Source organism: Paenibacillus taichungensis, from assembly GCF_050994985.1.
GTDB classification, from domain to species: Bacteria; Bacillota; Bacilli; order Paenibacillales; family Paenibacillaceae; genus Paenibacillus; species Paenibacillus taichungensis.
In genome coordinates this window covers 2537012-2594682 of the sequence record NZ_CP194720.1, presented here as the reverse complement: position 1 = coordinate 2594682, position 57671 = coordinate 2537012, and the positions used below count along the sequence as shown (strand labels likewise).

General features: G+C 47.6%; 49 protein-coding genes (2 of these 49 running past the window's edge). 44 read left to right on the top strand and 5 right to left on the bottom strand.

Translation table 11 applies throughout. The annotated features are described in order from the left end of the window. From ACR1R9_RS11695 to ACR1R9_RS11630, 14 genes are all read left to right on the top strand, one after another. Positions 1–2287, top strand: partial view of a CHASE3 domain-containing protein gene (locus ACR1R9_RS11695; protein ID WP_175382887.1) — the 3' portion only. 458 nt of this gene lie to the left of the window's left edge; the window shows 2287 of its 2745 coding nt (coding positions 459–2745); its start codon lies beyond the left edge, outside the window; its stop codon occupies positions 2285–2287. 256 nt (positions 2288–2543) lie between these two features. After that, a complete protein-coding gene (locus ACR1R9_RS11690) occupies positions 2544–4166 on the top strand; it encodes a PucR family transcriptional regulator (RefSeq protein WP_433923641.1) in 1623 nt (540 codons plus the stop codon). Between the two features lie 253 nt (positions 4167–4419). After that, positions 4420–5964, top strand: a complete 1545-nt coding sequence (pucL, locus tag ACR1R9_RS11685; protein ID WP_433923642.1) for a factor-independent urate hydroxylase — start codon at positions 4420–4422, stop codon at positions 5962–5964. Continuing rightward, entirely contained in the window at positions 5964–6341 is a 378-nt protein-coding gene (uraH, locus tag ACR1R9_RS11680; RefSeq protein WP_099853961.1) for a hydroxyisourate hydrolase, read from the top strand. Before pucL ends, uraH begins: the two co-directional genes overlap by 1 nt. Positions 6342–6381: 40 nt before the next feature. After that, a complete protein-coding gene (gene allB, locus ACR1R9_RS11675; protein WP_433948955.1) occupies positions 6382–7788 on the top strand; it encodes an allantoinase AllB in 1407 nt (468 codons plus the stop codon). Further along, positions 7785–9098, top strand: coding sequence for a Zn-dependent hydrolase (locus ACR1R9_RS11670; RefSeq protein WP_433923644.1), 1314 nt, complete (start codon positions 7785–7787; stop codon positions 9096–9098). The genes allB and ACR1R9_RS11670 overlap by 4 nt, the downstream gene beginning before the upstream one ends. 6 nt (positions 9099–9104) lie before the next feature. Then, on the top strand, positions 9105–10346 hold the full coding sequence (locus ACR1R9_RS11665) for a pyridoxal-phosphate-dependent aminotransferase family protein (RefSeq protein ID WP_433923645.1): 1242 nt from the start codon (positions 9105–9107) through the stop codon (positions 10344–10346). Further along, entirely contained in the window at positions 10340–11938 is a 1599-nt protein-coding gene (gene ggt / locus ACR1R9_RS11660) for a gamma-glutamyltransferase (RefSeq protein ID WP_433920975.1), read from the top strand. The genes ACR1R9_RS11665 and ggt overlap by 7 nt, the downstream gene beginning before the upstream one ends. 107 nt (positions 11939–12045) lie before the next feature. Continuing rightward, positions 12046–13368: a 5'-deoxyadenosine deaminase gene (locus ACR1R9_RS11655; RefSeq protein ID WP_433920976.1), complete on the top strand. Its 1323-nt coding sequence runs from the start codon at positions 12046–12048 to the stop codon at positions 13366–13368. 129 nt (positions 13369–13497) lie between these two features. Beyond that, positions 13498–14673 (top strand): XdhC family protein, encoded by a 1176-nt coding sequence (locus tag ACR1R9_RS11650; RefSeq protein ID WP_433920977.1) that lies wholly within the window; start codon positions 13498–13500, stop codon positions 14671–14673. Then, positions 14639–15283, top strand: a complete 645-nt coding sequence (locus ACR1R9_RS11645; protein WP_433920978.1) for a nucleotidyltransferase family protein — start codon at positions 14639–14641, stop codon at positions 15281–15283. The genes ACR1R9_RS11650 and ACR1R9_RS11645 overlap by 35 nt, the downstream gene beginning before the upstream one ends. A gap of 305 nt (positions 15284–15588) precedes the next feature. Further along, on the top strand, positions 15589–16503 hold the full coding sequence (locus ACR1R9_RS11640; RefSeq protein ID WP_433920979.1) for an FAD binding domain-containing protein: 915 nt from the start codon (positions 15589–15591) through the stop codon (positions 16501–16503). Between the two features lie 67 nt (positions 16504–16570). Beyond that, positions 16571–18904, top strand: coding sequence for a xanthine dehydrogenase subunit D (gene pucD, locus ACR1R9_RS11635; RefSeq protein WP_433920980.1), 2334 nt, complete (start codon positions 16571–16573; stop codon positions 18902–18904). Further along, complete coding sequence (locus tag ACR1R9_RS11630) at positions 18901–19431, top strand: (2Fe-2S)-binding protein (protein ID WP_433920981.1); 531 nt, start codon at positions 18901–18903, stop codon at positions 19429–19431. The genes pucD and ACR1R9_RS11630 overlap by 4 nt, the downstream gene beginning before the upstream one ends. A 74-nt stretch (positions 19432–19505) precedes the next feature. On the opposite strand, the gene ACR1R9_RS11625 is transcribed toward ACR1R9_RS11630, so the two are convergent. Beyond that, positions 19506–20420, bottom strand: a complete 915-nt coding sequence (locus ACR1R9_RS11625) for a hypothetical protein (RefSeq protein ID WP_433920982.1) — start codon at positions 20418–20420, stop codon at positions 19506–19508. A gap of 210 nt (positions 20421–20630) precedes the next feature. Here ACR1R9_RS11625 and ACR1R9_RS11620 point away from each other — a divergent pair, with 210 nt between their 5' ends. From ACR1R9_RS11620 to ACR1R9_RS11575, 10 genes are all read left to right on the top strand, one after another. Next, positions 20631–20987: a hypothetical protein gene (locus ACR1R9_RS11620; protein WP_076288646.1), complete on the top strand. Its 357-nt coding sequence runs from the start codon at positions 20631–20633 to the stop codon at positions 20985–20987. Positions 20988–21081: 94 nt separating this feature from the next. Further along, positions 21082–21303 (top strand): 2Fe-2S iron-sulfur cluster-binding protein, encoded by a 222-nt coding sequence (locus ACR1R9_RS11615; RefSeq protein WP_433920983.1) that lies wholly within the window; start codon positions 21082–21084, stop codon positions 21301–21303. Positions 21304–21546: 243 nt separating this feature from the next. After that, the gene (locus tag ACR1R9_RS11610; RefSeq protein ID WP_433920984.1) at positions 21547–22494 is read left to right on the top strand and encodes a helix-turn-helix transcriptional regulator; all 948 of its coding nucleotides are present in this window, start codon (positions 21547–21549) and stop codon (positions 22492–22494) included. Between the two features lie 66 nt (positions 22495–22560). After that, entirely contained in the window at positions 22561–23127 is a 567-nt protein-coding gene (locus ACR1R9_RS11605) for a DinB family protein (RefSeq protein WP_099853939.1), read from the top strand. Then, the gene (locus ACR1R9_RS11600) at positions 23124–23675 is read left to right on the top strand and encodes an EVE domain-containing protein (protein WP_433956444.1); all 552 of its coding nucleotides are present in this window, start codon (positions 23124–23126) and stop codon (positions 23673–23675) included. Before ACR1R9_RS11605 ends, ACR1R9_RS11600 begins: the two co-directional genes overlap by 4 nt. A 665-nt stretch (positions 23676–24340) precedes the next feature. Beyond that, on the top strand, positions 24341–25417 hold the full coding sequence (gene glpX / locus ACR1R9_RS11595) for a class II fructose-bisphosphatase (protein WP_163754166.1): 1077 nt from the start codon (positions 24341–24343) through the stop codon (positions 25415–25417). 259 nt (positions 25418–25676) lie between these two features. Then, complete coding sequence (locus tag ACR1R9_RS11590) at positions 25677–26723, top strand: LacI family DNA-binding transcriptional regulator (protein ID WP_076288651.1); 1047 nt, start codon at positions 25677–25679, stop codon at positions 26721–26723. A 109-nt stretch (positions 26724–26832) separates the two neighbouring features. Continuing rightward, positions 26833–28005 carry a Gfo/Idh/MocA family protein gene (locus tag ACR1R9_RS11585; protein WP_053780576.1) on the top strand — a complete coding sequence of 391 codons (1173 nt, stop codon included), beginning with the start codon at positions 26833–26835 and terminating at the stop codon, positions 28003–28005. 160 nt (positions 28006–28165) lie between these two features. Further along, positions 28166–28894 carry a ThuA domain-containing protein gene (locus ACR1R9_RS11580; RefSeq protein WP_090995973.1) on the top strand — a complete coding sequence of 243 codons (729 nt, stop codon included), beginning with the start codon at positions 28166–28168 and terminating at the stop codon, positions 28892–28894. Positions 28895–29007: 113 nt separating this feature from the next. Then, entirely contained in the window at positions 29008–30114 is a 1107-nt protein-coding gene (locus ACR1R9_RS11575) for a Gfo/Idh/MocA family protein (protein WP_433920986.1), read from the top strand. Between the two features lie 85 nt (positions 30115–30199). Here the strand turns inward: ACR1R9_RS11575 and ACR1R9_RS11570 are convergent, their stop codons facing one another. After that, a complete protein-coding gene (locus tag ACR1R9_RS11570; RefSeq protein WP_175382905.1) occupies positions 30200–31018 on the bottom strand; it encodes an SPL family radical SAM protein in 819 nt (272 codons plus the stop codon). After that, positions 31015–31623, bottom strand: coding sequence for a bifunctional transcriptional activator/DNA repair enzyme AdaA (locus ACR1R9_RS11565; protein ID WP_175382906.1), 609 nt, complete (start codon positions 31621–31623; stop codon positions 31015–31017). The genes ACR1R9_RS11570 and ACR1R9_RS11565 overlap by 4 nt, the downstream gene beginning before the upstream one ends. A 162-nt stretch (positions 31624–31785) precedes the next feature. Here ACR1R9_RS11565 and ACR1R9_RS11560 point away from each other — a divergent pair, with 162 nt between their 5' ends. From ACR1R9_RS11560 to ACR1R9_RS11550, 3 genes are all read left to right on the top strand, one after another. Then, entirely contained in the window at positions 31786–32766 is a 981-nt protein-coding gene (locus ACR1R9_RS11560; RefSeq protein WP_099853929.1) for a Gfo/Idh/MocA family protein, read from the top strand. 24 nt (positions 32767–32790) lie between these two features. Continuing rightward, a complete protein-coding gene (locus tag ACR1R9_RS11555) occupies positions 32791–33507 on the top strand; it encodes an SAM-dependent methyltransferase (RefSeq protein ID WP_326065494.1) in 717 nt (238 codons plus the stop codon). A 92-nt stretch (positions 33508–33599) separates the two neighbouring features. Next, positions 33600–34493: an NAD-dependent epimerase/dehydratase family protein gene (locus ACR1R9_RS11550; RefSeq protein ID WP_433920987.1), complete on the top strand. Its 894-nt coding sequence runs from the start codon at positions 33600–33602 to the stop codon at positions 34491–34493. A gap of 361 nt (positions 34494–34854) precedes the next feature. Here the strand turns inward: ACR1R9_RS11550 and ACR1R9_RS11545 are convergent, their stop codons facing one another. Next, positions 34855–35865, bottom strand: coding sequence for a LacI family DNA-binding transcriptional regulator (locus tag ACR1R9_RS11545; RefSeq protein ID WP_274567035.1), 1011 nt, complete (start codon positions 35863–35865; stop codon positions 34855–34857). A gap of 410 nt (positions 35866–36275) precedes the next feature. Between ACR1R9_RS11545 and ACR1R9_RS11540 the strand changes: the two genes are divergently transcribed. From ACR1R9_RS11540 to ACR1R9_RS11480, 13 genes are all read left to right on the top strand, one after another. Further along, positions 36276–38066 carry an L-fucose isomerase gene (locus tag ACR1R9_RS11540; RefSeq protein WP_433920988.1) on the top strand — a complete coding sequence of 597 codons (1791 nt, stop codon included), beginning with the start codon at positions 36276–36278 and terminating at the stop codon, positions 38064–38066. Positions 38067–38107: 41 nt separating this feature from the next. Continuing rightward, positions 38108–39610: a rhamnulokinase gene (locus ACR1R9_RS11535; RefSeq protein WP_433920989.1), complete on the top strand. Its 1503-nt coding sequence runs from the start codon at positions 38108–38110 to the stop codon at positions 39608–39610. Positions 39611–39662: 52 nt separating this feature from the next. Then, complete coding sequence (locus tag ACR1R9_RS11530) at positions 39663–40325, top strand: class II aldolase/adducin family protein (RefSeq protein WP_175382912.1); 663 nt, start codon at positions 39663–39665, stop codon at positions 40323–40325. A gap of 263 nt (positions 40326–40588) precedes the next feature. Further along, entirely contained in the window at positions 40589–41341 is a 753-nt protein-coding gene (locus ACR1R9_RS11525; protein ID WP_433920990.1) for an FCD domain-containing protein, read from the top strand. A 16-nt stretch (positions 41342–41357) separates the two neighbouring features. Further along, positions 41358–43403: a hydantoinase/oxoprolinase family protein gene (locus tag ACR1R9_RS11520; RefSeq protein ID WP_433920991.1), complete on the top strand. Its 2046-nt coding sequence runs from the start codon at positions 41358–41360 to the stop codon at positions 43401–43403. Next, the gene (locus ACR1R9_RS11515) at positions 43400–45364 is read left to right on the top strand and encodes a hydantoinase B/oxoprolinase family protein (RefSeq protein WP_099853912.1); all 1965 of its coding nucleotides are present in this window, start codon (positions 43400–43402) and stop codon (positions 45362–45364) included. Before ACR1R9_RS11520 ends, ACR1R9_RS11515 begins: the two co-directional genes overlap by 4 nt. Positions 45365–45439: 75 nt before the next feature. Continuing rightward, positions 45440–46576, top strand: a complete 1137-nt coding sequence (locus ACR1R9_RS11510; RefSeq protein ID WP_433920992.1) for an ABC transporter substrate-binding protein — start codon at positions 45440–45442, stop codon at positions 46574–46576. A 71-nt stretch (positions 46577–46647) separates the two neighbouring features. Next, positions 46648–47781 (top strand): ABC transporter ATP-binding protein, encoded by a 1134-nt coding sequence (locus ACR1R9_RS11505; protein WP_433920993.1) that lies wholly within the window; start codon positions 46648–46650, stop codon positions 47779–47781. After that, positions 47778–48695 (top strand): ABC transporter permease, encoded by a 918-nt coding sequence (locus ACR1R9_RS11500; protein WP_433920994.1) that lies wholly within the window; start codon positions 47778–47780, stop codon positions 48693–48695. Before ACR1R9_RS11505 ends, ACR1R9_RS11500 begins: the two co-directional genes overlap by 4 nt. Then, entirely contained in the window at positions 48688–49527 is an 840-nt protein-coding gene (locus tag ACR1R9_RS11495) for an ABC transporter permease (protein ID WP_433920995.1), read from the top strand. Before ACR1R9_RS11500 ends, ACR1R9_RS11495 begins: the two co-directional genes overlap by 8 nt. Next, on the top strand, positions 49524–50741 hold the full coding sequence (locus ACR1R9_RS11490) for a M24 family metallopeptidase (protein ID WP_433920996.1): 1218 nt from the start codon (positions 49524–49526) through the stop codon (positions 50739–50741). The genes ACR1R9_RS11495 and ACR1R9_RS11490 overlap by 4 nt, the downstream gene beginning before the upstream one ends. Positions 50742–50747: 6 nt before the next feature. After that, positions 50748–52016, top strand: coding sequence for an MFS transporter (locus tag ACR1R9_RS11485; RefSeq protein WP_433920997.1), 1269 nt, complete (start codon positions 50748–50750; stop codon positions 52014–52016). Positions 52017–52183: 167 nt separating this feature from the next. After that, complete coding sequence (locus ACR1R9_RS11480; RefSeq protein WP_063563897.1) at positions 52184–52534, top strand: hypothetical protein; 351 nt, start codon at positions 52184–52186, stop codon at positions 52532–52534. A 114-nt stretch (positions 52535–52648) separates the two neighbouring features. On the opposite strand, the gene ACR1R9_RS11475 is transcribed toward ACR1R9_RS11480, so the two are convergent. Continuing rightward, entirely contained in the window at positions 52649–53275 is a 627-nt protein-coding gene (locus tag ACR1R9_RS11475; protein ID WP_433920998.1) for an FMN-dependent NADH-azoreductase, read from the bottom strand. 183 nt (positions 53276–53458) lie between these two features. Between ACR1R9_RS11475 and ACR1R9_RS11470 the strand changes: the two genes are divergently transcribed. The 4 genes from ACR1R9_RS11470 to deoB all read left to right on the top strand — a co-directional run. Then, a complete protein-coding gene (locus tag ACR1R9_RS11470) occupies positions 53459–54397 on the top strand; it encodes a sugar-binding transcriptional regulator (RefSeq protein WP_053780650.1) in 939 nt (312 codons plus the stop codon). A gap of 252 nt (positions 54398–54649) precedes the next feature. Beyond that, positions 54650–55300 carry a deoxyribose-phosphate aldolase gene (deoC, locus tag ACR1R9_RS11465; protein ID WP_433923726.1) on the top strand — a complete coding sequence of 217 codons (651 nt, stop codon included), beginning with the start codon at positions 54650–54652 and terminating at the stop codon, positions 55298–55300. A gap of 258 nt (positions 55301–55558) precedes the next feature. Further along, positions 55559–56749, top strand: a complete 1191-nt coding sequence (locus tag ACR1R9_RS11460; RefSeq protein WP_076288671.1) for a NupC/NupG family nucleoside CNT transporter — start codon at positions 55559–55561, stop codon at positions 56747–56749. Between the two features lie 30 nt (positions 56750–56779). Further along, positions 56780–57671, top strand: partial view of a phosphopentomutase gene (gene deoB / locus ACR1R9_RS11455; protein WP_076288672.1) — the 5' portion only. The gene runs 287 nt beyond the window's last position; 892 of the gene's 1179 nt are visible here — the first part of the coding sequence; it begins with the start codon at positions 56780–56782; its stop codon lies off the right edge, out of view.

The window sequence follows — 57671 nt, the reverse complement described above, 5'->3', positions numbered from 1 at the left end:
AGGCGAAATTGATCTGTTAAGATCCGAGTTCGAGAACTTCCGCAATACAGAGTTGCGACTGACGGAAAGCCGGGTGACCGAGCTCGCAGCACGAAGCTCCACATTGCTTACCATTATGTATACCTTATGGGCTGCCGTTGCCGGACTATCTGTTGCTGCAGCGCTCGTCATTTCGGGCAATATCGTCAAGACCCTGCGTGAAGTCAAACATACCATTAGCGACATATCTCAAGGCGGCAATCTCACACAGCGTATTATTGTCCGTACACAAGATGAGGTCGGTGATTTAGGTAAAGAGACGAACTTATTGCTGGATACGGTACAGGAACAGAATCGACTTAAAGATCAGGTTGCCAGCATTGCTACACTCTTGCAGAACCCTGCAAGTTTGGAGGGACTGTCACGGTTGTTCCTAAATCAAGTCGCGATCCTGCTAGAAGCCCCTTATGGCGTGTTATATGCGATGAAAGAGAACCGTCTCATTCGTGTAGCTGCGTATGCGGCAGATGGAGAGAAAGAGCGTTCCCTCGGTAAAGTATCCGTTGCACCGGGTGAGGGATTAGTCGGTCAGAGTGCGATTGAGAAGCGAGTTTTGCAGATGAACGACTTGCCTCAAAATTATATTCGCATCTCATCGGGACTTGGTGATGCGTCAGCTGCATCACTCACGGTAGCCCCGGTGGTATTTGAAGGTAAAACGATAGCTGTAATCGAACTGGCCTCTATGAAGCAGATCGAACCAAAGGAAACAAAGTTGCTAACCGAACTGATCGAAATCTTCGGCGTCTCGCTTCATTCCACCGTAACACGCATGGAATTACAGCATTTGTATGATGAATCACAGGTGTTGAATGAAGAATTGCAGACACAATCGGAGAAACTGCAGGCACAGACAGAAGAGATGGTGTCCCAGACTGAAGAATTACATATGCAGACAGAGGAACTGCACATGTTGAACGAGCGTCTGGAAATGCAGAAAAATGCGGCTGAGACCTCTGCTAGCGAACTTGCAGAAGTAGCCGATCAGTTAAGGACAAGCTCTGGTTATAAGTCTGAGTTCCTGGCGAATATGTCCCATGAACTGCGTACCCCGCTGAACAGTATGCTAATTCTGTCCGAGATTTTGGCTGAGAACAAACATCAGCACTTAAATAGTGAAGAACAGAAATATGCTTCGGTGATCCATGCATCAGGTAAGGACCTGTTGAATCTGATTAACGACATTCTCGACCTTTCCAAAGTGGAGGCTGGGGAGATGGAAGTGGATTTGGATGATGTCTATCTTGGAACCCTGCCGGAAGCGATGAATCAATATTTCCTGAAAACGGCTGAGCAAAAAGGAATTGATTTCCGGATTCAGCTTCAAAGCCCTCTGCCGGAAACGATTGTTTCCGACGAGATGCGGTTACACCAGATTTTACGGAATTTGCTATCCAATGCATTTAAATTCACCAATGAAGGGGAAGTAGCCTTAACCATCTCCAGAGTGAGTCTGTCCAATCCTGAAACGAACGGAGCAGAGACGGATGTCATAGCCTTCTCGGTTAGTGATACCGGGATTGGCATTGCGGACAGCAAACTGCTGCAGATCTTTGATGCCTTCAAACAGGCGGATGGAGCCACCGCCCGAAAATACGGTGGAACTGGACTGGGACTGTCGATCTCTCAATCTCTTGCCAATCTGTTGGGAGGATCAATCTCGGCAACTAGTCGCGAAGGGCAAGGAAGTGTCTTCACCTTATTCCTCCCACTTAGAAGGGAAGAGCCTGAGGTTATGCAAAACTCCAGATTGTTCTTGAACGAGGTAGCCGTGACTGCTCCTGAAACAAACAAATTCTCAGGCGAGAATTCAACAAACGTCGAGATGTTATTGACGCCACTTGAAGAATCATTATTGAATGGCCGCCAGGTTCTTGTTGTCGATGATGATATTCGAAATGTGTATGCCTTGGCAAATGCCCTTGAGCAGTATGACATGAAGGTGATTACAGCTCAGAATGGCTACGAGTGTCTGGAGATGTTAGAGAGCGGAGAAGCGAACCCGGATATTATCTTGATGGATATCATGATGCCAGAGTTGGATGGATATGAAACTACTCGCCAAATCCGTGAGAGATTAAATCTCAAAAAGCTCCCTATTATTGCTTTGACTGCCAAAGCCATGAAAGAAGATCGTGATAAATGTATTGCGGCAGGAGCCTCAGATTATATTAGCAAACCTCTCAATATGAAAGAGGTACTGTCCCGGATGAAATTGTGGCTGAGTCACGAAACATTGGGAATCTGATCCTTTCCGTTTGTAATTCAACATGTATCAACTCGAAAATAAAACCTATGCCAGTTGCGGAACGATTGCTGCAATTGTGTCATGGGTTTTATTTTTTTCTCATGTAAGCTATTTAAAAGAAAATGATGTTATAATACTTAACAATAATCAAGGTTAATTTCAATAAAATGGTTAAAACCAAGTGTATAACCTTTGTTTAAGTCCAAATAAAGGATATAAACCGCTTTATGCGTTATATATATGGGAGGTAATGTCCATGCAGCTTACGGTTAAAGAGGCTTTACAGGTGTACCCGTTGTCTGAGGCCAGATTGGTTGCAGGTGGGGAAGGGACTTCACGGATGATGAAATCCGTTAACGTCATGGACGCTCCAGATATAGCGGATTGGATCAAATCCGGAGAATTGCTTTTCACAACCGCATTTATTATGAAAGACAGCGAGACCGATGCACTTCGTTTGATGCGCCGCCTGAACGAACGTGGTTGTGCCGGATTAGGCATTAAATTGGGCCGTTTCTGGCAGGCCATTCCTCAAGGAATTATCGAGGAAGCAGATCGACTGCGATTACCGCTGCTGGAACTGCCGTTCCAGTTTACATTTTCCGACCAAATGAATGCGTTATTCAGGGCTGAACATGAACGCAGCAATCGTTTACTGCACGAGGTGGTGCAGAAACAGAAAAAATTGATGCACTTTGCATTGCAACAGCAACAGCATCGTAATGTATTTGCCGAACTGGCTACCGTGTTGAATTATCCGCTTGCGGTAATTGGTTCCCGCGGCCATGTACTGTATGGCAGCGAAGGCATTGCGGGAGATGCAGTAGTGCAGGGGTGGCCTTGGAAGTCTGTCATGCACCGAGTGAAATGGAATCAGGCAAGCTGCCACCGGGTACCAATCAAGCAGAATGATGAAGAATACGGATTTTTGCTCGTCTTTACAGACTCGGCGCTGTCACTTAGAGCGGAGGAAGAATTGTTTCAGCAGGCTGCGGATGTCCTGGCATTCTATATGGATATGACCTATCGTGAACACATTAACCCCACCGTTCAGGATGAGATGCGTACGCTGTTAACCCAATATCTAGATAACAAAATGACGGTAGATGAACTCACCAAGCTCAGCGAAAATAAAGGGGTTCATTTGTTCCAGGGGACCTATCAATGTGTGTTGATCACACTGGAACCGTCTGTTTTTGCAGAAGGAAAGCTGCTGAAGCAGATCCACCGCGAGTTGCAGTACAACCCACTTATGCAGTTCACAGCCTCACAGCATTTTCAGATTGAAGATGGCATACTATCCATCTATACCTGTCCAACAGGGCGGGATTATGGAGAGGAATTATCAGCATTCCTGCTGAATCGGTTCGGTGATGTTCTTGCAGCACAGGAAGCCAAGGGAGCATCTGCACCACGGTTTTGGATCAGCAAAATGAAGCATGAACCGAAGTCGCTGCGCGAGGCCTATCAGGAATGTCTGGATACCCGTCAACTGGCTCGCCGATTCGGTATGAAAGATCGGGCTCTCCAGTTCGAGATGCTGGAATTCGCCTATGTATTCCAACATGTTCCGGATAACATTATGGAGAATTATTGCAATAAAGTACTTGAGCCTTTACTGGCGAGGGACGGCGATCCCAATCAGGTACTAATGAATACGTTGGAATCTTTTATCGAGAATGATGGACTTATTAACGAGGCTGCGAAGCAACTGTTTGTGCATCGGAACACCGTTACCTATCGAATGGAGAAAGTCGGAAGTTTGCTGCAAATGGACTTTAAGAAGACTAATGATCTGCTAAAACTAAAGCTGGTGTTCACCTTCCGCAAGTTTGTGCGGGATAAAACCTCGGCAAGACCTCATTCGCATAATCATTAATCCGACGGCAGGCCCAATTAATAAGTAGGTAATGATCTTAACCCTTATTCCGAACAAGGTTTGTGCAGCATGACAATGAAGCAAACGTGTCAGATAAAACCGTATTTCCTTTGGGGAAGTGCGGTTTTTTTGCGCTTTTCATTACATTTGAACAATCAATTCCCGTGCACTACTAACAAATCACATAACTGATGTTATGTTATATTACAAAATTGCGCAAATATTGTTGTCGCAGTACGATGAGGCACTTAAAATGAAGAACAACATTCCACAGAAGACCGGAGGTTCTAACATGGGCGATTTCATTAAACTCGTTAACAGCTGGTCTATTACACAGTTCGTGCATACGTTTGGCGGACTATTCGAAGAATCACCTTGGGTGGCGGAGCGTTCTTGGCCTTCACGACCATTCGACTCTTTTGAACACATGATGAATGTAATGAAAAACGTAGTTCAGACATCCGATGAAAGGGTCAAGTTGCAGTTGCTTTGCAATCACCCGGATCTCGGTGCACGAATCAGCATGAGCAGCAATTCCGTTCAGGAACAGGCTGGTGCAGGGCTTAATTCACTTTCGGCGGAGCAATATAACGAGCTTAGTAAATTAAATAAAGAATATACAATCCAATTCGGCTTTCCTTTTATATTGGCCGTGAAAGGTCATACAGCACAGTCCATCTTGGAGTCCATGCGGAACCGCAATAGGAGAGGAAGAGAGGAAGAATTCCAGACCGCCTTGAAGGAAGTGTTCAAGATCGCTTCTATTCGATTGGAGCAGTGGCTGGTACAGGTTGGTCATAAAGATGAATTTGGATGTAAGCCATCCGAAGTAAAGCAGCGGACCATGTATTACGGCAAAGGTGATGTATGGATGTACCGCTCATACGCCAAACCCTTGACGGGTATTCAGGCCATACCGGAATCTCCATTTACCGGACGCAATAATATCCTGTTCGGATTAAACATTAAAGTAGCCGTGCAAGGCGACGAATTTCTGCCTTCTTTTATCGAAGGAGATAATTCTCTCGTTGTTGCAACGGATTCAATGAAGAATTTCATCCTGAAACATGCTGCGGATTACTACGGAGCTACGGTGGAAGGTTTTCTCGCTTACGTCAGTCGACATTTTCTGGAGACATATCCGCAGATGACCAAAGTGCAAATGACGGCAGATCAGATTCCTTTTGAAGATGTGCTTGTTCGCAGAGAAGGAAGCCTTCGTGCAAGTGAGCTGGTATTCCGTTATTCCCAGAATGATCGGGCGACAGCTGCACTTGAAGCGCAGCGAAAAGGAAATCAGGTCGAGCTAAGCAATCATTTCAGTGGTGTCGCAGATATCAGGCTGATTAAGGTCAAAGGCAGTGAATTTGCCGGTTTCGTCAAGGATGAGTACACGACCTTACCTGAGACATGGGATCGTCCACTGTTCATTTTCCTGAATATCAATTGGCGTTACGAAGACCCGAGAGATGGCATGGATGATCAGCGCGGACGTTATGTAGCGGCGGAGCAGGTAAGAGATGTAGCTGCTGCCGTATTCCATGCGTGTCGTTCGGCATCCATTCAGCATCTGATTTATCAGATTGGACTTAGGCTCTTGCGTCGATTTGGACAGCTTAGTGAGGTTTCATTCGAATCCAACAATCGGACATGGGAAACGGTGCTGGAGGAAGTAAAAGAAGGAGAAGGTAAAGTATTTACCGAGGCCAGACCTGCTTATGGGTTTCAGGGCTTCTCAATGACAAGGGATGATCTAGAGGATGACCATTGGGGCTCAAAGAAAGAAAGGGAGGCATGATGTCGGTGGCTGGTGGACGGATTACTACGCATGTGCTGGATACTTCCAAGGGCGTTCCGGCCGCAGGTGTGCGGATTGAACTTTTTGTATTGCATAGGGATGGCGAGAAGGAAAACAAAATGAAAGTTGCTGAATCGGTGACTAATAGCGATGGGCGTTTGGATGCACCGTTGCTTGAAGGAGGGAAGCTTGAGCAAGCGGTCTACGAGCTTCAGTTCAACGTTGAGGGTTATTACGCACAGCGATCTCTTGAAGAATTGGGGCAGGCATTATGGACGGTTGTACCGATTCGGTTTGCCGTTTCCGATGCTGCAAGTCACTACCACATTCCTTTGTTGATTGCGCCAGGAGGTTACAGTACATACCGGGGAAGCTGAAATATACGAATCCGGTTCTGATCAGGGGAGGGTCATCCATATGACAATATTAGACACGATCATCCGGGGGGCCCGGGTTGTATTGAGAGATAGCGTGGAAGAGCTGGATATTGGGATTACTGGTGAAAAAATATCAGCTTTGTCCTCACACCTGGTGGGTGATGAAGATACTGAAATAATAGAAGCAATTGGCCTCACAGTGATGCCGGGGGCTGTGGACATTCATGTTCACTTTAATGAACCTGGACTCGCGAGCTGGGAGGGTTTCAAATCGGGATCCGCATCACTGGCTGCTGGTGGAATTACGACGTACGTTGATATGCCGCTTAATGGTGTCCCCCCAACGATAAGACCGGAGGCTTGGGAGTCGAAAATGAAAGCAGCCGACGGTCAATCCTATGTTGATTATACGTTCTGGGGAGGACTTGTTCCCGGCAATCGGAGTGAGCTTGCGCCTTTGGCTGATATGGGGGCGGCGGGATTCAAGGCATTTATGTCCGAACCTGGCGGAGAAGGGGAAGACATCTTCGCCAGAGCGGATGACGATACACTTTTGAATGGCATGTACGAGATCGCAAAACTAAACCGTGTGCTGGCGCTTCATGCCGAAGACGAGACGATGGTTGCTGAACTGGGGTCCAGAAGTATTGCAGATGGACGAATTGGCCCGATGGATTACGTGCAATCTCGCCCAGCAGAAGCAGAGGTTCAGGCGGTGTCACGAGCACTGCAATATGGGGAGCAAACCGGATGTGCACTGCATTTTGTTCATATCAGTACACGGGAAGCGCTTGATCTGATTGCAGAGGCAAAACAGCGCGGGTTGGATGTAACTTCTGAAACATGTCCCCATTACCTGACTCTGACAGAGGAGGATGTTGTCCGGTTGGGAGCTGTAGCGAAGTGTGCGCCACCTTTGCGAAGTATAGCTGAGCAAAATCGGTTATGGGATGCGCTGGGAGCAGGTCTGATTGATGTTATCGCATCCGACCACTCACCCTGTCCGCCATCGATGAAACAATCTGATAATTTCTTTGAAATCTGGGGTGGCATCTCGGGTGCGCAAAGCACGCTGCTGCTCATGTTGGAGGAAGGACATCTTCAGCGAAATGTAGCCCTTCCGCTGCTCGGAAAAGTTCTGGCTCTGCAACCTGCGAGAAGACTTGGGTTGGAGAGTAAAGGTGAGATAGCCATCGGTAAGGATGCGGATCTGGTACTAATTGATTGGGAGAAGAGTGCAACCTTAAATACGGATGATCTGCACTACACACATAAACAGAGTCCTTATGTGGGACGCACGTTTTCCTCCAGCATTGTAGATGTGTTCTGCCGGGGCACACGAGTATACAGTTCAAAAACAGGATTATCGGATGAACCTTTAGGACGGTTTATCCGTGCTAACTCATCTGTTCCGGTTGGTGTTGAAGGAACGGAGGGGGTGTCATGAACAACTTTGAAGGACACACATCGTCTGGAACGAAACGTCCCACCCAGCCTTTGCCGCAATTGGAGCAGGTGGAGATGAAAGGCATGCTTGAATGGTTATCCGCCTATGGCGCTGATGCCCAGGGTGGTGTGACACGTCTATTGTACGACCAAGCATGGTGTGAGGCACAGCATGCGCTTGCGGCAAAAATGCAGGAGAAAGGGTTGGCTCCTGAATTCGATCAATCGGGCAACCTGTATGGAACTCTGCACGGTAGAGGTATGGGTTCAGAAGTGGGAAAAGGAATGGAAGAGGCACCGATTGTTACGGGGTCCCATATCGATACTGTGGTGCATGGTGGAAAGTATGACGGCGCATATGGCGTAGTTGCGGGAGTGCTCGCGCTAGAGTATCTGCAAAAAAATTTTGGAGTACCCAAACGAACGCTTCAAGTCGTGTCCTTATGTGAGGAAGAAGGTAGTCGATTCCCCTTCGCTTATTGGGGATCACGGAGTATAACGGGGGTAAGCGGGCTGGAAGAAGTTCAACATTTGAAGGATCAGGAGGGCATTACCTTTGCACAGGCAATACATGATGCAGGCTTTGGACCAGATAGTAGCTATAGAACGGCTTCACACACATACGGTGCGTTTATAGAACTTCATATCGAGCAAGGTCAGGTCCTTGAACAATTGGGCCATTCGATCGGTATTGTATCGGATATTGTAGGCCAGAAACGCTTTAGCATTACAGTAAGTGGCGTAGCTAATCATGCCGGAACTACACCGATGGCCTGGCGCAAGGATGCACTTGCAGGTGCATCCGAGATGATTACAGCCGTAAGAAACATTGCGCTTGAAGCGGGAGAACCACTTGTAGCCACAGTGGGACGAATAACAGCCGATCCGGGTGTGGGTAACGTCGTTGCATCCCGGGCCGTATTCTCGCTCGATATCCGGCATATCAGGCAAGAGAGCATTGATCGATGCTGGCACAATATGCTACAGGAATTTAGCAGAATCGCAGCCGAGCAACAGCTCGGACTGAACTGGGAGGAGCACTTGTCTGTCACACCTATTCCGATGAACGAACAGATTACGTCAGACATTCGTGATATTTGTGAAGTGGAGCAATTATCCTATATGCACTTGCCAAGCGGCGCAGGACATGATTCGCAGATCTTTCAGCCGGCTTGTCCTACAGCGATGATCTTTGTACCAAGCCAAGATGGCATTAGCCATAATCCCCTTGAATATACAGCTGAAGAGGACCTGATGAAAGGTTTCCGGGTTCTGGTTCAGTTACTCTATAAATACGGTTACGGGAGTTGAGTGAAGATGTCCAACTATAAAGAATTGTCCCCGTCCTTGCGGACGATCATGACACCGGGGCCAGTTGAAGTCGACCCAAGAGTTCTGAGGGCATTATCCTTCCCGATCCTGGGGCAGTTTGATCCGGAGTTCACTTCCCTGATGAATGAGACGATGGCCATGCTGCGTGAACTATACATGACAGACAATGAGTGGTGTTATCCGGTAGATGGTACATCCCGCTCAGGGATTGAAGCCGTGCTGGTCAGTCTGATTCAGCCAGGGGACAAGGTGCTCATCCCCATCTATGGACGTTTCGGACATCTATTGGTTGAAATTTCGGAGCGATGTGGTGCCGAGGTTATCTTTTTTGAAACAGAGTGGGGAACGGTATTTGATCCCGAAGAAGTTATTAAGGCGATCCATGCACATAAGCCGAGTTTGGTTGCGATGGTTCACGGTGAGACATCAACCGGGCAAATGCAGCCTCTCGCCGAGATTGGCAAAGCCTGCCGTGAACTCGATATTTTACTTGTGGTTGATGCGGTTGCCACAATTGGCGGAACACCTGTCGAGACAGATGCCTGGCATCTGGATGCAGTCATGGGAGGAACGCAGAAGTGTTTGTCCGTTCCATCCGGGATGGCGCCATTAACGTATAACAGCCGTGTGGAGAAGAAACTGATGAGCCGCAAAACCGTCGAACGGGGCCTCCGCGATGCAACAAGTGCTCGGGCTGAAGGGCGCACAATTGCCAGTAATTATTTTGACCTGAGCCAATTGCAGGACTACTGGAGTTCGGCACGGTTAAACCATCATACAGAGGCTACTTCGATGCTCTACGGTCTTCACGAGGGACTACGAATTTTGCTTCAGGAAGGTCTGGATGCCCGTTTCCTGAGACATCGGATCAATGAACGTGCGTTAGTCGCGGGAATTCAGGGTATGGGGCTCAAACTGTATGGAGAGATGTCCAGTAAACTTCCAATGGTCACCTGTATCGAAATTCCGGAAGGCATAGACGGCGAGTTGGTACGCAGCATGCTTCTGAACGATTTCAGTATTGAAATTGCCAGTTCGTTTGGACCATTGAAAGGCAAGATTTGGCGTATTGGTACGATGGGATTCAGCTGCCAGCGCAAAAATGTACTCCATGTGCTGGGCGCACTGGAAGCTGTACTGTTGCGTCATCGTCACGCCTTGCCAGCAGGCGAGGCCGTACAGGCAGCGCTGGATGTGTATGCCGGGAAGGAGGGCGCCTTATGTTGAACCAGATGCCGATATCCAGGGAGGTGATGGTTACCTCCCCACATTATTTGGCGAGTGCGGTTGGCAGCTCAATGCTCCAGCAGGGTGGTAACGCTTATGATGCTGCTGTCGCTGTAAGTGCCGCGCTGGGCGTAGTCTACCCGCATATGACTGGACTTGGCGGAGATGCTTTCTTTCTGATTCACGACGGTGCAAGTGGTGACATAACGGCCTACAACGGTAGCGGTCGTTCAGCAGCAGGCATTCATGCCGACACGTTCAAAGCGATGGGGATGAGCGCCATTCCTCAGCGAGGTGTGCTTAGTGCAATTACCGTTCCTGGAATGGTAGATACATGGTGGGAAGTCTGGTCCCGCTATGGGAAGTTAAAGTGGGAACAGTTGCTTGAACCAGCTGCGCTATATGCGGAAAAGGGATGTCCTGTATCTCGAAATCTGCGCCTGTGGCTGGAACGTGATGAGAATTTCATTATGGGGCATTCACCGCTGCGAGCGGTATTTGCCCCTTTTGGTACACTTTTGCAGGAAGGGGATCTGCTCTTGCAGCCTGATCTTGCCTCTTCCATTCGCCTGATTCAGGCAGGTGGACGCGATGTTTTTTATACCGGGGAACTGGCAGAGCAGCTAACTTCGGCTATTCGTGAGGATGGCGGCATGCTTGCCCCAGCAGATTTCGCGGCTCACAAGGGAGAGTGGGTGAAGCCGATCACTACCGATTACCGTGGCTATCAAGTTCACCAGATGCCGCCGAATTCACAGGGCTTCTCGATGCTGATGATGTTGAATATGCTGGAACATATTGATCTATCTTCTGTGGCGCGCACGTCCCCCGAGTTTTATCATCTGATGGCTGAAGTGGTCAAAAAGGCATTTCGTGACCGTGATCGTTATCTCACAGACCCGGATTTCAGGGATATTCCGCTGGAAAATTTGTTGTCCAAGGTTTATGGAAATGAATTATGGAACGAGATTCAGTCCGCTCCACCTGCTGTGGCACAGCCTTTTCTGTCCAAAATGATGGGTCAGGATACGGCTTATGCGGCGGTTGTGGACAATGAAGGCAATGCCGTCTCGTTTATCCAGAGCCTGTACTTTGATTTTGGCGCTGCTTATGTGCCCGGGGATACGGGTGTGATCATGCAGAACCGAGGTTCCTTTTTCTCACTTGATCCGAAGGACGCTAACGTATTAGAACCAAATAAACGCTCATTCCACACCCTAATGCCGGGTCTTGTCACTCGTAACGGGAAACCTTATTTGCTCGTAGGCACGCAGGGTGGTGAAGGCCAGCCTCAGACACAGTTATCAGTTCTTACGGGTGTGCTGGACTATGGTCTGAACATTCAGGAAGCCATTGGGCTACCGCGTTGGGTGTATGGGCGTACCTGGAACGAGGAAGGCGACACGATGAGAGTGGAGAACCGCTATCATGACGACGTATGTGACACGCTTACCCGGTGGGGACATAACGTCGAAGCCAGAGCGCCGTGGGACGGGATTATGGGGCAGTCCCAAGGGATTGTCATCCGTGAAGATGGCATGATTAGTGGGGCAGCAGATCCCAGGGGAGATGGCATGGCTATCGGGTGGTAGCGTGATTTATGTAAAGCATCATGCATAGATCCAAAGAAGATCATCTTTAGAATGCAGGATCAGAATAAGTAAATTTACGCAGATAGATACGGATAGGGGAGATTATCATGGGAACGATCCTGCTAAAAGGTGCACAACTCGTCACAATGAATGCAGAAGAGGATGTATTTACGGGAGATTTGCTGATCGAGGACAATAAAATCAAAGAAATTGCGGAGCATATCGATGTTCAGGCAGATCAGGTCATTGATGCTCGAGGCAAAGTACTGCTTCCAGGTTTTATCCAGACGCATATTCATCTGTGTCAGACCTTGTTCCGTGGACGTGCGGACGACCTGGAACTGATGGATTGGCTTCGTCAACGCATTTGGCCGCTTGAGGCGGCGCATGATGAAGAGTCTGTCTATTACTCGGCGATGCTCGGCTTGGGCGAATTGATTTCCAGCGGTACAACAACGATTTTGGATATGGAGACCGTGCATCATACCGATTCGGCTTTTCAGGCGATGGCTCAGAGCGGCATTCGGGTGATTTCCGGCAAAATAATGATGGATCACGGGGATGAAGTTCCTGAACCGCTGCGTGAAAATACGGCTACCTCGCTGCAACAAAGTGTCGATTTGCTGGAGAAATGGAATGGATTCGGCGGTGGCCGCATTCAGTATGCGTTTTGTCCACGTTTTGTCGTCTCGTGCACCGAAGAATTATTGGTCGAGGTGCGTGACCTGTCGAATAATTACCATGTGAAAGTGCACACCCACGCCTCTGAGAATCGTGGCGAGATCGAACTGGTAGAACACGAACGTGGCATGCGCAACATTGTCTATCTGGATCATATCGGTCTGGCTACCCCAAGACTGGTGCTTGCCCACTGTGTGTGGCTGAGTGAGGAAGAGAAGGAGATTATTCGCAAACGCGGTGTAAAAGTCACCCACTGCCCTGGATCGAACATGAAACTCTCCTCGGGTATAGCGGATATTCCTGATCTGCTGAATCGCCAGATTGCGGTAGGGATTGGTGCCGATGGTGCGCCGTGCAACAACAATCTGGATATGTTCCAGGAAATGCGCCTGACCGCGCTCATTCAAAAGGTGCCTCACGGTCCAACAGTGATGGACGCCCGGACGGTGCTGCGCATGGCGACGATGGGTGGAGCAGAAGTGCTCGGAATGTCCAAGGAAATCGGCAGTCTGGAAGTGGGGAAAAAAGCAGATATGTTGCTGCTGGATCTGGATGATTTTCATACGTACCCTTCCTATGAGACTGATGTGTACTCCCGTGTAGTCTATTCTGCAACTCGCAGCTGTGTAGACACCGTTATTATTGATGGAAGCATCGTGCTCCAAAACCGGAAGATTCAAACGATTGATCGTGGTATCGTACTTCGTGAATCGGATAAAAGTATTGCAAGATTGATGAAACGCATCTAATCAAATGCAAACGGATGAAACTCATCCAATGGACTGTCTGAGCAGGAGTTAGACTTTCAATCTTCGCTAAAAAGGCTCAGAATCACTTCTACGGATTCGGATTCAAATCCCTGAAAGGATGGAGACGCCATGGAAATGCATGATATGTGTGCAATTGCAGCGCGGGAACCGCGCTGTGTTCTCGCAACAGCAGTTAAGGTAGAAGGTCATGCTTACCGTAAGCAAGGAGTCTCTATGCTTTTGACCGAAGAAGGTACGATGTATGGCAGCATCAGTCCAGGTTGTCTGGAGAGTGATCTGCAAGCTAGGGTGGACCGTGTGCTGGATACACAGCAGTTGGAATTCGTGGAGTATGATATGCGTCCCGAAGATGATCTGTCCTGGGGAGAAACCATTGGCTGTGGCGGATTAATTATAGTGCTGCTAGAGCCGGTATGTGGTAAACTCAGGTCGGTCATGTCCCATATGCATGCGTATTTTCAATGTGGCTCAGCTGTGGTACTAACCCGTTCATTCTACGATCATTACACCCAAATTCATTATTTGATTCAGCTCGCTGAGGATGAGGAAAGCCAGACATCATTATCTCATTCTCCAGTTGCCAAGGGAGCTTCTCTAGGGCCAATAAATACATTGATTACAGAGGATACACCGCGACTATCTTTAGTCGTTATTCATTCGTCTGAAGCTGACGCTGTCGCATCTAATTCTGGAGAGAGTGATCTTCAGAGGCATGGATTGAATGATGCAGAGCGGTGGGATGTTCCCCTCCAGATCTCTGCAAGATATGAGCCCAAATCCCGTCTAATTATCATTGGAGCCGGAAATGATGTGATTCCGGTCGCCCGTCTGGGCAAATCAGCAGGATTTCGTGTGCTCATAGCAGATTGGCGAGAAACCTTATGTACCGCTGAACGCTTTCCGGGGGTTGAACTTATTCATGGTTTCCCAAGTGAGATCATGCCTGTACTGGATATCCAAAGCGGGGATTATATCGTATTGATGAGTCATCAGTTTCCGAGAGAACGGGAATTTCTTGAATTACTTGAGGATCGAGATTATGCATATATCGGTATTATGGGCTCCAGAACACGGACAGCACGTTTGCTGAACGGTCTCCCCCCACTAAAACATCTGCATTCACCCGTTGGCTTGACCATTGGTGCTGACGGACCGGAAGAGATCGCAATCAGTATCGCAGCAGAACTTATTGCCTGTAAACGAGCTGCTGTTGCCGCAGAGCGTCGCAACGTACAGAGGGGGATTGCACATGCGACTGACAGGCATCGTGCTAGCGGCAGGTAAGAGCAGCCGAATGGGGCGGGATAAACTGTCTATCGTCATGCCTGATGGAAGATGTTTGGCTGCATGGACATTGGAAGCTGCATTGAATTCCGATTTGGAGAAAGTTATCTGTGTGGTCAAACCTGAGGATTCACTGGCATGGATTCCCTCCATCTGGCTCAATGAACCATCATATGGCGGTAATCTTGATATGAGGACGAAGCTACAGATTGCAATCTGTACCGACTATGCATACGGTATGGCCATGTCCCTTCATTGTGGCATTCTGTCTGCAATGGCATACAGACCAGAAGGTGTGATGATGATTTTGGCAGATCAACCACTATTGCAGGCACGAGATATTAACAGGGTTGCTGAATCGTTAGCCGTCAACAAACGGTGTGATTATGCAGCAGCTACGGATGGCAGTGGAGGTAAGCCTCCGGTCGCCTTTCGTGAACATATGCTGGGGCCTCTTTTGTCGCTCAGCGGAGATGAGGGGGCGCGAAAAATCATGCGTAATGCCAAGTATACAGGTACGCATGTATCGTTGTCTGATTTTAGCTTTTGGGATGCGGATACCGAACCAGAGCTGCAGCGTATTCTGGATTATGTGAATGGCATAAAATGAATGAAAATAGAAGGAGCGATTCCTTGTGTATTATTCCTTGAAGTAATGAGGTCAGCCAGACCATCTGGTTGGCCTCTTTATTGTTTTTTTATCTAATGGGTTATGAAGTAGCTTGTGTTAGCTTTGGGAGAGTTAATAATGCATCAGGCACAAATCAAAGAATCTATTTATACATTTATACAAAATGATGTGAAGATAATTGACCTTATTGCTGCAGTCCCATATGATTTGAAGAATTATTTGGATCATTCGTTCATATCCAACACCCCGCAGACAGATTCCAGGTAGAGAAGGGAGATGGAAGGATGGTCATGCCGGCATATGGGTCTGGAGCGCAGCCAACCGTTTGGCAGCCCGTTAATCTGGATGAACTTCAAGCTTTAAAGAATGAACTGTCCGGAAAGTATTGTTATGTAGCAGGGGCCACATTATTGCGTACTCAGTGGGAGGGCGGCCTTGTTCCTGTACCTGAGCATATGATCAGCCTTGCTCGTATTCCAGGTGCAAGCGGCGTATATGTGGATGGAGATGATCTGGTCATTGGAGCAGTGACGCGATTAAGTCATTGTGCCACAGACGTTCTTCTGCAAAAGCTGCCCATTTTACAATCTGCAATGAACGCTATCGCCGCTCCTTCTATTCGGAATATGGCGACAATTGGCGGAAACATTGTATCGGGAGTAGGAGACTCCATTCCCGCACTCCTTGTCTACGATGCACAGCTGTACTGGTTGACGGAGAACGGCATGGAGATGCGCAGTCTTTCGTCCTGGCTGAACGGTGGTCGTGACGGCAGTCGCAACCCGAATGATGTATTAATGAGAATTCATATTCCAATGGAAAATACGCCTTTGCCTGATGCCAATAGCGAGCAGACAGCTGTGGCGCGTGAAATTTCATTTTACCGTAAACTGGGTCGGCGGGAGACCTTTACAGCATCGCTGGTGACGATTGCTTTTCACGGAGAAGTGGATATAGATGGCCACTGGATTAAGATAGCGATCGCTGCAGGTGGAGGTTCAGGTATGGCCATGCGACTTACGGAGTCGGAAAAGCTGCTTCTTGGCGGGGAGACTTCAGTTATGCAAGCTTCATCTTTAGCTGCCTCGGTTATGGCGGAATTCGTGACTTATAGCGATGCATTCGCTACAGAAGAGTACCGCAAACAAACGGCAGGTAATATGCTCGGTGCCGGACTCTGGGAAGCACTTCGCTCATAAAAGAAAACCATTTTGGAGAAGCAAAGTGTGAGACCAACAGCTTCTGAAGGCAGAAAGGAGAGAGAACATGCTGTTAAATCGGGATAGTAGTGGGAAACGCTGGCATCTGCGGCCAGATGGTATAGGCAAAGTAACAGGACAGCTTCAATATCTGACAGACATGACGCTGCCCAATATGATCCACGGAAGGGTCCTTCGAAGCTCTTACCCTTATGCCCGCATATTGTCTATCGATACTACCAAAGCGGAAGCTATGAAAGGTGTATTTGCTGTACTCACCGCCAAAGATGTACCCGGTTTGAACCTGTTTGGCATCGCAACTCCGGATCAGCCTGTATTTTGCGAGCATGTCGTTCGTTATGTCGGTGATGCCATTGCCGCAGTTGCTGCGGACTCCCCGGAACGTGCAGCGCTCGCTCTGGATGCCATCCATGTTGAGTATGAAGAATGGAGTCCGCTAGACAGCCCAGAAGCTGCACTGGCACCCGGTGCACCAGAGCTCCATGAACATGGCCCAGGCAATGTGCTGCACCGTACCGAAATCAAGCGAGGCAATATAGATGAGGGCTTTGCTGCATGCGAACATATTGTGAGTGAGACGTACTATACCCCTCGGCAGATGCATGCCTATATGGAGACAGAAGGCGGGTTATTTGTTCCTGATGAAAATGGGAGACTCCATGTCTACGCGGCTACACAGCATGGTTACAAGGACAGGATGCAGCTTGCCCGAATCATTGGATGTTCCGAAGAGGATATCCGGGTGGTCTCATCTCCGATAGGTGGTTCTTTTGGCGGGAAAGATGAGCTGAATGTGCAGCCTTATGGGGCACTGCTTGCTTTAAGGTCCGGACGTCCTGTGAAAATGCACAATTCACGCAAAGAATCCGTACGTGCAGGCCTGAAGCGCCATCCGATGAAAATTGAGATGCAGACTGGAATCAGCCGTGAAGGCATGATCCAGGCTCACCGAGTCCGCATTACCGCAGACACCGGAGCATATGCCACGCTGGGGGCACCCGTCCTGAATTTTTGCACAGAACACTGTCTCGGACCTTATTCTATTCCCAATGTAGATGTGGAGGGTGTCTCGGTATATACGAATAATGGGGTGTCGGGAGAGTTTCGCGGATTTGGCGGAAATCAGGCGATCTTTGCAATGGAGGGTCAGATGGATCGACTCGCCGAGATTATGGATATGGACCCCTGGGAGTTTCGGAGACGCAACATGAGGGAAAAGACCGATCCTGGGCCACTAAATCAACGGATTCTGGTCACGGATGGTCTGTTGCAAGTATGGGAGGCACTGGATCGTTCGGAGTTATGGCAAAAGCATCAGCATCCCCCAACAGATATTGCTCTGCCTCCCTGGATTAAACGTGGAGTGGGTGCAGCCATCGCGATGCACGGAGCAGGGTTGGGTTATGGCATACCCGATCCGGCGGGCGGCCGTCTATCTCTGAATGCCGAAGGTAAGATTGAAGTGGCATTCAGCTACGAAGAATTCGGTCAGGGACTCATTGCCACGCTGGAAATGATGCTCTGCGATCTGTTCTACTGCTCAACATCCGATCTGAGTATTATTATTGGGGATACGGATCGAGTGCCGCACAGTGGTTCAAGCACCGCTTCGCGTTCAACGACGATGGCCTGGATGGCTCTTCAGCGATTACAGACACCATTTCGGTCCAAAATTTTGTCAGTAGCCTCTGCTTTGTCAGGAATTCCTGCTGACGAACTGATTACTGGAATAGAGGGAGTATGGCGTAAGGGACAGCTTTCTCCAGAAATTAAAGCAGATGAACCGGCGATGAATTCCAGCGTTGTTGTTTCTTACGTTGATCTAGCGAAGCATGGAGAAGCAGAAGATTGGATTTTTGATACTCAATTTGAATATCCGACCACGCCGGACAATGTTGTTGGTGGGCATTATCTATATACGTATGCGGCAGTAGCAGCAGAAGTGGAGGTAAACACACTAACCGGGGAAGCCAAATTGCTGGATACGAGGCATGTGGTGGCTGCTGGCCCTGTCATCAATCCAATGGGATTCATCGGACAGATCGAAGGCGGAAGTGTAATGGCTCTGGGTTTTACATTGACCGAGGATGCCGTGATGCAAGACAGTCGCTATATGACAACCAATTTGGACACCTACCTGATTCCGACGATTTGCGACATTCACACCAATCTGGACGTGGAGGCCATTGAAGATCTGCCAGAGGGCGATCCGTTTGGACCACGGGGTATTGGCGAGATTGGTTCGGTGGCGCTTGCTCCGGCCATAACAGCTGCGATTCATCAGGCTACAGGTGTGTGGGTTAATCGTTTGCCAGTTCCGCGCGATCAACTGATCAAACCAATTGGCGTCTTGCTTCAGGAAGGAGTGAGCTCATCATGACTGAACCTTTGGGCGATTTCTGGACAGCCGTTGTGAATGGCGAGGAGAAACAATTGCAGATCACCCAGACAACCCGTCTTGTGGACGTACTGCGCTCGCATTTAAATCTAACCGGAACAAAAGTTTCCTGCGAAGTCGGCCGATGTGGCGCTTGTATGATACTGATGGATGGAGAGCCGGTCAATTCCTGCCTCGTGATGGCTTATCAATGTATTGGAAGCGAGATAACAACAATAGAAGGGTTACATGGTGAAAAGGAGGGCGAGTTACATCCAATTCAACAGGCTTTTGTGGAGGAGGGCGGCTTCCAATGCGGATATTGTACTCCCGGAATGGTCATTTCCACCAAGGCTCTCTTAGACCGCAATCCGCAGCCTAGTCAGGAACAGATCGAAATGGGGTTATGCGGTAATCTGTGCCGCTGTACTGGATATGGAGGAATTCTTCGTGCAGTTCGTACCGCAGGAGAAACCTGTTTATCATCATCCATTTTAACAACGGAAGAGAAGAAAGTAATCGACCTGTGATTGAACCACGGAATTAAAGAAGACCGGGCGCTGGAGGGCATATCTCCGCTTCGCTCGGTCTTTATTTCTAACGATTAATATTTGATAATGTACCATCCGCCCCAAGTCGAATAATTCAGACCATTTCCATAATTACGATCAGCTGTTTGTGGATTACGAATCGAATTACCACTGGCATCTCTAAAATCAATAGCAGTTAGCCCACGCTTATGTGACCACCCACCATCAGCATCCTGTCTGTACCAATGATAATCATAATTTGGTGCAATAACTAGTGCTACCTTGTACTCTCTGTATCCAGGAACTTCACTATATGTAGAAGTTCGTAGGGATTTATTTAAATATGGCATGTCAAGCTTAGAGGCACTAATGATGCTCGAAGAAGTTAAACTTGTAAAAACTTTTCCGGCCAGTTCACCTGGTTGTAATTTATGTCCAGAATATGTGGATGTATTCAACATGTATGCATAGCAATTAGCTTTATCCGTCAAGTTTTCCCATGCACTTGAAGAATAAGGGTGTTCATATCCACCAGTAGGCATTGTTTCAAGAGCTTGAAGAGTTAATTGATCATTTGAGTTTGTTTTAGAATCAATAGTCTGGTTGTTGTATTGGGTTTCATGAACAGTGACTTCTGTTTTATTCAATAAGGCGAATTCAGCAGGTCGATAATTCACTTGTAATTGTTCTTCTTCTGTTAAACTGTTAAACCAGTTCAACCATTCTTTAGTATCTGGAGCGAAAGAAGCTAATTGGTCTATATTAGGTAACGATAGGAGGGCATTCTCGTTAAAAGATATTAATTCAGCTGGTTTGTAACTTACTTTTAATTGATCTTCTTTAGTGAGTTTGTCAAACCAATTCAACCATGTTTGAGTTTCAGCTGCGGGAGAAGTATCCTTTTTGGAACTGTTTGATTCAGCTAATACAGGTAACGCTAGTGTGAATAACAAGATCATTGCAAATAAAGATGAAACTAATTTTTTCATTGTTACGTCCCCTCCTGAAATTTATTAAATATTTTGATTCCAAATGCGATGTGAAATGTGTTTAACTCAGCTGTGCTTATGAATAGAGAACCCCCTCTCGAATAAATTCTAAAAAATGTAATATACGGTAATTATGTTATGGTACAATAGTGATAAAATCAAGATATTTATTACAAATTATTCCATATAAAGATTTAAGGAGGAAGAATAATGACAAAACTTATTCCTAGAAAACTCAGTTTAGTATTGTTGCTTTTGGTTGCATTTTGTTCAGGATGTCAGGCAAATAATGATCAGGGGGGGGCGAGTACATCCATTCCCTTAAAAAAACTAAATACTCTCGCAGAGAAAGGAGACAGCCTGACATGGAATGATTTTGCAGCGTACCCTTATGAAGATGAAGGATCGGGATTATATATTCGAAAATACAACATAGAAGGCGGGCACCAATTGGTGATTAGCGGTAAAAGTTTGGAAAAAAAACCAGACCATATTTATGTGGTGAATAAAGATGGGGAGAAAATCGACCTTTTAAAAGAAAACATCAAAAAAATGAACTTAAAATAACGTAACAATTATTATGTAAGCTTATTATTTTGGATTAACTCATAAGCTGTATCTATATTGCTTGCTAACTATCTCTAACGGACGATAGATAAGGATGATTATTACGAAGGTTTCCTGTCTCGTTATGCCTTATCAATGTGTTGGCAGTGAAATAACAACAATTGAAGGGTTACATGGTGAAGAGGAAGGGAAGTTGCATCCAATTCAGCAGGCTTTTGTGGAAGAAGGCGGCTTCCAATACGGATATTGTGGAGGAATACTACGAGTGGTAAACAAGGTGATCGATGAGCATGATAGAAAGGGTTCTACCCAATGATCATGGAAGTAGTGAGGTCAGAGCTTTCTCTGAATTTCAATATCATAAGAGTTTTTATAGACCAACCTATGTTCTGGGGGTTGGTCTTTGTTGTTGTTTAATGAAACAACATACGAAAATGGTTCGATTCGGGCATTGCGAAAACTTGTTCGTCTGTATACTTTTCATTTGTCCATATGTTACTTATAATAAATGTCCTATGAAGATGGTGTAATTGATATTACACACAAGGAGGGGTGATTCGTGAACAAATCGGATCGTATGCTGGCCATTGTACTTGAGCTGCAGCGGGGGAAGGTTCAACGTGCGGAAGATTTAGCCCTCTTGTTTGAAACAAGTGTTCGAACCATATATAGAGACATTCAGGCGTTATGTGAGGCAGGAGTTCCTGTGGTAGGAGAACCCGGAGTAGGATATTCACTTATGGAAGGATACTTTTTGCCTCCGATCAGCTTCACAGCTGAAGAAGCGGTAACACTTCTCATCGGACTTGATTTTGTGGAACAGCGCTTCGATAACTACTACAAAAGTACATCCCTTACGTCCCGTTCCAAAATTGAAGCAATCCTGCCCGTGCCTCTTCGGGAAGAGGTGGGACAGATACAACAGGGTATCCGTTTACTTCGTTCACCGGACAGTGATGCACGCGAGCGAGAGATCGAACATATGGGAATCATCCGAAAGGCAATGCAGCATAAGCTCAAAATCCGTTTTCATTATCATAAACCTGGAACTATTAATGAAACCATGCAAAAGACCATCCGTATGGCCTCCCCTTACGGGATGCTTTGGATGCAAGGCTCATGGATGCTGATTGCCCGATGTGATTTGCGACAGGAGATTCGTCATTTTCGTATATCCCGCATGAGCGACCTGGAGATTAGTACAGAACCATTCGATCTTCCTCCAGGTTTTAATATTCATAGTTACTCACCAGCTGACAACCGTGATGTTTATGTCCGTGTATGGTTTCATGGTCGAATTGCAGATAGAGTGATTGAAGCGAATAATTACTATATGGAGAAAGCAGAACTGCAAACAGATGGATTATACGCAGATTTTCGTGTAAGGCATCCAGAAGATGTACTGCGTTGGATACTTGGCTGGGGAGCTTCGGCTCTGGTTTTGGAGCCTGAATCGTTGAGAATCCGTATTAGAGAAGAAGCAAGCAATCTCCTTAAACACTACTGACATAACGTTGTCAGTAGTGTTTGTGTATGATCGGTTTATAAGCGATTGAAGGAGTTGTGTATTTGTATGGAAACGACAATAACAAGGAACAACGAAGAGATTCGACGTGATTTTGAACTGACGTTGGAACGTTATTTGCAGGAACTGGAGCTGATGAGCGATGCTCAGTTAAGCTACAAATCCAGTGAGACTGAGTGGTCGGTGGGCCAGATGTACCAGCATTTAATTCAGTCTGCAATGAAAATGCATTTAGCCAATGTTCAACTTTGTATAAGCGCAGAGGAGGACATGGATAAGAAGCAAAACCAGGGCAAAACAGAAACAGGTGAAGCTGTTTTTGCGCAAGCAAGTTTTCCTCCAATACGTATCCACGTTCCTGCTTCTCCTGAGTATACTCCACTACAACCGGATGGAAGAGAATCAATAATTCAAGGATTTAATGAGGTAAGGCATGAAATGCGGAGATTGGAAGTGCTGCTGGAAGAAACAATACAGGAATGTACGTTGACACATCCAAGCTTTGGCGGTTTGAACGCAGAGGAATGGTTTGCATTGGTCGAAATGCATTATCGTCATCATTTCTTGCAGCTTGAGCGTCTGAAGAAGGCATGGAAAGAACAGGTGCAGAGATGAATGAACAGGAAAAGGAAAAGCGTGATTGGATGGCTACCAGCAAAGGAATTATGCAGATTCATACGAGTGAACTCCTGGCTTCTCAGTTAGAAGTTGAGGCTAAATCTGAAAAAGGAAACTGCTACTGGATCGGCGTTGTGTCTGCTTCACATGTCGAAAAAGGGGTGGAAGGGGGCTTCGCCCAGCTCTGTCACGGCAAGGTAGCTTCACTGCGCAGAATGAATGCAGGAGACTGGCTGATCTATTATTCGCCGCGAACAAGCATGCAAGGAGGCAAGGTACTTCAAGCATTCACCGCCATAGGGCGCATAATAGACGATCAGGTGTACACGTACCATATGTCGGATTCCTTTGTACCGCATCGGAGGAATGTTCAGTATTATCCTTGTCAGCAGGTGAAGATCGCTGATCTGCTGGATCAACTGCTCCTTACGCGGGGACAAGCACGTTGGGGATATCATTTTAGATATGGTCATTTGCAGATTCAAAAAGAGGATTTTCTGAAAATTGCAGTTGCCATGTTGGGGGCTGAGGAAGAAACCTGCTAACCTAAAAAGTTTGATCAAAGAGCCAGATCATATTAATGTGGCACACGAAGCTAAAGCAAAATAGACCTTTTGAAGAGAAATAAAAAGAATTGAGTTTTTAACGACGTAATAAATATTATGTAAACTTATTATTTTCGATGACATCCATAAACTGTATCTATATTGCTAGGGACGGATAGAGCTGGATTTAGGTGAATTTTCAGTTCGAATCTTTGAATGAAAAACTTCTGTTATAAGGTCTTCAATATTGTTTCTTTGAAAGTGCAGGATGGCTGTATCGGGTCTAATGTAAACCGTTTTCGACGAACGTGAGAGTGCAGGATAGTTCTCCTTGTGAATGTAAGTTTAATTACATAAATAACGTTGTTATACGAATTTTTTTGTACTTATCTGTTTCTGGGACAATCTCAACGTGATAAATATGGAGTTTAGAAAAAAAGATAAATTATACTGCTTCCACTTGAAATAATTCAGTGCGGTAAGACTCGTAAAAAGGCATGTTCAAACGTGTGTAAATGTGTTCATTTATCGATGAGGGACAGAATGGAGTAATTTCTCAAAATCGGGCTATTGCTCCCTTTTAAGATCAATTTCATATGGATTTGCGATGGATTTAGTACCGCTTTCAATGTATGCTTTTGGAAACTGGAAAGGAAGTGGGAAAAATGGAACGCGAACTGGCGTTGGAAATTGTCCGAGTAACAGAATTGGCTGCGTTAGCTTCAGCACCCTGGATGGGGCGGGGCGACAAGAATAGTGCAGATGAGGCGGCTACTTTGGCTATGCGCGCCATGTTCGATTCCGTGTCTATTCGCGGCACGGTGGTAATCGGTGAAGGAGAAATGGATGAAGCACCTATGTTGTATATCGGGGAAGAAGTCGGCAACGCTGAGGGCCCCGAGGTTGATGTGGCTGTGGATCCTTTGGAAGGAACAGAGATCGTAGCCAAGGGCCTGAACAACGCTTTATCGGTTATTGCAGTCGCGGGAAAAGGCAACCTGCTCCACGCACCGGATATGTACATGGAAAAGCTGGCTGTAGGTCCGGCTCTGGTGGGCAAGGTCAGTATCGAAGACCCGGTTGAGGTGACATTGGAGAAAGCAGCTGAAGCATTGAACAAAAACATCTCAGATCTAACTGTCATGATTCTGGATCGTGTTCGGCATGAGAGTATAATCAAAACATTGCGCAAGGTTGGTGTGCGAATCAAGTTCCTCAGTGATGGTGACGTTGCTGGCGCAATGGCACCTGCGTTCCCAGAGGCAGGTATTGATCTGTATGTCGGATCAGGAGGAGCACCGGAAGGAGTGCTTGCTGCAGCCGCCTTGTCCTGCCTTGGAGGCGAGATTCAAGGTCGCCTAATGCCTGCGAACGCAGACGAATTCCAGCGCTGCTTGCAAATGGGAATCGATAATCCCTACAAAGTATTAACGATGCAGGATATGATCGGCACGGAAGATGTTATTTTTGCCGCAACAGGTGTTACTCCGGGTGAAATTCTTGGTGGTGTGCGTTACCTCGCAGATGACCGGGCAGAGACCGATTCCATTGTCATGCGTGCCAAAACCAAAACCATTCGTTTCATTCGTTCTCAGCATTTCCTTCCGAATAAGGAAGTGCTACACAAAGTACGGCAGCTTCAATCGACACCTGAGCCTTCGGATCGCATTCCAGCTAATATCACCATTTTAGAACAGGCTGAGTTCAGTCAATCATCCGTTGGTAACGGTGTGACGACCTGATGTAGGTCTGTACTGTAGTTAGCTGGGCCAATAAAGAACTATTTGTGGTCATGTGAATCATAAGGGAACATGGGACAAGTTACAAGAAAATATAGTAAGCAAGAGGTGGGGAATTTGTTTACACAAATCCTCATCTTTTTTTGTGTTAAAAGCATTGACAACGTTTACAACACATGAGAAGATGTACGCGCGTACATAATTATTTGATACATGGCATCGGTTTTGCATGTGTTCAGGAAACATGAAGGAGGTGAGATCCATGGCATCCCGTAAAGAAGTGGCTGATCTTGCCGGTGTTTCAGAAGCTACAGTATCCCGAGTTCTTAATGGCGTTGGTCCTATTAAAGAGGAAACCCGCCGTAAGGTTATTGAAGCTTCTGAGCAGTTGGGTTATGTGCCCAGCGCACTGGCCCGCAGCTTTGCGAGAAGTAAGAGTGGTAACCTTGGCGTGGTGTTGCCCTACGTTCCGAAGGCGCACTTGTTCTCGGCATATTTCTTCTCGGAAATGCTGAGTGGCATTGGGAGCAAAGCCAGGGACAACGGCATGGACCTGCTGGTCATGTTCAGGACACCGGGTGAAGTGATGAATTATACGGATCTGTTCCGCCGTCAGAAAGTGGATGCTTGCATCATTCTCGGCGCGCGGGATGATTATGGAGAACTTGATGCCTTGCAACAGCTTCAGCAGGAGGGACATCCATTTTGCATCATGAACCAGCACTTTGATAGTGAATCATTCATGGAAGTGGATGCTGATCATGTGGAGGGCAGTAGGCAGGCAATCCGTCATCTTACCGATCAGGGCTACCGGAATATCGCCTTTCTCAATGGTCCGGATAGTTACTCCAACAGTCAGGAGCGGCTTCAGGGCGTTCAAATCGGACTGAATGAAGCCGGAATGCAGGTGGATTCCAGTCTATTGTTGGAGGGAAATTACAGCAGACGAAGCGGTGTGGAGGCAGCTGCCACCATTGCAGCTCGGCTTGACGAGATTGACGCTGTATTTGCTGCGAATGACCGGATGGCAATCGGTGTTATGCATGGTTTGCGTGAGCGTGGGATCAAGGTTCAGGATTTCCCCGCGTTTGTGGGTTACGATGACTCCGACGCGGCCGAGATGGCAGTTCCACCGCTGAGTAGCGTCAGGGTTCCCTTTTATGAAATGGGAGAACTAGCTGCATCCAAGCTTATTCATGGATCATTGGGAGTAACAGCTTCATCAGTGAATACCGAACTCCCCGCAGAAACAGCAAGGCAATTGTTACCTACAGAGCTGATTATCCGTGCCTCTTCAATTCGTAATTAATACATGGCTATGATAACAGCGATCGAAAGGGCGTTCTGTCATCGGAGTGGCAAGTGTAAATATTCTTTAGTTCAATCTGTATAGCTATATCCCAAAGGAGGAAATGACCATGTCAAATCGTCTTCGTGTCGGAATGGTTGGATACAAATTTATGGGAAAAGCCCATAGCAATGCTTATCGCAGTCTGCCGATGTTTTTCCCGTCTGCCCCACTGCAGCCGGAGATGTCTGTAATCTGCGGACGGAACGAACAGGGAGTTCAGGAGGCTGCCAGTCAGTTCGGCTGGTCTGAAAGTATAACGGACTGGCGCGAGCTGGTGCGGCGTGATGACATCGATCTGATCGATATTAACGCTCCAAGTGATGCCCATAAGGAAATCGCACTGGAAGCCGCTCGTCAGGGTAAACATCTGTTCTGTGAAAAACCGCTGGCTCTGTCGCTCGCTGATTCGCGTGAAATGCTCCAGGCTGCTGAAGAAGCAGGGGTTGCACACATGGTCGGATTCAACTACCGTTTCTCTCCAGCAGTGCAGCTGGCTAAAGAGTTGGTGCAAAGCGGACGCCTAGGCAAAATCTATCATTTCCGAGCGTTTTTCCTTCAGGATTGGATCATGGACCCTTCGTTCCCTTTGGTATGGCGTCTGCAAAAAGAAGTGGCCGGTTCCGGCTCACATGGCGATCTTGGCGCACACCTAATTGATCTGGCACGTTTCCTGGTGGGTGAATTCAAGGAAGTAATTGGGATGAGCGAAACCTTCATCAAAGAGCGGCCGCTGGCTTCGGAAATGACCGGACTTAGCGCCAAAGGCAGTTCGAACGCAGATGCTCCGAAGGGTGAAGTGACGGTAGATGATGCCACGTTGTTCCTCGCACGGTTTGCAGATGGTGCGTTAGGGAGCTTCGAGGCTACACGCTTTGCAGCGGGTCATCGCAGTACCAACTCGTTTGAAATCAACGGTAGTCTGGGCAGCGTCCGGTTTGATTTTGAACGGATGAATGAACTGGAAGTGTATTTTACAAAGGACGATGAAGATGTGCAGGGCTTCCGCCGTGTTCTGGCGACCGATCCGGCACACAAATATGCTGAGGCGTGGTGGCCTGCGGGACATACGATTGGATTCGAGCATACGTTCACACATGAAATGCTGGAGCTGGTGACTGCGATTTCCGAAGGACGGCAGCCTGAGCCAAGTTTCCATGATGGGGTTGCCTGTCAAGCGGTATTGGAAGCCGTTGAACGTTCCGTTACAGAGCGCCGCTGGGTGTCGCTAGAAGAAATGTAATCATTAAACCACTGAATTGTGAACTGGACATCATGGTGGCACTCATTTGAAATAAATAAGCTGCATTTAAGCTAGGATGTTGACCTCGGAGAGGTCTTGAGTTTGAGCAAGGTTCGATAGAATGACAATAACTTAACTTCCGGAAAGCGAGTGATGGGTGATGAGCAAAGCACTAATCGTATGGGGCGGCTGGGATGGACATGAACCAGAGCAGGTAGCAGCGATTTTTGAACGCATTTTGAAGGAAGAACAATTCGAGGTTGAAGTCTCAGATACATTGGAAGCTTATGCCGATGCAGAGAAACTGCTGGGTCTGGACCTAATCGTTCCGCTGTGGACAATGGGACAGATTGAACAGGAACTGGTCAATAACGTATCTGCGGCTGTTCAGAGCGGCGTAGGTCTCGCGGGTCTTCATGGCGGGATGTGTGATGCGTTCCGCAACAACGTCGACTGGCAGTTCATGACGGGTGGACAGTGGGTTGCGCATCCAGGGAACGACGGCGTGGAGTACACGGTAAACATGAAGCGTGGTTCCAGTCCTTTGCTGGATCATATTGAAGATTTCCAGGTGAAAAGCGAACAGTACTACCTGCACGTGGACCCTGCAGTAGAAGTGCTAGCAACAACACGTTTCCCAATTGTTAACGGTCCTCACGCAGCGAATGGCCCAGTAGATATGCCAGTCGTTTGGACCAAACGCTGGGGTGCAGGCCGTGTGTTCTACAACTCGCTCGGACACCATGCAGATATTGTGGAGATGAAACAGGTTACTGAGATGATGCGTAGTGGTTTCAAATGGACTGCAGCAGGCAAAGCTCTTGCGCAAAGCCGCAAGGACGCAGTGACTGAAGTTTACACAGGAATGGCTGATAACCAAAGTCACTAATTAAATTTAAATCTAATTCATATCCGTTGAGATAAATATATTGACCCACATAAAGCGGTCTTGAGTTGTTTTGGAAGCGCTATATCAATTGGGAACACGAAGGGAGTCCACGCATGAAAACAATGAAAGTAGGCATTATTGGCTGTGGTAAAATCAGCGGTATTTATATGGAGAACTGTCACCGATTTGAGGTGCTCGATCTTGTTGCGGTTGCGGATCTTGACCGGAACAGAGCAGAGGAGCAGGCAGCTGCTTATCATGTTCCTAACGTATACACGGTAGATGAAATTTTGGCAGACTCTGAGATCGACCTGATTATCAATCTGACAATCCCTGCAGTTCATGCAGATGTATGCTTGAGAGCGCTCGAAGCAGGCAAACATGTATATGTGGAAAAACCACTCGCCGTCACACGAGAAGAGGGTCAGGCGGTTCTCGAAACAGCTAAGCGTAAAGGGCTGCTGGTAGGCTGTGCGCCAGAGACGTTCTTCGGTTCAGGAATTCAGACAGCACTCAAAATAGTAGAGGATGGTGTCATTGGCAAACCTGTGGCCGCTACCGCATTCATGATGAGCCGTGGGCATGAGCATTGGCATCCAGATCCGGAGTTCTACTATGCAGCCGGTGGTGGGCCGATGTTTGATATGGGGCCTTATTACCTGACTGCGCTCGTACAATTGCTGGGACCAATCAAGTCAATTGCTGGCATGACGGGCAAAGCGATGGAACAGCGGACGATCACGAGTGAGAAAAAGCGGGGTCAGAGCATTCCTGTTGAAATTCCGACGCATGTAGCGGGATTGCTGCAATTTGAGCAGGGAGCTATCGGCACGTTGATTACGAGTTTTGACGTATTTGGCGGAAGTGTATTGCCACCGATTGAAGTATACGGCACTCATGGAACCCTACAGGTTCCTGATCCAAACACATTCGGCGGTCCAGTTCGTTACCGTTTGCTAGGTGATGAGGAATGGACTGAGGTACCCCTTCTGCCAGGATATCAGGAGAATACACGTGGCATTGGTGTTGCAGATATGGCTTATGCTGTGGGTAGCGGACGTTCTCACCGGGCAAGTGGAGAGCTTGCCTACCATGTACTCGAAGCGATGTGGGCGTTCCATGATTCTTCGGATGAGCAGACTTTTTATAAAATGGACAGCACATGTCAGCGCCCAGCTGCACTGCCTGCAGATCTTCCATTGTACACACTTGATCAATAATCGATTAAGTTAGAAGAATAGCCCTGACTCCCGATGCGAGGGAAGCAGGGCTATTTTCATTTTATATAAAGGCATGATCAGGGTTTCAGGGTTCGAATCCAGCTTGGCTAATCCAGATTTCATGTTCCTCAAAATGCGCCTTCATTCGCTCGACTACCATTTTGTATGCCTCAGGACTGTACCAATCTTCCTTGCCCACTTGTTCATAAAGTGGCTTCATGCCAAGTCTCCGGGTTCGCTTGCCCTCACTGCCATCTCCCATAAAGTAATCATCAACGCATATACGATCAACAAGCGGCCTTAGGATGGCTGCAAAATTTTCGCTGCTGGGTAATACTGGCGCAATAGCAGCCTGTGTGGGGATACCGGCATCTCGCAGTTGTTCCAGGGCACGCAATCTGCCAGCGATTGGCGGAGCAGAAGGACTGAACTGCTTGCGGATATCATCCAGATCCGTTTCCACGGTCATGCTAACCCGGACCCGGTCACCCAACTTTTGCAGCAGATCGATATCTCGGGTCACCAACGGGCTTCGGGTCTGAACCAATATAAAATCGGGTGGATCCTCGGCCATAACTTCAAGTAAAGAACGCGTGATTTGCTCCTTATATTCAACGGGCTGATACGGATCTGTACTGGATGACATAAAAAGAGTGACTTTACCTTTTGATTTCGCACGTTTCAGCTCTTTGGCAAACACATTGGCGGCTTCCTGTTTCACATCAACCCAGCTGCCCCATGGTTCATTGCGAAATAAAGAGACGGGCATTTGCCTTACATAACAGTAGGAACAGCCAAAAGCGCAGCCTGTGTAGGGATTCAGCGTATGCGTATAACCATTAAGGAACCCGGTTCCTTTGTTGAGCAATGTTTTGGGTACTTTGTATACCAAGCTGGTCTTCATGATTGATCACGCCTTTGTTCACGATAATTGGCAGGTGTGCTACCTGTATGTTTTCGAAATACAGTAATAAAATACGCCGGATTGGCTATGCCAACTTGGCGACCGATATCTGTAACGGTGAGCCGAGTGCTTTCAAGCAATTTCCGGGCTTGGGTGACTCTTTTTTCCTGAATATACTCCACCGGAGTTAGGCCGGTAATCCGTTTGAACACCCGATGCAGATGATATGGACTCCCGTGACTCACATTTGCAAGAATATCTAGTGTTAGAGGCTCGGCAAAATGATGTTCAATATAGTCTGTTACAACAGAAATCCATTCCTGATCGGGGATGCGCTCGCCCGTTGGTTTGCAGCGTTTGCATGGACGGAAATGTAGAGCTAATGCTTCTTCAGGGTTGTTAAATATAGTGACATTCTCATATTTGGGTGCTTTCGACTTGCAGGAAGGTCGGCAAAAGATGCCTGTTGTCTTGACACCGTAATAGAATTTACCATCAAAGCTGCTATCGTTGTGGATAATGGCATTCCACTGTTTTTCATCTATAGGAACTGAATTTGTTTGATAGGGGTTGGGACTTTCCAAAAGAATCACCTCAAGTCTCATTATACCCCTGATTTATGGAGATCGACGAAGTTTCAAACAAAAAAGCAAGATATCAATATGTTGGAAATGGACATCCCTTCAATCTGGTTGAAATATAGGCTACAATGTACAGGATGGCAAGCTGTTTAATTGTGAAATTTATTTACGAAAGAGGTAGATTGAATGGTTCGTTTTGGAGTGGTAGGTACCAACTGGATTACAGAGAGGCTTCTTGAGGCCGCTGCACAAGTCGAAGGATTCGAATTGACTGCCGTGTACTCAAGAACTGAAGATAAAGCTAATGCATTTGCAGATCAATATCAGGCTGCACTTCGATTCACCAACCTCGAAGAGATGGCGACGAGTGATGGTCTTGATGCCGTGTATATTGCTACACCGAATACCTTTCATGCCGAGCAGGCAGAGTTGTTTCTGAGAAGTGGAAAACATGTACTATGCGAGAAACCTTTGGCTGCCAATGGGGCAGAGGTCCGTCGTATGATTGATACAGCGAAAGAACATGGAGTTCTGCTCATGGAGGCCATGAAATCGACCCTTGTTCCCTCGTTCAAAATGGTACAATCTCACCTACATAAAATTGGCCCGGTACGTAAATATGTGGCGAGTTACTGCCAGTACTCTTCCCGGTACGACAAGTATAAGGAAGGAATCGTCCTGAATGCGTTCAAACCCGATCTTGCTAACGGAGCGTTAATGGATCTTGGGGTGTATTGTCTCTATCCATTGATTACGCTATTCGGCGAGCCTAAACAAGTTCAGTCCCAGGCAATGATGCTGGAATCAGGGGTAGATGGACAAGGCAGTGTCATTCTGAATTATGATGAGATGGAAGCGGTAGTGACGTACTCTAAAATCTCCAATTCTCATGTTCCAAGCGAAATTATGGGCGAACGCGGCAGCATCCTCATTGACAAAATTGGTTCACCCGAACATGCGGAGATACGCTACAATGATGGTACGGTGGAAAAACTCACTGCCGAGCAAATTCATCCGTCGATGTATTATGAGGTGGAGGAGTTTGTCAATCTGATTCAGCAGGGCAAAAAGGAATCGGACATGAACACGTATGAGCGTTCCTATGTTACCATGCAGGTGATGGATCAGATCCGGCAGCAGATTGGTCTTGTTTTTCCTAATGATTAATTCTGGAAAGTGAGCTGAGACGAGATGAGAAGAGATGGGCAAAAGAGCAGAGTAGCCGGCCTGGAGCTGGCACAGATTATTTTTATCGGGCGAACCTTCGAGGAATATATGAAGATGTTTAACCTGACCGTGGAAGAAATTAAAGGTAAGTCTGTTCTCGATTGTCCAGGTGGGGCTTGTTCATTCAGCAGCCATGCGCGAGAGTGGGGTGCAGATCCCATGGCAGCGGATATTGCCTATGAACATAAGATCGGCCAACTGGAAGTGAAGGGACTTCAGGATATTGAACATACGATGAAACAAATGGAACAAGTACAAGACAAATATAGATGGGATGATTTCGGTTCGATCCATGGCTTGGAAGAAGAACGTAGACGTGCAATCACCGACTGTGTAGCGGATATGAGACGTTTCCCTGACCGTTATGTGGCTTCTGTACTGCCGGAGTTACCTTTTGCCGATGAACAATTCGATCTGACATTGTCTGCGCATTTCCTGTTTACGTATGCAGATCGACTGGATGCCGAATTCCATCTACGGACGATCCTTGAGCTGTTGCGAGTGACCAAGTGGGAGCTGCGTATTTTTCCTACGGTAGACTTGTCTGGCAAGCGTTATGAGCATATGGATCAATTAAAGGATATACTGGAAGAACGCGGATATATTACTTCTGAAGAGAAGACTTCATACGAATTCCAGCGAGGAGCACACACGATGCTCCATATTGTGAAATCCCGGTAAAAATATCTGGATTGCAACAACACAGACAGCACTTCATTCATGAAGTTTTAGTAATATACGCATGATCAGAAGAGGTTAGGAGGTTTTATCGGATGAAAAAAGTACTTATACTTGGTGGGACACGGTTCTTCGGCAAACGTCTGGTTGATCATTTACTATGGGAAGGAAAGTCTCAAATCACAGTCGCAACTCGAGGGAAAACGAATGTAGACTTTGGACCCGAGGTCAATCGGATTAAAATGGATCGTGAGGACCCGAAATCTCTTGCCGAGGTTGCGCAGACCGACATGTGGGATATTGTCTATGACAACATCTGTTACTCGCCGGATGCGGCGAAGTCGGCTTGTGAAGCTTTTGCCGGACGAACCCAAAGATACATTTTGACATCAACGCTCTCGGTATATGGAGATCCCAAACCTGGATTTACCGAAGCCGATTTCGATCCGTACACCTACCCGGTGCAATACGGAAGCCACGAAGATTTCTCCTACGGAGAGGGTAAACGTCTAGCGGAAGCTGTGTTTTTCCAGGAAGCGGATTTCCCAGTGGCGGCGATGCGCATTCCAATTGTACTCGGGATTGATGATTACACGCGAAGACTTCATTTTCATATTGAACATGTGCAAAAAGGAAAACCTATCGGCATGCCAAATCCGAACGCCGAAATTGGATTTATCAATTCCACCGAAGCCGCGAGATTTCTCGCTTGGCTTGGACATTCATCCATTAAAGGACCTGTGAATGCAGCGTCCAAAGGGACGATAACACTTTCCGCCATGATGCATCTGATCGAAACGGTAACAGGCATGCAATCTCAGGTACTGACCGAAACGATCAAAGAGGACATGTCACCCTTTGGAATTTCGGAATCCTGGACAATGGATACATCCAAAGCAGAGCAGGCTGGATATACGTTCGAAGCATTAATGGATTGGTTCCCGGGTCTGGTTCGGGAAGTCGCTCTGGCTCTTCAATCCGAGGGATAAATTGACTAAGAATATTTACGCTTGCCACTCCGATGCCAGAACAACCTTCCGATCGCTGTTATCCCCAGATTTTTTGGATTCCCTTTTTCAAAGGGGAAAATCCGGGGATAAGCGTATGCTTCCGATGCAGCTTTCTTTCAGAAAGCTTTTAGGCGAACGCCCCGCTTCTTCAGGTTATTTCTGTCCTCTACGTTCTTGTGTAAATGCTTAGTTCAATTTATATAAATTCCATATATATAAGAGGTACATTTCATAAAAAAGGACGCAATCAGAGAAATATTCTCCGATGCGTCCTGTTTGTATTTGCTTCAACAAAACAGCTTCTCTCAAGTCAGGGTTGGTCTACGACTGATTTTCCTCTTTATTCGCAAGGTACAGAGGCCGAAGCGCGAATACGCAGCTCCGATGGCATAATGACGGTCTGTGGTTCCTCGGGAGCCTTACCTTCAATTCGGTCGATCAGCATCTGCATGCCGATGGCACCAAAATCATAGGCAGGCTGTGCAGCAACCGTGAGAAAGGGATCAAAGGCAGAAGCCAGATCGAGGTCATCAAAACAGACGACCGAGATATCTTCAGGCACACGCAGCCCCCGTTTACGTAAAAGTCGAATGACGCCAATGGCGAGCATGTTGTTTGCTGCAAATATGGCTGTAGGTTTGTGCTGATGTGCAAGTAAACTGTCGATACCCACTTCATCGCTGAAATCCCGGTAGCCTGTTCGAAGGATTAAGCCTTCGTCAAAGGGCAACTCGGCTTCCCGGAGTCCCTCCATATATCCTTCTTCTCGCAGCCGCGCAGTCGAAACCTCGGAAGAACCATTAACCAGAGCAATGCAGCGATGACCCAGATTCGTCAGATATCGAATCAATTGAAGCGCCCCATCTCGGCTGTCCCCAGCGATAACGTCAGATGTGATTCCCGGGACAGTGCGGTCCAAAATAACAAACGGAATGTTACGTTCCTGCAGCTGCTTCAAGTGATTCAGCGAGCGGTCCCCTGCAGGTGCAAACAGTACACCATCGACGCGAGTAGACAGAATGGTTTCCACATAATTTTTCTCCTTGTCGTAATCCTCGTCGCTATTGCTGAACAAGAGGCGGTAACCACGCAGATTGGCAGCATCCTCAGCCCCCCGGGCCAGCGTTGTATAGAAGGGGTTGGTAATATCCGTAATCAATAATGACAGCATCTGAGTCCGTTGCAGCACAAGACTGCGCGCATTCGAATTGGGTATGTAACCAAGTTCTTCGATGACCTGTTGTACACGCTCGCGTGTAGCCGGGCTAATACGACCTGTTTGATTAATGACTTTGGAGACGGTCATGGCGGAGACGTTGGCTTTTTTGGCAATATCATAAATGGTAATCAATAGGATCTAACCTTTCCGCAACATAGTCTTACCATTCTATAGGATAATGCCGATTGACAGCAAGATAGGCTCATGCTATCTTAGGGTTACCGATAACCCTAATCATAAAAAAGTTGATTTATTTCAGTCTAACCGCTCTTCATTTTTGCTCACATCGCTTCCTTCACACTCCATAACAGGACAGCATAACGGAGTCAATAATATAGAGCGGTTTATTTAATCAAGCATTTGTAAACGCATTCATAATAAGAAAAAGAACTGACCGTTGGCATGCAATGGTAGTGTATTTCCTCGGGTATCGGTGAACAGAAGGAATCAAAATTCCTAAATAGCCCCATCAAATTGCATACGGACAAGTCACAAGTCATTCGTACCTATTCTATGAAACCATTGAAGGAGGACGTTTTAGTATGACACATCAGGATTATCGTTATAAACAGGCATTTCCCAAGATTGGTATTCGTCCCACAATTGACGGCAGACGCAAGGGTGTTCGTGAATCCCTGGAAGAGCAGACGATGAGCATGGCAACTTCCGTTGCCGAGCTGCTCGCAGCAGAACTTCGGTATCCCGATGGATCGCCGGTAGAATGCGTCGTTGCCGAATCCTGTATTGGTGGCGTGAACGAGGCAGCGGCAGCAGCGGAACTATTCAGTCGCTCCAACGTGGGCGTGACCATTACCGTTACACCTTGCTGGTGTTATGGAACAGAAACGATGGATATGTCTCCTTCCATTCCTACTGCGATCTGGGGTTTTAACGGAACCGAACGTCCGGGCGCAGTATATCTGGCAGCAGTACTCTCAGCCCATGCACAGAAGGGGATTCCGGCTTTTGGTATCTATGGCGAGGATGTACAGGATGGAGGAGATACGACGATTCCTGATGACGTTCGCGAGAAATTGCTGCGTTTCAGCCGTGCGGGTCTTGCCGCTGCCACCATGAAGGGACGTGCTTATCTGTCTATCGGCTCGGTATCCATGGGCATTGCCGGCTCCATCGTGAACGATTCCTTTTTCCAGGAGTATCTGGGCATGCGGAACGAATATGTGGATATGAGTGAACTGACTCGTCGTATAGAAGAAGAAATCTATGATCCTGAAGAGTATAAGTTGGCGCTAGCTTGGGTGAAGGAGAACTGTAGTGAAGGACCGGACAATAATCCTGCCCATCTGCAGACAGATCGCAAACGCAAAGAGTATGAATGGGAAACGGTTGTGAAAATGACGCAGATCGTACGTGACCTGATGGCTGGCAATCCGAAGCTGGAAGAGCTGGGATTCACTGAGGAATCCATGGGCCACCACGCGATTGTCTCTGGGTTTCAGGGACAACGACAGTGGACGGATCATTCACCCAACGGAGATTTTTTGGAATCCATCCTGAATTCTTCCTTTGACTGGAATGGCAAACGTTCTCCTTATCTGGTGGCAACAGAGAACGACAGCCTAAATGGTGTGTCGATGTTATTTGGTTCCTTACTTACACATACCGCGCAGATCTTTGCAGATGTACGCACCTATTGGAGCCCGGATTCGGTAAAACGCGTGACAGGGCATCAGCTGGAAGGAAACGCAAAGGACGGTATTCTGCATCTGATCAACTCCGGTTCAGCAGCATTGGACGGTACAGGGCAACAATCAAGAGCAGGTGAGCCTGTGCTCAAGCCTTTCTGGGAAATTACAGACGAAGAGGTTCAGGACTGCCTGAAAGCGACCTCGTGGCGCCCGGCATCTGTCGAATATTTCCGGGGCGGCGGCTATTCGGCTGATTTCCTGACCAAGGGCGGTATGCCTGTTACGATGACGCGTCTCAATTTGGTTAAAGGACTAGGGCCAGTACTGCAGGTGGCTCAAGGTTACACCGTCGATCTGCCTGAGGATGTGCATGATACGCTGGATCAACGGACAGATCCGACTTGGCCATCCACCTGGTTTGCACCTGTTCTGACGGGATCAGGAGCTTTTACTTCGGTCTACGAAGTGATGAATCAATGGGGCGCGAACCATGGCTCCATCTCTTATGGACATATCGGAGCGGATTTGCTGACACTGGCCTCCATGCTTCGTATCCCGGTGAGTATGCATAATGTACCGGAATCCGAGATTTTCCGTCCACGTGCCTGGGGGCTATTCGGCACAAGTGAACCAGAAAGTGCCGATTACCGGGCATGCAGCGTCTTTGGACCGTTGTATCGTTAACATCCAAACGGCTAGTCGCGGAAGCAAAGGAGGCATGAGAGATGGGAACTCAAGCAACGCATGTGCTTGCTGCCGATTACGGCGCCGGAAGCGGCCGAGTAGTCCGTGGGACTTTTGACGGGAGTAAGCTCTCGTTAGAGGAAGTGCATCGATTCAGTAACGATCCTGTACACCTGGGAGACGGATTGTACTGGGATTTCCTGCGACTTTTCCACGAACTGAAACAAGGGATTGTAAAGGGCATGCAAGGCATCTCCCAACCGGTCCGTTCCATTGCTGTGGATACGTGGGGAGTCGACTATGGATTAGTGGACGGGGAGGGAAGATTATGCTTCAACCCCCGCCATTATAGGGAATCGCGTAATGCGAAGTGGATGGAAGAAGCCCTGCGCATGGTAAATGAAGAAGAGCTATATTCCATGTCCGGTGTCCTGCCACAACAAATAAATACCGTATTTCAACTGCTTGGAAGTGTGCGCGAGCACTCGGAAGGTCTGCGGCCAGATGTGCGCATGTTATTGATGCCGGATTTATTTAACTATTATCTATCTGGTCAACAGGCCAGCGAGTACACAATTGCCAGTACAAGCGGACTATTGCATGCCGGAGAGGTTCGTTGGAATGAACAATTGATTGGCCGACTGGGTATCCCGGAGACGTTATTCCCACCTCTCGTCCAGCCAGGCACGGTGCTGGGGCAGTTAACGGATGACTTGTGTGCAGAGTTGAACATTGAACCAATGCAAGTGATATCTGTAGGTTCACATGATACAGCATCTGCATTGGCAGCTATTCCTGCGACAGATTCGGAATTTGCCTTTATTAGCTGTGGCACCTGGTCACTCATGGGCGTGGAACGCGACAGTCCTGTATTGGATAATCGTAGTCGTCAACTAGGGTTCACCAATGAGGGCACGGTAAATGGCAAAGTACGAACCTTGAAGAATCGCTCAGGACTGTGGTTATTGCAGGAGTGCAAACGGCAGTGGGAACGGGAGAATCAACGTTTTACCCATGAGGAACTGGTCCAACTCGCTGATTCGGCAACTGCTCATCAATGTTATGTATCGCCCGGTGATGGGGTGTATTTGGCGCCAGGCGACATGCCAGAGCGAATCCGGCAACAGTGCAGTGCCAGCAGGCAAGCAATACCTGAAACGACCGGAGCCATTGTGCGTTGTATTCTCGAAAGTTTGGCGCTGGAGTTCAGACAGACTCTGGACGAACTGGAGCTAATTACAGGCACTCGGCCACGGGTGATTCATATGGTCGGTGGCGGTGTGCATAATCGCTTATTGTGTCAATTTACGGCGAATGCAGCAGGGATTCCCGTGATAGCGGGTCCTGCCGAGGCAACTTCAGCCGGAAATTGCATGCTGCAATTCCTGGCACATGGCGAAGTGAGCAGCTTGTCCGAGGTGAGAGAAGTTATGGCTTCTTCCTTTTCTCCCGAAACCTATGAGCCAGAAGACACCGCAAGGTGGCAGGAAGCCTACGTAAGATACCAAAACCTTAATCAAAGGTTGGCGAGTGAATCCAATTAGATGAGCATTTTATAAAATGCTAAAAAGAAAAGTCAAAGGAGTGGAGCAGAACATGTCTGAACAACAGGTAAGGGAAGAACTGACCAAATATGCCCGTAGAGCGGTTGCTCAGGGGCTGGTGGTTGGACCTGGGGGGAATCTGAGCGCACGTTTCGAAGGAACGATGCTGCTTTCGCCGAGTGGTTATGCACTAGAGGATCTGGAGCCTGAGGAATGGATCGCGATTGATATTGCGACAGGAGAGACACGTGCCGGATCAACACGTCCTTCCTCCGAGGTGTTGATGCATCTGTATAGCTATCGAGTCAATCCTGACATTCAAGCCATTGTGCATACACATCCGGCATACACCATCGCTCTGAGTCTCGTTTTCGATGAATTGCCTCATTTGTTCCCTGATCAGTCGGCACTGGTGGGAGATATTGGCTTTGTCCCTTATGTTCTGCCCACAACCAAACTTCTTGCTGATGCGGTGGCTGCCAAGGTTGAAGAACACACAGCGCTCATTCTGGTTAACCACGGATTGGTCACGACAGGTAAAAACCTGCGCGAAGCCTACTACCGCACCCAGGTGGTGGAGGAAAGCGCCAAGGTGTACATGATCGCCAAGGCAGCAGGGGAGCCTAAAGTGCTTACTGCGGAAGAATACAAGGAGATCCAATCTCTTGAAAGTGAAGCCTACCGCGTACAGCTACTCCAACAGCTCAAGTCGTAAATGAATATTTATAATTAAACGTAGTTTAAAGGTTATCTTAACAAAGAGCAGATTACGTCCTCCAGAACAAAATCTGGAATACAGGATGTGAATTGCTCTTTTTTATTTTGGAATAAAAGGCGAGTACATGGTCAGAAAAAATAATACATAGTAATTAGGTAAGAATTATTGAAATTATTGTCGATTGAAGGTATACTTTCGTTAATCATCAGTGAGTAACAACAAAAAGAACTACAATTATTTATATATGAGGAGTGAATTTAGTGGGTCCTGAGCTAAACGAATTGGAGTTGGAATACGAACTGCTGAAGCAGCTTCGGGACGCGAGCGCTCCCATCGGGGCCAGCACGTTGGTTCATACCCTGGGCAAAACGTACGGTCTAAGTCAGGCTACAATCGGAAGAAGACTTATGGAGATGGACGTTGAAGGTTTCACGATACTGGAGGGACGAAAGGGAAGGGTTCTGACCGAACAAGGGCTGGAGCGAATCAAGATTCTGGAGAAGGATTTACAGCAAAAAAGTGTGAATTCCCAGCTCATTCAGATGCTGAACCATTCCGGTGAAAAGGCTCTGCTCGATGTCCTTGTAGCCAGAAGGGCTCTGGAACGGGAAATTGCTTCTCTGGCAGCACAACGAGCCTCAAAAGAATACATATTGTTACTGGAAGCCTCTATTGCTACCCAGCATCAATTGCTTTCTCAGAATATTATTCCTTACGAGGAGGACCGGGAATTTCACAGGCTGCTGGCTTATGCGGCTCAAAACCAGATTCTGCTGCATGCGGTTGAACTGGTCTGGGAGACAAGCCGTGATTTCCTGGAAACAGCTTATATTAGGCAAAGAGTAGGAAGTGAACTGGTTGTGGACCATCAGCGGATTCTGGAGGCAGTAGCGGCCGGCTCCCCGGAACAGGCTGAAGCGGCAATGGTGAATCATATTAACCAGATGATTGAGGATGTCAAACGATATTTTGCCATGCAGAACCTTAATATAACTTCGGATAATAACCGGTGATAAAGGAGTTGAGCTTGTGAAAACAATTTATCGATTAGGTATAGATATCGGAGGCACATTCACGGATGCCCTGGTTATGGACAATCATGGCAGGGTGATTGCGGCACTGAAGACGCCATCGATTGCAGCAGCTCCTGAACAGGCGATTTTTAATGCACTTGATCAGCTCAAAGCGGGTGGAGTGGATCTTCAGGAGATTGATCTGTTTGTGCACGGAACAACGCTTGGTGTTAACACCCTAATTGAGCGTAACGGCGCAGTTACAGGTCTGTTGGTCACCAAAGGGTTTCGAGATATTCTCGAGATTCGGAGGCTACGACTCGAGGATACTACCAATCTGTATGGTGACAAGACCGATGCGCTTGTTCCGAGACATCTCGTTAAGGAAGTGGATGAGCGAGCGCTTGCGAGCGGTAGCATACTTCAACCACTGGATCAGGAGCAACTGCTTCAAGCGGTAGACGAGCTGGTGGAAGAGGGGGTTACAGCCTTGGCGATCAGTTTCTTGCACGCTTATGTCAATCCTGCTCATGAGCAGCTCGCCGAAGAGTTAATTAGGGAACGTCATCCGCACCTGTTTCTCTGCAGAAGTAGTGCCATTTGGCCGCAGCAACGTGAATTCGAACGTACACTCGCCACAGCCATGAATGCATATGTTGGGGAACGCATGGGATCATACTTTCTGCGTCTGCAAGAAGGAATTGGCGCTTACGGTTTGAAAGCCAATTTGCTGTCCACGATGTCCAATGGTGGAATCATGACGGCGGCCAGAGCGGCCAAAGAGCCTGTACGTACTCTTCTGTCCGGACCTGCGTCCGGCGTAATCGCTGCAACGCATATTGCTGAACAGGCCGGCATTCATCAAGTCATCACGTTCGACATGGGCGGGACAAGCGTTGATGTTGCTCTCATTGATAAAGAGCCTGCCTATTCTACCGAGAATAAGGTTGGGGATTTTCCAGTTATCATTCCCGCTGTCGATGTAACCGCGATTGGAGCGGGTGGGGGCTCGATTGCCTGGCTCGATTCCGTAGGTGTACTCAAGGTGGGACCACGAAGCGCAGGAGCCAATCCGGGTCCAGCCTCCTATCATCGTGGGGGAGAAGAGCCAACAACGACAGATGCCTATCTGCAACTGGGCATTTTGCAGGCTGATCGATTCCTTGGTGGACAGATGCGTCTCTATCCCGAGCTTGCAGAACGTGCTCTGGGCAATCTTGGCGAACGTCTTGGACTAAGTCCCACGCAAACTGCACAGGCCATTCTTGATGTGGCCACCGCCAATATGTATGCCCAGTTCTCTCCGCTCATGGCACGTAAGGGTGTTGATCCCCGTGACTTTACGTTGCTCGCCTATGGTGGAGCTGGGCCGATGCATGCTTTTCTCATGGCGCGTGAAGTAGGCATCCGCCGAGTGCTGATCCCGCCATCTCCAGGAACACTTTGTGCCATGGGCTGCACGGTTGCCAACCTTCGCAATGATTTCGTTCATACCTTGCATAAAAGCAGTCAAACACTTGAGCCTGGTGAGTTATCGACTCTTTACACCAGACTGGAGGATCAAGGGCGTAGTTGGGTTGAGGAGGAAGCACGCGGAGGAGTGAAACTGGAACATATCTATTGCTTGTATAGTGCCGACATGCGTTACGAAGGTCAGGCCTTTGATTTGGAGGTTACGCTCACATCCGATGAAATCGCCGATCCTGAGAAAGCAAGGAACAAATTCCATATGTACTACCAAAATGTGTTTGGCATCAGCCAGCCGGAAGCTGACGTGATGTTCGTTAGTCTGAGAGCGACCATTGTTGGCATCCTGCCTACCCAAAGCACCGCGTCTCCGGCAGAGTTGCCATTCGATGAGAGTGAAGCAGAAGAACGAATCATCACTTTCGACCACGCACAGCGAATAGCAAAAGTTCTTAAGAGGGGACAGATACCATTGAATATGCCCATCCACGGGCCCATTATTGTGGAGGAATATGATACAACCATTTTCATCCCGCCTGGCTTTACGGTATACCGGGATGCTTACGGAAATGTGATTGGGGAGGTGGAGCAATGATTGGCGACAAGGTTTTTCTTGAAATTTTCAACAACCGGATTCAGGCTGCGGTAGAGGAAATGGCCAATGTCGTGCTGCGCACAGGATTCACCGCTTTTGTTAAAGAAACAGGCGATTTTGGAACCTACCTCTTGTCACCATCCGGGGAAACGTTTGGGTCGCCATTGGAGACGGGTTACAATCTGTCCCTCGGCATCCCCGCAGCGGCGACCATAAACAGCATTACAGATTGGAAGGAAGGCGATTTGGTTATCTGTAATGATCCTTATTCCACCAAAGGCATGGTGACACACCTACCGGATGTCCATCTGATCAAGCCCTACTTTCACAAAGGAGAAATCATCGCATACGGCATGTGCTTCGTTCATTCATCCGATGTAGGTGGTAAGGTACCGGGGAGCGTATCTCCAAGCGCCTACGATATTCATATGGAAGGCATTCGTATTGCTCCAGTCAAGCTGTATGAAGCAGGCGTTCTTAATGAGCAAATACTTCGTATGTTTCTGGACAATAGCCGCATTCCGGAGCAAAACCTCGGTGATCTCAAGGCACTGATGGCAGCCTTGAATCGGGGGGAGCAGCGACTAGAAGAGCTTATCGGCCGCTACGGTGTAGAGCGAATTCAGCAGGGCATTGAGCATTTGCTGGAATACGCTGAGTTGAAGGCACGCGCCATCGTACAGGAGATCCCGGATGGTTCGTATGAGTTCTGGGACTATCTGGAGAAAGGCCCTGGCGGTTATCCCATCCGATTGCGCTGCAAAATGACAATCGCGGGCAGTGATATTCATCTGGACTTTAGCGGAACCGACCCTCAGGTCAGAGCTTCGTTCAATATTCCTACCCACAATCAGCAGGGGCATTACATGCTGGTTCCTGCACTCATTCGTTATTTCCGTACGCTCGATCCAACGATTCCATGGAATTCGGGCATGATTCGCATGGTTCGAAATTACGCACCACCAGCTTCAGTTCTTAACCCGGAGCCGATGGCAGCGGTTGGCGCAAGAGCAGCTACCTTTATTCGGCTAATGGATGTCATCACAGGCGCTCTTGGAAAAGCTCAGGCAAGTAAGGTTCCCGCCGCAGGAGCCGGACAGGCATGCATCGTTATGATGGCGATGACAGATGCGTCAGATGGCAAGAAAAAGGTTGGCGTGATCCAGCCGATATGCGGCGGTTCAGGAGCAAGACCGATGAAAGACGGAATTGATGGCATGGATTTTGCCGTGGGTCATCTTCGAAACATTCCTGCGGAAACAGTAGAATCCGAAATGCCTGTGCTCATAGAGCATTATGGCCTTCGTGCTGATTCTGCTGGTGCTGGAACCTTCCGTGGTGGAAGCGGAATCGACCTGTGTGTCAAAATTCTTACACCAGATACCGTAATGACCGCCAGAAATATGGAGCGTATGGAGTTTCATCCGTGGGGCAGGCTTGGCGGAGGTGTTGGTACCCATGGGGAAGCTATTCTCAATGCTGGACGTGCAAGTGAACACCATCTGGGAAGAATTGATGAGTTGCTGCTCCAACCCGGAGAGACGGTGACGTTCCTGTCACAGGGCGGAGGTGGATATGGCGATCCATTTGATCGGGATCCACTGCTGGTTCTGGAAGATGTTAGAAGAGGACTGGTATCCACGGAAAAAGCTCTTGAACTGTATGGTGTAGTCATAGAAGGCCGGAACCTGAACGTGAGTGAGACCAGACAGTTGCGGGCCAATCGGGAACGGCAGCAGGAAGAATTCGATTATGGCTGGACAAGGAAACAGTTCGAGGCCATATGGACTGACGAGATGCAAGTATCGCTGAATCAGGCACTGCTCAATGTTCCGCTGGCACTCAGAGACTACCTGAAGCGTCAGACCATGGGAGTCGTGGAGGAGAATTCCCTATCCGTATCTCCACATGAGATATCAGGCATTATGGAAGGATTGCGTCAGAAAATAGGATTGCATTGATAAGGTACATGAAGGAAAAACGAATTAATTTTTGTCAAATTCATAAAACCAACTAAATCGATGGGGGAAATTCTCATGTTTAAATCAAACAAGAAACGCTTTCTCAGTCTCGCCTCACTGACACTGGCCGGTACACTGGTTCTCTCTGCATGTGGTGGAGCAAGCAGCTCCAGCAATACAGCAGGAGGATCCGATTCTACTGGAGGAAGCGGAGACAAGGTTAAACTGACCATGTTTATCTGGGCTGGCTCCAATCAGGATATCGTTCCAAAAGAAGTGGTAGCAGATTACGTCAAAGAGCATCCAAATGTCGAAGTTACTTTTGAAGAATCATCCAATGCAGTCATGTATCCGAAAATGGTCGCTGGCAAGCAGGCTGATCCCAACAATCCAGTTGTCAACTTTGGTTACTTCAACGCAGATGCGACAGCAAAAGGCTTGAACGATGATATGTGGGAGTCACTGGACACAAGCATCGTGACCAACATCAAGGATATCCCGGAGCAGTTTCACAAGCCTGACAATAAGGGTGTCGTGTGGGGAGTTTCGAGCTTCGCACTCGTCTATAACAAGGACCTTGTAAAAACACCGCCAACAAGCTGGAATGATCTGTGGGATAACGAGGAATTCAAAGGGAAAACGGCACTCTGGGACTACATGTTCTATTCCTATATTTCTCCACTTCTTGCAGTCAAAGGACAGGAGCTTGGCGCATCGTATGAGAATCCGGAGCCAGCATTCCAGTTCTGGGCAGATCACAGTGACCAGATCGGTACATTGGTTACATCCAATGACCAGTTGAAGGCTCTTCTGGAGTCGGGCGATGCTCTGATTGCTCCTTTCAGTGCACAGGTTGCACAGACATGGATTGATGGCGGTTCTCCACTTGCTGTAGCATATCCGAGCGAAGGAGCTATTTCCTTCCCATACACACTTCAGGTTGTGAAGGGGTCAACACCTGAGCAGACACGTGTAGCCAACGAAATTATCAACGAGCTGCTGAGCGCAGAGGCGCTGTCACAATATGCAGAAGCAACAGGTACACCGGTAACCAGCACAACTGCTGCCGTTCCAGACAAATACAAGGACGATCCTTCCTTCTCCGCGGAAACACAGAGCAACGGGATTAATCCTGACTGGGATGTTCTTGCTCAGAACAGCTCTTCCTGGAAGGAACTATGGGACCGACTCGTCAAAACCAAACTTCAATAAATGATGGTTTTCAGACAAACCACGATAACGGGTTCTATTTTGAGCCCGTTATGGACGGGAGGAAAACAGAGATGAGCAGTGAACAAGAACCCATTTCCATCGAAACAAGAGAAGTTACGAAGACCTACGGAGAGCGAGCCGCGGTTAACCATGTGTCATTGCAGGTGAAGAAGGGAGAATTCGTTTCCCTGTTAGGCCCGAGTGGCTGCGGCAAAACAACACTTCTACGGATGCTTGGCGGACTTGAGCAGCCGGATCAGGGGAGCATTTTGCTGGGAGGTCGGGATGTAACCGGCATCCCGGCCTATGGTCGTAACAGCAACATGATTTTTCAACAGCTTGCGCTATTCCCGCATATGGACGTGTTCAACAACATCGCCTATGGGCTAAAGGTGAAGAAGGTACCGAAAGCCGATATCAGGAGGCAAGTACATGAGATGTTAGAGTTGGTCCAGCTCGGAGATTATGGTAGACGAGCTGTTTCCCAGTTGTCTGGGGGGCAGGCTCAACGCGTAGCGATTGCTCGCGCTTTAATCAACAGACCCGAAGTTTTACTGCTCGATGAGCCACTTTCCGCACTGGACATGCAACTGCGTCTGGATATGCAGCGCGAACTAAAACGCATACAACGAGAGTTCGGTGGTACGTTCATCTTTGTAACGCATGATCAGAATGAAGCCATGAATATGTCAGACCGGATCGGTGTCATACGCGCTGGCAAGCTGCTGCAATATGCTACGCCGGATGAAATCTATGAAAGACCGACAGACAGCTTCGTAGCCAAGTTTATTGGCGATACCAATCTTCTGGCAACAAGGGTGCTTGGACAGGATACGAATGGAATCCGGGTTGAATGCTTCGGGTATTCGCTGCTGGTGAAGACAGGTGAGGACACCCCGGTTGCCATAGTAGGTGCCCGGCACTCGTTGTCCATTCGGAACGAATATATTCGACTTGGAGAGGATGCGATTCCTTGCCTGAATAAGCTGGATGGACGTGTCATAGAAGCAGTGTATGGCGGGGCAAATATTCGTTACACGATCCAGATTGCTGAGGAGTTTCTGGTTCAGGCCAGTGTACTGCATCAGCGGGGAGCCTCTCGTTTTAGCCCGGGAGAGCCGATTCGGATTGGCTTTGATCCGGAGGATGCGCTCTTGTTATCCGAACCAATGCTGCAAGATCCGGCACAGGAGGAAGGGATATGAATCGGATTGCGGATCGGATCGTGAATCTGTATTCATCCAAAAACCGCCGATGGATTACCCAGTTGCTGCTTCTGCTGCCTGCACTGGTCCTGATGGGCATCGTGTATCTGGGTGGTCTGCTTATCTTTGGCAGGTACAGCTTTGATATCTATGAAAATGGCAAGCTCATCCGGGGCTGGGAGTGGGACGCCTATCGCGCTTTTCTGTCCGATCCTTACTATTGGAAACTGATAGGCACCACGTTTCGCGTTGCTTTCAAGGTTACGCTATGGAGCCTGCTGCTTGCATACCCGCTAGCTTATTGTATAGCAGGCCTAAAGAAAACGGGCATGAAGCAATTGTTGCTGCTGCTTACGTTTCTTCCGCTACTTGTCAGCGCAGTTGTGCGATCCTATGGCTGGCAGCTGTTGCTATCCAAACAGGGCTTTATGAACTGGCTGTTCATACGGCTTGGAATTACGGATGAAGGCTTCAGTATGATATATAACGAGACTGGTGTGGTCGTCGCACTTGTTCATATTTTTCTGCCGTTCATGGTCTTTCCGATCCTGAATGTATTGTCGCAAAGTGACGCTTCTCTAAAAGCGGCTGCTCAGGATCTGGGAGCAGGAAGCTGGCGGACATTCCTGACGATTACCCTACCTTTATCAGCGAGAGGTATTGCTAGCGGGGTACAGATTGTATTCACGCTATGCCTTACGGCCTTTACAACGCCTCAACTGATTGGCGGAGGCAGAGTCATGACACTGCCAGTATTTATTTACCAGCGAACACTGGATACCAACTGGCCGATGGCTGCGGTAGCAAGTATATTCTTGCTCATTTCTTCCATCATCGTTTCACTTTTGGTCAATAAAGGAGCGGAAATGCTGATGTTCCGTCGTTCCCGGAAGGGAGGTCAGGCTTATGGTTAAGTCCAACAGGCTCACCAAACTGCTGCTCTATATATTTGCAGGAGCCGTGGCGGTTTATCTACTATTGCCGTTGCTAATGATCCTATTGACATCTGTAGGTTCCGGATCGGCCAGTAAATTCCCTCCAGAAGGTCTTACCCTGAAGTGGTATGCAAATCTGGGAGAGCAGACTCAATTTCTCGTTGCATTCAAGAACAGTCTAATTGCTTCCACTGGTGCGGTATTGCTGGCGCTGATTACCGGAACACTTGCAGCGCTGGCTATCGTGCATTACCCTTTCCCGGGTGCTGGCATCTTAAGAGCCTTTTTTGTATCCCCAATGGTTATGCCGAAAATTACGCTTGGTATTGCGTATCTAATTTTGTTCTCCAAAATGCATATTGCAGGCGGATTGTTCGCTCTTATTTTGGGTGAAGCGGTCATCGTGCTTCCATTCGTGCTAACTCTTGTAGGCAGTGCATTAGCCAATCTGCAGCCCGCACATCGAGAGGCGGCAGCAGACCTTGGAGCAGGTCCACTGCGTATCTTTTTTACAATTACCTTGCCACAGCTTAGACTATCTCTGCTCCTTTCAGGATCAATCGCATTTGTCTTCACTTTTGATCAGGTAGAGGCTGCATTGCTGCTGCTTCGTCAGGACAGCTACACACTACCGATACAACTGTTCCTGTATATGGAGAAGTGGCAGGACCCGACGATCGCGGTTGTATCTGTCGTACTTATCGCTTTTGCACTGGCCTTGTTCATGATCATCAAGCTGGTACTGCGCTCAGTACCCGGACTTGAGAGTTTGTTTGGGGGCAGGAAAAACAAAAGGAGGACTGAATCATGAACAATTCACTTCATATATCCCATAGCTCGGGTCTAAACCGGGACCGAGCGGAAGATGTAATGAAAACTCAGGGACTTAGTGCCCTGATCGCAACCACACCGGAAAATATTCACTATGTCATCGGCTCCCAGCTACGCGCGAGCAACTGGACCATGCAGATTTACGCCATTCTACCTGCCGACCGATCCGCTCGGCCATGTATCGTCATCCCGACGAATCGTTTGGGCGTTGTGGCTCAATTCGGTATCACGGGAGTAGATATATTTGCCTACAGTGACTTCTTCGTGGAAGGTTCGATCGAAGGCAAACCTTCTACGGATGATATTGATCTGTTCTACTCTCTGCTACAAACGACAGTCATTCATCCGGGGCCGATAGAAGCGCTTAAAGCTGCACTGAAACAGCTCGACATCGAGAATCAACCGATTGGGATCGATGAGATGCGAATTGCTCCTGAACTTTTGGCACGGGTCAAGGAGGATGCTCCTCAAGGAGCGGTTGTTCACGCGTACAAGCTATTTCGTCAAATCCGCTTGGTTAAGACACCTTTGGAGATTGAGCAGCTCCGACAGGCTGCCCAAGTAAATGAGAGAATTGAGCAAGAGCTGATTGATCTGATCGCAGCCGGTGTTCATGAGAAGCAGCTTGCCGACCATTATCGGCTGTCTGTGATGAGAGCAGGCGGGACACCTGCAATGACTGCGGTAGGGGCGGGTCCGCGCAGTGCGCTTCCGCTCATCGAAAATTATTTTCATACCATCGAGTCAGGAGATCAGATCCGCTTTGATCTGTGCTTGCAGTTGGAAGGATACTGGGGAGATACAGGACGTACCGTTGTAGCAGGAGAGCCAACTCCCTGGATGACAAAGCATTTTAATGCTGTAAAAAGTGGATGGGAGACTGCACTTGAAACCGTACGTCCTGGCGTCAAGGCTTCCGACGTATTTCATGCGGCTGTGTCTCGCGTGCAACGTGAGGGAATTCCTCATTACCGACGCCAGCATGTTGGTCATGCCATTGGCTTGGAACTGTACGACGACATGACTCTCTCTCCTGGTGACCAGCGCATACTGGAGCCTGGCATGGTACTGTGTGTGGAGGTGCCATATTATGAGCTCGGCGCTGGTGGCTTCCAAATCGAGGATACGGTTGTTGTAACTCCAGATGGATATGAGTTTTTGACTCATATGGAGCGTAAACTGTTCATTAAATAACGATTAATGGAAGGCTTCAGCCAAGCGATCAGTCAGCAGCCGATCATGGAGCTTTTCTGCCGAGAAAGTTGGAATATCATGATTCAGCAGGGAACTAAGACGTTTCGTAACATTAGCCTTGCGCTGTTTGCCGGAGGTTTTGTGACTTTTGCGTTACTATACAGCCTCCAGCCCCTGATGCCCGAGATTAGCGAGGCATTTGCGATCTCGCCTGCACATTCCAGTCTGACCCTCTCAGTTACAACGATTGCCATGGCACTGACCATGTTGTTCATCGGTTCCTTATCTGATTCATTGGGAAGACGCTTTATTATGACAGCAGCTTTAGTTGTTTCATCTATTATTGCAATGATTAGTGCGTTTAGCCCTGGATTTACTGAGCTGCTTCTGCTTCGTATTCTCCAGGGAGTTGCACTTGCCGGGTTGCCCGCGACAGCCATGACATATCTGTCTGAAGAGATTGAGCCTTCCAGTCTAGGGTATGCTATGGGCCTTTATATCAGCGGAAATTCGATTGGAGGTATGGCTGGTCGTTTTATCAGCGGCGTGATCACAGACTGGCTCAGTTGGCGTGCCGCAATTGGTTTTATCGGTATTCTTGGCCTATGTGCGGCCGTTATCTTCTGGCTGGTCATCCCGCCATCCCGCCATTTTGTCAAAGAGACTCCTGGATTCAAAAAGATCATTCCTCTTTTGTGGTCACAGTGTCGGAATACACGTTTACTTTGCCTGTATGGACTGGGCTTTCTTCTGATGGGTGGCTTCGTAACGTTGTTCAACTACATCGGATTTGAATTGACTGGAAAACCTTATCATCTTAGCCAATCTGTCGTTGGTAGCCTTTTTGTCGTGTACCTTATGGGTACATTGAGCAGCACCTGGATGGGCAGGCTTGCAGATCGGTATGGAAGATCGAATGTCCTTGGAATCGCGCTGGGTATTATACTGGCTGGTGCAGTTTGTACCATTCACCCAGATCTTTGGGTCAAAATAATTGGACTTGCGCTGTTTGCCTTTGGTTTCTTTGGCGGACATTCCATCGCAAGTAGCTGGGTTGGACTCGTGGCGGATCAGCATAAATCCCAGGCTAATGCCTTGTATTTGTTTTTCTACTACGTGGGATCAAGTGTCAGCGGAACTGGAGGGGGCCTACTTTACAGCCATCTGGGTTGGATTGGCATTGTGGGCATGATTGGTGTGTATGTGGTAATCGGCTTTATATTGTGTCGGTTTCTGATAGAAAAGGTAAAAGAACATACCAGGCTTACTTTTTAACTAAACATAGATCGAATGTTTGTTCGTTCATCACAAAGCACTCATTTTGACCCATAATCATCCAATAGTCCTTAATACAATAACTAACTTTTTTCGACAAGTATTGCATATCCCGAAATACCGAGTATAATACTGGGTAAATAGATGCAAAGGGGATGCAATAAACGATGAAAACACATGCTGAACTGAACTCACTTCTTGTTGACGATTATCTGGATCTCCTGAACATAGCGAAACAGCTAGGTGATGAGGAGTGGAAAGAGGCCATTCTGCAAGCATTGAAAGAAGAAGTGGATGCTAATCATCATCTGGATTCAACCGAGGTTAGACAGGATCTTTGGAGTCAATTTGAAGGTATTAACGAACAGATGCATGATCTGTTAATGCAATTGAAAAATGCCGAGGGTCCCGAAGAGAAAGAACAGATTATTGAAGCCATTTGGGGACTGAAAGTGGACCGACATGCCATTACTCGCAAACTTGAAACCATGAGCCGTGCTAGCGCTGGACATCAATAAAGCTCTAACGTTTATTATAAAAAAATAAAAACCCGCGTGCCGTCCTATGGAATTAATATTCCATGGGTTGGCATGCGGGTTTTGTGTTTGTTGCTGTACTTGTTTATTTAAGGGTTAGAACTGTTTAGCGAGTGTACGTGACTCTTCTATAGCTTGTTGTTTGATCTCATCTGCGCGTTCCTTATATTGGTTATGTCCTTCCACAAAAATGCCTTCAAGCTTCGGCACACCAAGGAAAGACATAATAATGCTCAGGTAACGATGACCGGATTCCATCTGAGCCGCAGGCCCTTCGGAATAAATGCCGCCACGAGCCTGAATATGCAGTGCCTTTTTGTTGGAGAGCAATCCAACCGGGCCTTGTTCCGTATAACGGAACGTTTTACCAGCCACGCAGATGGAATCGATATAAGCCTTCATAATTGGAGGGAAAGAGAAGTTCCACATCGGTGTCACAAAAACATATTTGTCAGCAGATGCGAATTGATCCGATAATTCATTCAAACGTTGAACCTTGGTCTGTTCTTCAGAAGTCAATTCGCTGCCGGTTTGAAGTTTCCCCCAACCACTGAATACATCTGCATCAATATGAGGAATATCCGAGCGATACAAATCCAGATGAATAACCTCATCCGAGGGATGGCTTTCACGATATGCATCCACAAACGCTTTACCTGCAGCCATGCTGAAAGAAGTTTCATGATCATGAGGATGGGCAGTAATATACAATAATGTAGACATACGGTTCTTCCTCTCTATGATGTTTTTGCCAAAAAGGGCTGACATTAATAAGCGACCGATGTAGTATGCATCGTTTGTAACGTTTTATACCTGGATAGTGACCTGGTACTCAATCATGTATAATACATTGGTGTAAGGTGAATCGAACGATACTAGGGATGAGTGAGATGAGCGCATATGGGAATGGATCTGGAGAAGCAACGATTAAGCATTGAAGCAGCGAAATTGTATTATCAATCGGATTACAGCCAGCAGGATATTGCGGTCAGGCTGGGCGTGTCACGTCCAACGGTATCAAGATTACTTCAGTACGCGAAAGATCGTGGTTACGTTCGCATTGAAATTATGGACCCGCTGGAGGATATCGACATTATCGCCGGGGAACTCAAAGCCAAGTATAATCTGGATACTGCGCTTGTATGTTTTGCCCCGTTAAAGAGTGATGAAGAAATTTTGAAACATATTAGTAAAAGAGCAGCAGATTACTTACAAGATACGGTTCAGGATGCGGACATTATTGGGGTAACCTGGGGGACAACGATGAACGCCGTCGCCCGTCAGCTTCGTCCCAAGCAGGTCAAAGGCGTCGAAGTGGTTCAACTTAAGGGAGGCGTAAGCCATTCCCATGTGAATACGTATGCGGCAGAAATTGTTCATTTATTTGCGGAAGCTTTCCATACGGTTCCCCGATATTTGCCTTTGCCCGTGATCTTCGACAACATTGAAGTCAAGAAAATGGTAGAAGCAGACCGACATATTGGCAGAATTGTGGAACTTGGCCGACAGGCGAATATTGCCATGTTTACCGTAGGTACAGTGAAGGAAGATGCACTTTTGTTCAGACTGGGGTACTTTAATGATGAAGAACAGCAATTGCTGATGCATTCAGGTGCAGGTGACATTTGTTCACGTTTTTTTGATGCCGAGGGCCGGTTGATCAGTGAAGAAATTAACAACAGAACCGTCGGAATTGATCTGGCTGAGCTGCGAAATAAGGAAAAATCGATTCTCGTGGCCGGGGGAAAACGTAAAATAGAAGCCATTCATGCTGCGCTCAAAGGTCATTACGCCAACATTTTGGTAACAGATCAATACACAGCTCAGGCTTTGCTTCGATTATAATGCAATGGATGACAACATCTGCCACGCGACATGGGCGGATGTTTTGCTTTCTTAGGCAGAAGCTATATTATACGATTCCTCCCAGTAAGCGAAGTCGTTTGTTTAGTGAAGTTTCCATGGAATGTGTTTAAATCTCAAGGTTGAACAAAAGTTCATATTGATTTTTACATATGTTCATGTTAGGGTAGGGATATAGAAAATAACTAGTTCAGATAAGGGGAGATTGAATTGACTACACCACAATTAGCCAAAATGATAGATCATACCTTGCTTCGTGCAGATGCAACACAAAGTGAAATGGCCAAATTGACCGAAGAAGCGAAACAATATCAATTTGCTTCTGTATGTGTTAACCCGGGCTGGGTTGCTTATGCTGCTGAACAGCTTCAAGGTACTGGCGTCGATATTTGTACTGTTATCGGTTTCCCTCTGGGAGCTTCCACTTCCGAGACCAAAGCATTCGAAACCAAAGACGCCATCGCTAAAGGTGCTACTGAGGTGGATATGGTCATCAACATTAGTGCTTTGAAAGATGGCAAAGATGACGTTGTTGAACAGGATATCCGTGCAGTTGTTGAAGCAGCAGCGGGTAAAGCTTTGGTGAAAGTCATTATTGAAACTTGTCTGTTGACGGATGAAGAGAAAGTACGTGCATGTCAGGCAGCGGTAAAAGCTGGGGCTGATTTTGTCAAAACCTCCACAGGTTTCTCTACGGGTGGAGCAACACCAGAAGATATCGCTTTGATGCGTCGTACCGTAGGTTCGGATGTAGGCGTTAAAGCTTCCGGCGGCGTGCGTAGTCTGGAAGACATGCAAAAAATGATCGATGCAGGAGCAACTCGGATTGGCGCCAGTTCCGGTGTGAAAATCATGCAAGGCGAACAATCTACATCTAATTATTAATTCGTGAGTAATTGGCTCGATAAATTTCACTAGATGGATTGCTTGGATGCTTTAACTTGTTCTTCATATCTCTCGATGGATGTGAAGAACAAGTTTTAAAGCTGATCCAAATTTATATTTTAAATAAAACCCAATCATAAAAAACCGAATTTATTGTAAGCGCTTCAACCGTTTTCTGAAAGGTTAATTCATCACATATATGGGAAACCTTTGAGCTGAATGAACATCCGGCTTAACTACCTTCAAAGGAGAGATAGAATGAAATTCCTAATTGCCCTTCTTGGTATACTTGTTGTCTTTGGACTGGCTTATCTGGTCAGCAACGGTAAGAAGAAGATCAGATATCGTCCGCTAATCATCATGATTGTTTTGCAAGTAATATTGGGATACGCATTATTGAACACAGAAGTGGGTACATTTTTGATTGGCGGTTTCGCGACCGTATTTGAAAGTTTACTTGGCTATGCGAATGACGGTATTTCATTTGTATTCGGTGGCTTGACTACCGTTGGTGCAGACAGTGGGGGCGCGCCGTTCTTCCTCAGTGTATTGATGCCGATCGTCGTTATCTCAGCGCTCATTGGGATATTGCAGTATATCCGAATCTTGCCTTTTGTTATAAAATATATTGGTCTGGTATTAAGCAAAGTCAACGGAATGGGCAAACTGGAATCATATAACGCGGTTGCTTCGGCTGTATTGGGGCAATCTGAAGTGTTCATTTCTGTGAAAAAACAAATTGGGTTGCTGCCTAAACATCGACTGTACACTTTATGTGCCTCGGCGATGTCCACGGTATCGATGTCCATTGTCGGTGCCTATATGTCCATGATTGATCCGAAGTATGTGGTTACGGCACTTGTGCTGAACCTGTTTGGCGGTTTTATCATCGCTTCCATCGTGAATCCTTATGAGGTTTCTCCGGAAGAAGATATATTGGAAGTACAGGAAGAGGAAAAACAATCCTTCTTCGAAATGTTGGGCGAGTACATTCTGGATGGTTTCAAAGTTGCGATCGTCGTAGCTGCAATGTTAATCGGTTTTGTTGCTCTGATCGCACTGGTTAACGGGATCTTCAGTGCAGTGCTCGGCATTTCGTTCCAGGAACTGCTTGGTTATGTGTTTGCACCATTTGCCTTCATTATGGGTGTTCCTTGGAAAGAAGCGATTCAGGCGGGAAGTATTATGGCTACCAAAATGGTATCCAACGAATTCGTTGCCATGCTTGATCTGACCAAACAGACTGCATTGTCTGCCAGAACAACAGGGATCGTATCCGTCTTCCTCGTATCGTTCGCGAACTTCTCCTCAATCGGTATTATTGCCGGTGCGGTGAAGGGACTTCATGAGAAACAAGGTAATGTGGTGGCCCGCTTCGGTCTGAAACTGCTTTACGGTGCATCGCTCGTCAGCGTACTGTCTGCGATCATCGCCGGACTGTTCTTGTAAAGCCGGATTATTGGAAGGAGTGCTTAAGTTATGTCAACATTCAAAAGAGTACATTTAATCGTTATGGATTCAGTGGGAATTGGTGAAGCGCCGGATGCAGCGGAATTCGATGATTTCGACGTCGATACCTTTGGTCACATTGCACGTGAACGCGGAGGATTGAAGATGCCGCATATGGCCAGTCTTGGACTGTCCAATATTAAGGAAATTGAAGGTGTGCCTGTAGCGGATGCACCAAAAGCCTTTTACACCAAGATGCAGGAAGCATCCAGAGGGAAAGACACCATGACGGGTCACTGGGAACTGATGGGCCTGTACATTGATACTCCATTCCGTGTGTTCGCAGACGGGTTCCCGGATGAGTTAATTCAGCGCATTGAAGAAAAAACAGGCCGTAAAGTGATTGGGAACAAACCGGCCAGCGGCACGGAAATTCTGGATGAGCTGGGTGCGGAGCATGTTGAAACTGGCGCGCTTATTGTGTACACATCCGCAGATTCGGTTCTGCAAATTGCAGCACATGAGGACGTTGTTCCATTGAAGGAACTGTATGAGATCTGTGAGTTCTGCCGTGAAATTACACTTGAAGATCCGTATATGCTGGGTCGTATTATTGCACGTCCATTCGTAGGTGAAGCTGGTGACTGGAAGCGTACAGCGAATCGTCATGATTATGCGCTCAAACCGTTTGGACGTACCGTGATGAATGAACTTAAAGATGGTGGTTTTGATGTCATCGCTCTGGGTAAAATCGCAGATATTTACGATGGAGAAGGTGTAACCAAGACTGTACGTACTGTCTCCAATATGGATGGCATGGACAAACTGTCCGAAACGATGGATGAAGAGTTCACCGGACTCAGCTTCCTGAACCTGGTAGATTTTGATGCCCTATTCGGTCACCGTCGTGATCCACAAGGAT

What these genes read in the sequence shown, in the direction of transcription:
- ACR1R9_RS11650 (WP_433920977.1), top strand. Translation starts at nt 13,498, where the DNA reads ATGGAAATGCATGATATGTGTGCAATTGCAGCGCGGGAACCGCGCTGT.
- pucL (WP_433923642.1), top strand. Translation starts at nt 4,420, where the DNA reads ATGAAGAACAACATTCCACAGAAGACCGGAGGTTCTAACATGGGCGAT.
- ACR1R9_RS11475 (WP_433920998.1), bottom strand. Translation starts at nt 53,275, where the DNA reads ATGTCTACATTATTGTATATTACTGCCCATCCTCATGATCATGAAACT.
- ACR1R9_RS11625 (WP_433920982.1), bottom strand. Translation starts at nt 20,420, where the DNA reads ATGAAAAAATTAGTTTCATCTTTATTTGCAATGATCTTGTTATTCACA.
- ACR1R9_RS11535 (WP_433920989.1), top strand. Translation starts at nt 38,108, where the DNA reads ATGGGAACTCAAGCAACGCATGTGCTTGCTGCCGATTACGGCGCCGGA.
- ACR1R9_RS11620 (WP_076288646.1), top strand. Translation starts at nt 20,631, where the DNA reads ATGACAAAACTTATTCCTAGAAAACTCAGTTTAGTATTGTTGCTTTTG.
- ACR1R9_RS11555 (WP_326065494.1), top strand. Translation starts at nt 32,791, where the DNA reads ATGAGAAGAGATGGGCAAAAGAGCAGAGTAGCCGGCCTGGAGCTGGCA.
- ACR1R9_RS11505 (WP_433920993.1), top strand. Translation starts at nt 46,648, where the DNA reads ATGAGCAGTGAACAAGAACCCATTTCCATCGAAACAAGAGAAGTTACG.
- ACR1R9_RS11560 (WP_099853929.1), top strand. Translation starts at nt 31,786, where the DNA reads ATGGTTCGTTTTGGAGTGGTAGGTACCAACTGGATTACAGAGAGGCTT.
- ACR1R9_RS11460 (WP_076288671.1), top strand. Translation starts at nt 55,559, where the DNA reads ATGAAATTCCTAATTGCCCTTCTTGGTATACTTGTTGTCTTTGGACTG.
- ACR1R9_RS11630 (WP_433920981.1), top strand. Translation starts at nt 18,901, where the DNA reads ATGACTGAACCTTTGGGCGATTTCTGGACAGCCGTTGTGAATGGCGAG.
- ACR1R9_RS11640 (WP_433920979.1), top strand. Translation starts at nt 15,589, where the DNA reads ATGGTCATGCCGGCATATGGGTCTGGAGCGCAGCCAACCGTTTGGCAG.
- ACR1R9_RS11485 (WP_433920997.1), top strand. Translation starts at nt 50,748, where the DNA reads ATGGAAGGCTTCAGCCAAGCGATCAGTCAGCAGCCGATCATGGAGCTT.
- ACR1R9_RS11565 (WP_175382906.1), bottom strand. Translation starts at nt 31,623, where the DNA reads ATGAGACTTGAGGTGATTCTTTTGGAAAGTCCCAACCCCTATCAAACA.
- ACR1R9_RS11480 (WP_063563897.1), top strand. Translation starts at nt 52,184, where the DNA reads ATGAAAACACATGCTGAACTGAACTCACTTCTTGTTGACGATTATCTG.
- ACR1R9_RS11605 (WP_099853939.1), top strand. Translation starts at nt 22,561, where the DNA reads ATGGAAACGACAATAACAAGGAACAACGAAGAGATTCGACGTGATTTT.
- pucD (WP_433920980.1), top strand. Translation starts at nt 16,571, where the DNA reads ATGCTGTTAAATCGGGATAGTAGTGGGAAACGCTGGCATCTGCGGCCA.
- allB (WP_433948955.1), top strand. Translation starts at nt 6,382, where the DNA reads ATGACAATATTAGACACGATCATCCGGGGGGCCCGGGTTGTATTGAGA.
- ACR1R9_RS11570 (WP_175382905.1), bottom strand. Translation starts at nt 31,018, where the DNA reads ATGAAGACCAGCTTGGTATACAAAGTACCCAAAACATTGCTCAACAAA.
- ACR1R9_RS11575 (WP_433920986.1), top strand. Translation starts at nt 29,008, where the DNA reads ATGAAAACAATGAAAGTAGGCATTATTGGCTGTGGTAAAATCAGCGGT.
- uraH (WP_099853961.1), top strand. Translation starts at nt 5,964, where the DNA reads ATGTCGGTGGCTGGTGGACGGATTACTACGCATGTGCTGGATACTTCC.
- glpX (WP_163754166.1), top strand. Translation starts at nt 24,341, where the DNA reads ATGGAACGCGAACTGGCGTTGGAAATTGTCCGAGTAACAGAATTGGCT.
- ACR1R9_RS11470 (WP_053780650.1), top strand. Translation starts at nt 53,459, where the DNA reads ATGGATCTGGAGAAGCAACGATTAAGCATTGAAGCAGCGAAATTGTAT.
- ACR1R9_RS11500 (WP_433920994.1), top strand. Translation starts at nt 47,778, where the DNA reads ATGAATCGGATTGCGGATCGGATCGTGAATCTGTATTCATCCAAAAAC.
- ACR1R9_RS11645 (WP_433920978.1), top strand. Translation starts at nt 14,639, where the DNA reads ATGCGACTGACAGGCATCGTGCTAGCGGCAGGTAAGAGCAGCCGAATG.
- ACR1R9_RS11615 (WP_433920983.1), top strand. Translation starts at nt 21,082, where the DNA reads ATGATTATTACGAAGGTTTCCTGTCTCGTTATGCCTTATCAATGTGTT.
- ACR1R9_RS11585 (WP_053780576.1), top strand. Translation starts at nt 26,833, where the DNA reads ATGTCAAATCGTCTTCGTGTCGGAATGGTTGGATACAAATTTATGGGA.
- ACR1R9_RS11670 (WP_433923644.1), top strand. Translation starts at nt 7,785, where the DNA reads ATGAACAACTTTGAAGGACACACATCGTCTGGAACGAAACGTCCCACC.
- ACR1R9_RS11550 (WP_433920987.1), top strand. Translation starts at nt 33,600, where the DNA reads ATGAAAAAAGTACTTATACTTGGTGGGACACGGTTCTTCGGCAAACGT.
- ACR1R9_RS11655 (WP_433920976.1), top strand. Translation starts at nt 12,046, where the DNA reads ATGGGAACGATCCTGCTAAAAGGTGCACAACTCGTCACAATGAATGCA.
- ACR1R9_RS11590 (WP_076288651.1), top strand. Translation starts at nt 25,677, where the DNA reads ATGGCATCCCGTAAAGAAGTGGCTGATCTTGCCGGTGTTTCAGAAGCT.
- ACR1R9_RS11665 (WP_433923645.1), top strand. Translation starts at nt 9,105, where the DNA reads ATGTCCAACTATAAAGAATTGTCCCCGTCCTTGCGGACGATCATGACA.
- ACR1R9_RS11580 (WP_090995973.1), top strand. Translation starts at nt 28,166, where the DNA reads ATGAGCAAAGCACTAATCGTATGGGGCGGCTGGGATGGACATGAACCA.
- ggt (WP_433920975.1), top strand. Translation starts at nt 10,340, where the DNA reads ATGTTGAACCAGATGCCGATATCCAGGGAGGTGATGGTTACCTCCCCA.
- ACR1R9_RS11490 (WP_433920996.1), top strand. Translation starts at nt 49,524, where the DNA reads ATGAACAATTCACTTCATATATCCCATAGCTCGGGTCTAAACCGGGAC.
- ACR1R9_RS11495 (WP_433920995.1), top strand. Translation starts at nt 48,688, where the DNA reads ATGGTTAAGTCCAACAGGCTCACCAAACTGCTGCTCTATATATTTGCA.
- ACR1R9_RS11600 (WP_433956444.1), top strand. Translation starts at nt 23,124, where the DNA reads ATGAATGAACAGGAAAAGGAAAAGCGTGATTGGATGGCTACCAGCAAA.
- ACR1R9_RS11690 (WP_433923641.1), top strand. Translation starts at nt 2,544, where the DNA reads ATGCAGCTTACGGTTAAAGAGGCTTTACAGGTGTACCCGTTGTCTGAG.
- ACR1R9_RS11510 (WP_433920992.1), top strand. Translation starts at nt 45,440, where the DNA reads ATGTTTAAATCAAACAAGAAACGCTTTCTCAGTCTCGCCTCACTGACA.
- ACR1R9_RS11540 (WP_433920988.1), top strand. Translation starts at nt 36,276, where the DNA reads ATGACACATCAGGATTATCGTTATAAACAGGCATTTCCCAAGATTGGT.
- ACR1R9_RS11515 (WP_099853912.1), top strand. Translation starts at nt 43,400, where the DNA reads ATGATTGGCGACAAGGTTTTTCTTGAAATTTTCAACAACCGGATTCAG.
- deoC (WP_433923726.1), top strand. Translation starts at nt 54,650, where the DNA reads ATGATAGATCATACCTTGCTTCGTGCAGATGCAACACAAAGTGAAATG.
- ACR1R9_RS11530 (WP_175382912.1), top strand. Translation starts at nt 39,663, where the DNA reads ATGTCTGAACAACAGGTAAGGGAAGAACTGACCAAATATGCCCGTAGA.